Here is a 56,931-nt window from a genome sequence, read left to right as displayed (position 1 = left end):
CTGGTTGCAAGTGCACACCAGCGGCGACGTCGCCGGGCAGGTCGAGTCGGTGATCCTGTTCAATTACCTCAGTTACGTCACCCTCAACAGTGAAGCGGAGTTGCGGCGGCTGGCCGGGCCCGAAAGCCTGATCGGCCTGCCGACCTACAGTCATGACGGTGTCGAGTACAGCCGCGAATGGGGCACCGAGGAAGGCCAGACAGAACTGGTGGCGTTGAGCGAGCGCGTGAGCAATCCGGATGAGTCCTACAGCGTCGAGCACCGCTCAATGCTGTATGCCCGCGAAACCGGCCTGACCGATCGCCGGGAATTCCTGCTGTTTTCCGTCGAAGAAGATGCCGAAGGCAGCATCAGCTTGAGCACGTCGCTGGGCATTTCGCTGTATACCACTGACCTGAATACTTTTTGAAAAAGGAAGAAGTCCATGCTTGAAGCGCTCTCCATTTCCCTGAACAAAGCCGCCGTGCTCGGGTTTGTGTTGTACATCCTCGGTGCGGCAGTGTTGTTCGCGCTGTACCAGTTCATCTACACCCGGATCACGCCGCACAAGGAGTTCGAACTGATCCGTTCGGGCAACGTGGCTGCCGCCATCGCGCTGGGCGGCGCCATCATCGGTTTCGCCATCCCGGCCAGCAATGTGATTGCCTACTCCATCAGCCTTCTGGACTTCGTCGTCTGGGCGGTGATTGCCGCGTTCGTGCAACTGCTGGCGTTCCTGGTGACCAGCCTGGTGCTCAAAGGCGCCTCTGAGCGCATTAAAAAGGGTGAAATCGCCGCGGGCATTTATATCGCGGCAGTGGCCATCAGCGTCGGCATGTTGAACGCCGCGTGCATGACGCCTTCCCAGAACTGATTGCGCCACGGAGATCCCATGAAACGAAGCAAGTACGTTCAGCTCTCGCTGGCAGCGTCGGTCGCCATGGCGATATCAGGCTGCGGCCCGACGGAAAAAACCTACCCGGTACAGAAGAAATACAACTTCCAGTCCGTTCAGCAATGTGCCGATGAAAAACTCCCGGTAGACGTTTGCTCCGACGCCTACATGGCCGCCATGGCCGAGCATCGCCGCATCGCGCCGGCGTACAGCAACCAGGCCGATTGCGATGCCGACTTTGTTGCCGATTGGTGCCAACAGGATTCCACTGGCCAGTTCATCCCCAGGCTGGGTGGTTTCGAACTGACCGCCGATGGTCAGGTCACCCAAGCCCAGGTGGACGCGGCCAAGGCGCAACTGCCGGCCTCCGAAGCCAATGCGCAAGGCTCAGGGTTCTCCGGCACCAGCCTGCTGACCGGGTTGCTGATCGGCAACATGTTGAGCAGCAACCGCAACAGCTATTCCTCCCAACCGGTCTACCGCTATCGCGATGATCGCGGCAACTACGGGTCCTCAACGCTCGCCCAGCGGATTTCCAAAGGCTCGACCTTCACCAAGTCCAATCAGGCGAGGTATGGCAACTACACCGACACGGTCCGCTCCGCCAGCAAACCGATCTCTGTTGCTTCGTCCACCTCCCGTGGCGGTTTCGGTAGCAAAGCCAGCGCCCGCAGCGGTTGGGGCGGCTCGAGCAGCTTCGGGCGATCGAGCAGTTAAGGAACGCGCGTCATGAAGAAAGTCCATTGCGCCGAACGTCATGACTGGAAACAGACTGCCGAGAGTCTCGGCTTTCTGTTCCACACCATCGACGACGAACCCTATTGGGACGAGAGCGCGTACTACCAGTTCACGCTCAAGCAGATCGAAGACGATCTCGAAGACCCGACCACCGAGATCCATGAAATGTGCATGGACCTGGTGGCCCGAGTGGTTCAGAGCGAGGAGTTGCTGGAGCGCCTGAGCATTCCCGCGCCGTTCTTCGACATGGTTCGCACCTCATGGCTGGAAGGGCATCCGCACCTGTATGGGCGCATGGACTTCTCCTACAACGGCAGCGGCCCCGCCAAGCTGCTGGAACTGAACTACGACACGCCGACCAGCCTGTACGAGGCGTCGGCGTTCCAGTGGGGCTGGCTGGAGCAATGCATCGAGCGCGGACTGTTGCCTGGGCATGCCGACCAGTTCAACAGCATCGACACCAAGCTGCATCAGGTCTTTGCCCAACTGCAACTCAAGCAACCCTTTTACTTTGCGTCGATGAAAGACTCGATCGAAGACAAGGGCACCACCGACTACTTGCGCTTGATCGCGGAAAAAGTCGGCATCGAATCGCGGCACATCGATATCGAGGACATCGGCCTTACAGGTGAAGGCCGCTTCGTTGATCTGGAAGATCGCTGGATCCCTCACCTGTTCAAGCTGCATGCCTGGGAGTTCATCTTCCACGAGCCTTTTGGTGCGGCGATTGCCCAGAGCGACACGCAGTTTTTCGAGCCGGCCTGGAAATCGATCATCTCCAACAAAGGCATCCTGCCGTTGCTGTGGGAGACCAACAAAGGTCACCCGAACCTGCTCGCAGCCCATCTCGACAGCGACTCGAACAAAGCCGTGCCCAAGGGCTGGGTACGCAAACCGTTCTTTTCCCGGGAAGGCGCCAACATCGAGCTGCAAACTGCTGATGGCCTGATCGTCAAAGAAGACGGCCCTTACACCGACGCCCCCTTCATCCTCCAGGAATTCGCCCCGTTGCCGAAGTTTGGCGACAGCTACACGCTGATCGGCTCCTGGGTTATCGGCGACCAGGCCGCCGGCATCGGCGTGCGGGAAGACAACAGCCTGATCACCAAGGATTCGAGCCGGTTCCTGCCGCATTTGATTCTCGACTGATTGCCCGCACTGGACTGTAGGAGCTGCCGAAGGCTGCGATCTTTTGATCTTTCGCTTGAGACTCAATTGTCTGAGGAAAGATCGCAGCCTCGTTGCACTCGACAGCTCCTACGGCCCTATCGCGAGCAGGCTCGCTCCCACAGGTTAGATGTTTGCCACAGGTTTTTTCAGGTCCACCAGTACCGCACCAGATGAAAGAAGATCGGCGCGGCGAAGCACACTGAGTCCAACCGATCCAGCATGCCGCCGTGGCCTTCGATCATGTGCCCCCAATCCTTGACGCCACGGTCGCGCTTGATGGCCGACATGACAATGCCGCCGGCAAACCCCAGCAGGTTGATCAGCAAGGCAATGAGGAACGACTGCCACGGATTGAACGGCGTGATCCACCACAACGCGCCACCGATCAGCGAGGCCAGCAGAATGCCGCCGAGAAAACCCTCGACGGTTTTCGACGGTGACAGGTTCGGGGCGATCTTGTGTTTGCCGAACAACTTGCCGCACACGTACTGCAGCACATCCGACAGTTGCACCACGATCACCAGGTAAGCGATCAGCAGCAGGTTGCGCCCTTCAAAACCGGCGATGTCCAACGTCAGCAGCGCCGGCACGAACGAGATGCAGAACACCGCGATCATCAGCCCCCACTGGACCTTGGAAGCGCGCTCCAGAAAGTGCGTGCTGTCGCCGCCCAGGGACGCGAGGATCGGCAGCAGCAGGAACACGTACACCGGGATAAAGATCGAAAACAGCCCGTACCAGTCAAAATAAATCAGCAGGTATTGCAGCGGCAGCGCCAGGTAAAACGCCGCCACCAAGGCCGGATAGTCGCTGCGCCGGGTCGGTGTCAGGGTCAGGAATTCCCGCAGGGCGTAAAACGACACGGCGTAGAACAACAGGATGACCGCCGCGTTGCCGAGCCAAAACGCCGTGCCGATCACCAGCACCATCACCCACCAGGCGTTGATCCGCGCGTTGAGGTTATCGATGACCGAATTCGGCGCGCCTTTTGTCCGCAGTTTGAGAATGAAACCAATCACGGAGGCCAGCAGCAGGATTGCGCCGATCCCGCCAAACAACATCAGGGTATGTCTATCCATGTCAGAGGTGCTCCGGGGCCAGTGCCAGCAGCGCGGCCCGGCTGCGTTCAAGAAATTGCTCTTTGCCTTCACCTTCTTCGATGCACAGCGGCGCGCCGAAACTGGTGGTGCACAACAGCGGCAGCGGCAGCACCCGACCCTTGGGCATGACGCGGTTGAGGTTGGCGATCCACACCGGAATCACCTCGACGTCGGGGTGGCTTTTCATCAAGTGATAAATCCCGCTCTTGAACGGCAGCAGGCCGTCCTCCGGGTTGCGCGTGCCCTCGGGGAAGATGATCAACGAGTCGCCGTTTACCAGGGCGTCGAGCATCGGCTGCAACGGGTTATGCGAAGGATCCTTGCGCTCGCGGTCCACCAGCACGCCGTTGAACACCCGGTTGATGATGTAGCGCCGCAGCGGGCTGGTCTGCCAATAATCGGCGCCCGCCACCGGCCGGGTGAGCTTGCGCAGCGCCGGTGGCAACGAGGCCCAGAGCAGCACGAAGTCGCCGTGGCTGCTGTGATTGGCGAAATAGATCCGCTGCACCGGTTGCGGCGCGCAACCGAGCCACAGGCTGCGAGCACCCGTGACCATGCGGGCGGCGGAGGTGATGAGGCTGGCGACCGCGGGTTCGAACATGAGGATTCCTTGTCCTGAGAAACATAAGCGTAACTGTGGCGAGGGAGCTTGCTCCCGCTGGGCCCTGTAGGAGCTGTCGAGCGAAGCGAGGCTGCGATCTTTCCACTGCCCATTGAGTCGAGAGCAAAAGATGAAGATCAAGATCAAAAGATCGCAGGCTCCGCCAGCTCCTACACAGCCCAGCGGGAGCAGTCTCCCTCGCCACAAAAGCTATCTAGATACCTGAAACTAGCCAGGGACTTGCGAGGATCACGCCCAGCGTCAAGACAACCTGCGTGGCCAGCAACAACGACTGGCGGCGCAGCAGCAACAACGCGCCATGCCGACGCTCGGTCCAGAGACGACCGCTGCGTTCGACCGGTTGCAGGCCGAGCGCGGTGAGGGCTTGATCCAATGTATAGGTTCGTTCGGCCAGCGATTGGGTGCTGTCAGCCATGCGCTGGAACAGGTCGGCATCAAACGCCACGCGCTGCGCCCAGTACTTTTGCAGCACGCCAAGCATGAAGATCACGACGCTAAAGCACAGCAGCCACGGATTGACGCTACCGACCAAAAGTTGAGCCAGCCCCAGCAGCGCCGCCAACAGGGTCAGCCCCGTGGAAAGCTGATCCAGCGAGTGACCTCGGCGCAACAGGCTCGCCACCGTGTGGAGTTCCATATCACTGATCATGGTCATTCCTCGTGTTTGTGGATAACCGTTCCAACGCCCGACGGTGCGCCGGGTGCAAAACAATGTGCGGGCGGGCCCGCTGGATTTGGACGATGGCCGCATCGACGCTAGCGGCCCGACCAGTGTGCAACAACCACGCGGCCACGGCGCTGGCGCTGCGCGAATAACCCAAGGCGCAGCAGACCAGCAGTGGCCCTTGCTGACGCAGGTTCTCAATCATCCGCGCAGCCTTCAGGCACTGCTCGGCGCTGGGCGCGGTCAGGTCAAGCACCGGCAACGCGCGATAGGCGATGCCGGTGCTGTCCATGGACATTTCGGCGCAAAGGTCGAGCACGCCGGTAAACGGACTGTCCTTTAATTCCATCGGCGTGGGAATGCGCCCCAGCCAGACGTTGGCGGCCACCTGATCGGCCTGCGGATGCTTGCGCGTCCACCATCTGGAGTTGATCCAGGCTGCCGCCAGATAAGGCGCCAACAGCCAGCGCACCGCCGGGCTCAATCGACCATCCGCGCGCTTCTGAAAGCCGTCGGCACCAAACACCAGGTAATTCAGCGCCACCCCCAGCACCGCCACCGCCGGCCAGATCAACCAAAGCCACGCGCCACCCAAGGCAAACGCCGGAACAAAAAACGCCGCAGCCCCTAAACCATAGCGCAAAGCCAATCGCAGACGAGCCGGGTCCGCGGTCACACGCGCATTTTTCAGCGGGCTGGGCCGATCCAGCGGCCACAACCAGACACACAGCCACCCAGCCAGCACACCCGTGGGCAGGTCAATAAAGTGATGTTGATACGTGGTCAGCACCGACACACCAATCAGCGCGAACCAACCGTGCATCAGCCAACGCCAGAGGCCTTGCAGGTGCCGCTGATAACACACCCACAGCACCACCAACAACGCGATGTGCAGCGACGGGGCCTGATTGAACGGCTTGTCGAACCCGGCCAGCACGTCGAACAGCCAACCGAACACTCCATCCATTTCCGGCCGGGCGAAGGTGAAGCGCAACGGCCAGATCAGAAAGCAACTGACCGCAATCGCCTGGGCCGTGAGCAGGCGCAAGGCGTGGCGTTTGAGTGCTTCGCGGCTGCGGGGCAACAGCAACGACAGGCCGTACAGCAGATCAATCGACCAATAGGGCACGATGGTCCAGGCCATGAACGGCATGTGGCTTTCCCAGCCAAATACCAGGCTGCCCACGTCGTCCCGCTGGGACGTCACCCAAGTGGCGAAGCCATAGGTGCTGAAAAACAACGGCGCCAACAGCAGCAACCACAGCACCGCCGGTTTCAGCAAGCCGGGCTCGCGGACCGGGGCGATGACAGCGCTCATCACTGCACTCGCTGAGCCAGCGAAACGCTGAAGATGCCCCATTCATCGACGCGCAAGGTGATCTTGCGGAAACCTGCCGCCTCCACCAGTTGATCCATCTCCGCCTGCGTGCGTCGGCGCATCACCCAGGCCTGCCCGGCACGGTGGCTGGTGAGGGCGCGGGCGATCAGTTCCAGTTGCGGGTGCCACGGCTGCCCGGTGTAGACCAGGAACCCGCCAGGCTCCACCGCTTCGGCCAGGCCGGCGAGGGAGTCACCGACCATCTGATTATCGGCAAACAACTCATACAAGCCGGACACCACCGCGAGCGTCGGTTTGGGCTCCAGCGCCGCCAGATCCGAGCGATCAAAGGCATCACCTTTGACGAACCGAGCGATATCGCCCAAGCCCTTCTCAAGAATCAGCGCACTGCCGTCCCGCACGTTGATGTCGCTGTAGTCGCGCAGCAGGATCGACTCCGGCAACGGACTGACGCCTTGCAGCGCTTCGAGAATGTAACGGCCATGACCCGCGGCGATGTCGACAATGCGCACTTCGCGGTCCTGCTCGCGCAACCTGCCCATGGCCAAACGCAGCAGCTCCTCGACGTGCAACTTGCGCTGACGAATCCCGCGCCAGCCGATGGAGTTCAGGTAATTCTGGTCAATCATCCGTCCCACGGCCGAGGTGCCGGTGGGGCGATTGCGGTAGACGTAATCCAGCGTGCTGCCGGAGTCGAAGCCGGTGTCGAAACCCAACTTCACCCCAGCCGACAACTTGCTGCCAAAGCGCATGCTGGCGCGGGTCATGCGCCAGTACAGGTCGCGCAACGAATTGTGCGGCAGCGGCGTCGCCAAGGCTTCGGACTCGGCGCAGGTCGCGCCCAGGCGATCAGCGTCCAGCAGGGAAGGGCGGTCCAGCGGGCGGGCGAAGTTTTGCAGGATGAACCGGCGGGCACTGGCAATGGCCGGTGCACGGTTCTTCTCGCCGAGGGTGTCGTGGAAGAACCCCGGCAGAATGTGTTTCTCCTTGTGCACACTGCCCAACCGCTCGAAGAACTGCTCCTGGGGTTTGCGCTGCACCACAAAGTCGGAACCTGAGATCAACAACTGCGTCGGCACTTGAATCGCCTGGGCATCGGCCACCACGCGGTCGGCGGCTTCGTAGAGACCCAGCAGCACATTCACCGAAATCGCCTTGGTGATCAGCGGATCGCTGTCGTAGGACGCCACCCGCTCCGGGTCATGGCTGAGGAATTTCGCCTTGACGTAACTGTTGACGAAAAAGTTGCCGCGAAACCGGCGCATCAGCGCTAGGCCCGGACGAGCGAAAGGCACGTAAAGCTTGACCTTGAACGCCGGCGACGCCAGCACCAGCGAACGAATGCGCGGCGCGTAATCGTGAACCCAGGTCGACGCAATCACCGCCCCGACACTCTGCGCCACCACGGCGATGTTCTGCTCGTCGATCTGATGCGTTGCGCCGATGTGATCGCAAAACGTCTGCACATCCCGCGCACTGGTGGCAAAACTCGGACTGTCGCCGCGCGCGCCCGGCGACTGGCCATGACCGCGTGCATCCCAGGCAAAGAAGTCGAACCCGGGCAAATCCAGCTCATCCACCAGATGCGCAATGCGCCCGGAGTGTTCATGACCCCGATGAAACAACAACACCGCCTGACGAGGCTCACCCGGCGCCGCATCGACGGCCGGCCAATGCCGGTAAAACAAATCCACGCCGTCAAAGGTGGTAAACGTCAGTTCCTGGGCTTCGCGCATTGCAACTTCCTTATGCTGAGGGAGCGTTTTCCGTCACTTGATTCAGGCCATGACGCACCCGATTGACCAAGGTATAAACCAGCAGGGCGGCCACCACCACCATCACACCATCAATCCACCCGGCCCCGAGCCAACCCAGGGCAATCCCGGTCGCCAACACGCCCAACACAAAGGCGCGATCACTCTTGCCCATCGGCCCGTCATAGCGCCGCGAAGCCCCCACCATCGCCCCCAGCACACCAGCGTATTCGCTGAACAGCGCCAACAGCGTGACCAACAACACCAGCAACAGGCTGGCATCGGCAAACAAGGCAAAAGGCAGGATCAGGGCAGCGTCGGCGATGATATCGCATAGCTCATTGAGGTAGGCGCCCAGATGCGATTGCTGCCCGAACTCCCGCGCCAGCATGCCATCCACCGCATTCAACGCCATGCGCAGGAGCATCCAGATCGGCACCAGGATAAACACCCCCGGATGATTGGCGAACCACGCAACCACGGCCCCCACCAGCACAGAGACAATGCCGGCGAGCAGGGAGACCTGATTGGCGGTGATGCCCTTGTCGTAAAGGCGTTGGACCATGGGGCGCAGCAGGTTCTGGAAGGCGGGTTTGAGCTGGTAGATGGAGGGCATTGGAATAGAATCTCGGCCGGTTGCAGGGCGTGTTCAGTGCGAGATTACGACAGCCTGGAGGTTTGCTGGAGGGTAATTCTCGAGAATGCGCGCAGGTAGGCATCTGGCAACGAAATCTCCCTGCGAATGAAATACCCCTGTGGGAGCGGGCTTGCTCGCGAATGCGGTAAATCAGCCACCATTGATATTGACTGAAACACCGCCTTCGCGAGCAAACCCGCTCCCACCGAACTCATGCCCGCCACAAGCCTCTGTGGGAGCAAAGCTTGCTCGCGATAGCGGTTCATCAGCCAAACAGGTCAACAGCCCGCTGTCCCAAACATAAGGAACGCTCCAAATGCCGCAAATGGATTGGCTCGAAAACCACATGGACAAATGCGACCAGATGGCCGAGTGGCTTCACCAGGAATTCAGCTATGAATTCGCCCAGCAATCCCTCGCCAGTTGGCAGCAAGAGTTCGCTGCGGGCCAACGTGATGGACACTGGAAATGCCTGATCGCCACAGAACAAAACCAACTGCTGGGCGGCGCCTCACTGGCCAGCGACGACCTGCCCGACCGACCAGAACTCGGCCCATGGCTGGCATGCGTCTTCATCACCCCAACCGCCCGCCGCAGAGGCCTTGCCGCGCAACTGATCGAAGGCATCTGCAACCATGCCAGAGAAGCGGGATTCACCACCTTGTACTTGCACACCCACAACCAGCGCGACTACTACACCGGGCTTGGCTGGGAAGTGCTGGAGCGCTTTGAGGCGTGGGGGAAAGAGCAATGGCTGATGTCGCGGCGTTTATAGATCGCATCCCCATGGCTCGCTGGTAAAGGCCTGTCCTGAGATGACTTGCAGGTTGTTTTCCCAGATCCCGGCGACCTACCCGAGTGTCATGTCGCTGACAACGACATATGGGCGCGATATGTCGCCGAAATCCAATTTCAGCGACATGACACTTCGCGCCCACCGATCCCTGTGGGAGCAAAGCTTGCTCGCGATAGCGGTTCATCAGCCAAACAAGGCAACAGCCTGCCCACCAACCAGCAACCCCCGACACAACCCCAACACCCACCCGACACTGTCTTGCGCCATTGCCTACAACTACGCCAGAATCCGCCGGCTTGTGCGCCTTGGGTCGCGTCGGTAATTTGGATCCTGTCACTGCCCATCAGTGATCGGGTTAGCAGCCCGTCTTAACCTAAGGCGTACCAAGTCCCGTCGGACAGGCTGTGCTGTTCGTGTTTTGATTGGTGAGGCGGTGGACATACGGGCACTCAATGCCGATATCAGCCGCATCGTGGCAAAAGACAAGCCGAATTGAGGACGCAGATCGACGGCATCGTCGCAGACCTGAAAGGAGAACAAACATGAGCCCGCAGCCCGCAGGAGAGATCATTTTTTACCAGCGGGGCGATGCTACCGCCATCGATGTGCGTCTTGACGGTGATACGGTCTGGCTGACTCAGGAGCAGATGGCGGATCTATTTGGCAAGGCCAAGTCGACCATCAATGAGCACATCAAGAACGTTTTCGAGGAAGGCGAACTGGTGCCGGAGGAGGTGATGAGAAAAATCGGTATTTCCGAATTTTCTACCAAACCGACCAACTTCTATAACCTCAACGTCATTATCTCGGTCGGATACCGAGTCAAGTCGCAGCAAGGCACCCGGTTCCGCATCTGGGCCACCGAACGTCTGCGCGAATACTTGGTCAAGGGCTTTACCATGGATGATGCGCGCCTGAAGAATTTGGGCGGCGGCAGTTATTGGAAAGAACTGCTGGATCGCATCCGCGACATTCGCTCCAGCGAGAAGGTGCTCTACCGCCAGGTGCTCGACCTGTACGCCACCAGTGTGGATTATGACCCCAAGGCCGAGGCCAGCGTGGTGTTCTTCAAAGCCGTGCAGAACAAGCTGCATTACGCGGCCCACGGCCAGACTGCTGCGGAAGTGGTCATGCAGCGTGCTGATGCCGGTAAGCCCTTCATGGGCCTGCTGTCCTTCGGTGGCAAACAGCCCACTAAGGCCGAAGTCGCCAACGCCAAGAATTACCTCAATTCCGACGAACTCAAACGTCTGAACACCTTAGTCTCGGCCTATTTCGATGCTGCCGAGTTCCGTGCCATGAACCATGAACCGACTCACATGAAGGACTGGCTCGCGCACCTGGAGCAACTGATCCTGGCCATGGGGGGTAAGGCGCTGCAGGGCGTTGGTACTGTCAGCCACCAACAGGCCATTGCTCACGCAGAGATGGAGTACGCTAAATTCCGCGCCCAACTGGCCGAGGTGCCGAGCGAGGTAGAAGCGGCTTATCTGGAAACCGTGAAGACGGTGCAGAAGAAAATTGCTGGGAAGAAGAAGCCGTGAGTCGGATTGACTAGTTAATTGTGGAACGTTGCCCGGAGCTAGGAGAATTTTCCCAGGTGCAGACGACGTGCTGCCAACCAAACCCAAGGCCATCGTGCACCAACCCTTTCATGCGATTGCCTCGGCGACTGGCGAAGAGATAAGCGCAGTGCGGTTGCGCCACACCGAAGACAGCCACGACACTGGCGAGCGATTTTTCGGTGCCGAAGCGCATGTCCATTGGTTCGGTGGCCAGTCAGATTGTGTCGATGTCGATAACTATGTCAGCCAGTGTAAAAACTGGGGTCAGCCACCCGGATCGGACGACGGCCATTTCACCGTGATGGTTTGCTCGTCAAATGTCAGCTCGATGATCGCTGACGCTTCAACCGGTCTTTTCGGCTGACGCACCGCATCTACGATTCAAACCCGCTCCCGCCAGTCCTACGTTTGAAACGCCTGACGTGTCGCCATTTTTTGATTTCAGCGACACGTTCTATCGTCATGTCGCCGGCAGCGACATATGCACAAAAGTTCCTCTGCGAGAGTGAGCTTGCTCGCGATAGCGGCACACCAGTCAACATCACTACCACTGACTCACCACCTCGCGAGCAGCTAACGACGCCCCGTTTCCCTTGATGTCCCGACGGTGACAAATCAAGCTTTTTGTTCAACTCCCCCCGTGTGGCTCCCCGCCTTGTGTTGAGCTTTGCGCAGAACGCGCAGGCTCAGTTGACCGATCCTTCTATGCACTGCTTCCACCCGTTGCCCCGTTACGCGCGCTTTCCTCCGAGTAGCGTTCAGAGCACCGAGCGTGCAGGCAACGTCGCCGATCTCCCCTCGAACTAACTTCTGCAAACGTTCATGGCTGAAACGTATCAGCTTCAAGAAAAAACCAAAATATGCACAAATGCATTTTTTCGCTTGACCCACATGGATGAGCCTCTATAAGGTGGTTTTACTGTATGCGCATACAGTATTTCTTAACCATTGTTTATATGAATCCATTCATGGACGAGGCAATAACCTATGAAAGCCACCACTGAAAAATTCGGTGTAACCCCTCATCAACCCAGCCTCTGGACCCGCGCTGATGCGTTGAAAGTCCGGGCGGACGATCCCACCACCACTCAGCCGCTGGTCAGCGCGGATTTCCCGGTATTGAGCAACGACGTGTTTATCTGGGACACCATGCCCCTGCGCGACTTGGACGGTAACGTGACGTCCGTCGATGGCTGGTCGGTGATCTTCACGCTGACGGCCGACCGTCATCCAAACGACCCGCAGTACCTCGACGAGGACGGTAACTACGACATCCTCCGCGATTGGAACGATCGCCACGGTCGGGCAAAGATGTACTACTGGTTTTCTCGTACCGGCAAGAACTGGGAGTTCGGTGGCCGTGTGATGGCCGAAGGCGTTTCGCCGACCGCTCGCGAATGGGCCGGTACGCCGATCCTGCTGAACGACCGCGGTGAAGTGGACCTGTATTACACCGCCGTCACCCCAGGCGCGACCATCGTCAAGGTGCGCGGTCGGGTGGTGACCACTGAACACGGTGTCAGCATGGTCGGCTTCGAGAAGGTCAAGCCGCTGTTCGAGGCCGACGGCAACATGTACCAGACCGAAGCCCAAAACGCCTTCTGGGGTTTCCGCGACCCATGGCCTTTCCGCGACCCGAACGATGGCAAGCTGTACATGCTGTTCGAGGGTAACGTGGCCGGTGAGCGCGGCTCGCACAAAGTAGGCGAAGCAGAAATCGGCGACGTGCCGCCGGGTTATGAAGATGTCGGCAACTCGCGCTTCCAGACCGCCTGTGTCGGCATCGCCGTAGCCCGCGACGCGGACGGGGACGACTGGGAAATGTTGCCGCCACTGCTGACGGCCGTGGGGGTAAACGACCAGACCGAGCGCCCGCACTTCGTGTTTCAGGATGGCAAGTACTACCTGTTCACGATCAGCCATACCTTCACCTATGCCGACGGTGTGACCGGCCCGGACGGCGTGTACGGTTTTGTCGCGGACTCGCTGTTCGGCCCTTACGTGCCGCTGAACGGTTCCGGCCTGGTGCTGGGCAACCCGTCCTCCCAGCCATTCCAGACCTACTCACACTATGTAATGCCAAACGGCCTGGTGACCTCCTTTATCGACAGCGTACCGACCGACGAAAGCGGCACGCAGATTCGTGTCGGTGGCACCGAGGCACCCACGGTGGGCATGAAAATAAAAGGGCAGCAGACGTTCGTGGTGGCCGAGTACGACTACGGTTACATCCCGCCGATGCTCGACGTCACCCTCAAGTAATAGCAACACAGGGCTTTCAGGCAGCGGGTTTGCGGTCGATGACAAAACCGTCGTGGATATGATCGAGATATCCCGCCTGATTCATTGCGACGTTGCTCGCAAGCCCCATTGAACAAGGAGTCGTAACCCTCTTCGCGACTGGCTGCAAGGATGCAGTCAGTCGCGAATGCATTCCCTCGAGCAAACCCGCTCTGCCATTCCTATGTTTGAAATGCCTGACGTGTCGCCATTTTTGGATTTCAGCGACACGTTCTATCGTCATGTCGCCAGCAGCGACATATGTACACACGCTCCTCTGTGGGAGTGAGCCTGCTCGCGATAGCGACTCATCAGCCAAATAGATCAGCAGCCTACAGACCAATCAGCAGCCCGACACAACCCCAATATCCAGCCGACACCGCCTTGCGCCATTGCCTACAACTACGCCAGAATCCGCCGGCTTGTGCGTTTTGGGGCCCGTCGGTAGTTTGAGTCTTGTCACTGAGCATCAGTGATCGGGTTTCGCAGCCCGGACTCTATAGGCGCACAACGTCACCTTCGAAAGCAGATCGCCCATGTCTGTGATTTCGTCAGAGGTGGCTGTGCGTGGGAGACCTTCGGGTCTGCCGGTCCCTAGAGTCCCGGTCTGCGAACCCGCGTACAGCTGCCACCCCAACTTCGTTTCGCAGCGAATGGTGGCAGCTCCAATAGACTCTAGGAGCTTTACCATGGCTAAAATTACACCGAACCCGCCAGCTGCAGATGAGCATATGTCTCGCGCTCAGTCCGCTCGTAACAAGAAGCTCGATGAAGCTGCTGAACGGGCTTTGGATTTTTATCTGAAGCCTACGCCGAAGAAAGAAACGTCTGACAACCCCAACAGCATCTTCCGCATCGCACCTGATGTTGATTCGGAGTGTCTGCTCGCCAGTCTCAGTGAAAACCTGGCTGCGGCCAATGCCATGATCAATGATCTGGCGTTTGACCTTGAGGGTTCGCGACGGCGTGTTGCGATGGGGATTTTGCAGGTGATTGAGGTGAGTGAGCTGTTGGCGAATCGGGCTTTGGATATTGTTGAGGTGAGATAGGGCGAGGGTTGCTGCCCTCTTGGCATAAAAGGTCTTGCTTGGCAAGACCTTTCCGAGCTCCTCTCTCATTCAAGCTGCCCTGCAATGAGGCTTAGCTAAGCTGCTAGGGTTACTCGAAATCTGTGTATTTATACAGTATTGTATGGGCCTGTGCAGACTGGTGACTCCATCCAGTCTGGGATAGTATTGGTACCTATGATCATATTACGCCCTAACCAACGCCCCCAATTCTCGGGTCACGAGACCTTTCCCCTACGTCAGCTTTGGCTACGCAAGGCCTATGATGCTGTTGCCTATTTTAGGAGTCTAGGGCTTACCGCGCCCAAGACCGTATTTTCGGAGGATTCCGCCATCGCTCGGTTTGGGGTGGGGAAAAATATGGTCACATCTATTAGGTTTTGGGCTACAGCTTGTCACATCATCGAAGAGTCGGATGGTGGATTCGTGCCGACTGAATTGGCAGACATGCTGTTTGATCCGGAAACCGGGCTTGATCCATTTGCTGAGCAACCTGCGACCACTTGGCTCATGCATTGGTTTCTCGCGAGTAGCCCAGAGAAGACCACGACATGGTATTTCATTTATAACCATGTAGTTCAGCAGGTCTTTAAACGAGAAGGCATTGTGGATGCGTTGTCGGGGATGATCTCTGAGCACAACTTACGTATTTCACTCGCAACTCTGAAAAGGGATGTCGAATGCTGTATTAGAAGCTACGTACCGAGGCTCGGTGGTGATTCACCTGAGGAAATGAGTGAGCCTCTTCTTGGCGAGCTTGGCTTAATTCAACAAAACACTAAAGATAGCTTCGAGTTTCGGCGTGGAGCCAAGCGCTCATTACCCGATGGTGTATTTGCTTATGCCTTACTTGACTATTGGGAGAGCTTGGGTCAGTCCGGCTCTGTTATGGCTTTTGATCGTGTGGCTCACGACTATGGGTCTCCTGGGAGAGTCTTCAAACTGGACGAGCATGCAGTAGCTGATCGCTTGATGGGGCTAGAGCAGCTAAGCAAGGGGCAGCTTCTGTGGACGGAACAAGCTGGGATCCGGCAAGTTACTCGACAGGGGAATGCCTTGAACGATATTAAAAAAGCCAAGAGCACATTTTTGAAGGCCGCCTATGCCAAAGTCTAAGCAGAATGCAGAGCCGAATATCAATAAGTTGTCGGATGTGGTTCATATCTCTCGGCAATTTCTTCGTTCTGTTCGGCTGGATGCAGATCTAGGTCGCGATGACGCATTATCTGGATATGTATGCCAAGGAACTGCCCGCGCATTGCTGGAAAATATGGCGCGCCAAATTACTGAAACCAAGCAAAGAGCATTCACGTGGACGGGTCCATATGGAGGAGGTAAGTCTTCTCTCGCCCTAATGCTTTGTTCTTTGGTGGGTTCAAACCAGCTAGTTAGGGCAAAAGCGAAAACCATTCTAGATCTTCCCGCCGATAACGTTGTTTATAAAGCTTTTGATGCCCGTGACGATGGGTGGGTGGTTGTGCCTATCGTAGGCAAGAGGGCGAGTATCGTTAGCGAGCTTTCAAATGCCTTGGCGAAAGCCAAGGGAGAGACGCCAACTAAGAAAAGGACTATTGACGTAGTAGGTGAGATTGTTTCTACAGCAGAGCTCCACCCTCAAGGAGTCCTTTTAGTCATTGATGAGTTGGGGAAATTGCTGGAAGCGGCAGCACAAGATGGTGATGATATTTACATATTTCAGGAGCTTGCTGAAGCTGCGAGCCGTAGTCATGGAAAGCTGATTATTGTAGGTATTTTGCACCAGGCTTTTGATGCATATGCTTCTAGACTAGGTAGGCAGTCGCAAGATGATTGGGCTAAGGTTCAAGGTAGATTTGTTGATATTCCGTTAGTTTCCGCTACGGATGAAGTTGTTGAACTTATTGGCAAGGCTATCGAGGTATCGACGATTGAGCATTTGGTTGACGCCCGCGCGCAATCAGATGTTATAGCTAAATCTATAAAGGCAAGAAGGCCGAGCACGCCACTAGGGATGGGCGCGGGATTGGTAAAGTGCTGGCCACTTCATCCGATTACAGCTGCTCTTCTGGGGCCGATATCGAAGCGACGTTTTGGCCAAAATGAGAGAAGCACTTTTGGTTTTCTAGCTTCTCGGGAACCGCTTGGTTTTCTTGAGTTTTTAGAAGGGACAAGCTGTTCCGAATATTTAACATACGGACCCGCGCGGTATTGGGATTATTTAAAGGCTAACCTAGAGCCGGCTATAATTGCCTCTCCCGATGGGCATCGATGGGCCGTTGCTTGCGATGCAGTTGAGCGAGCAGAGGCGAAGGGAGATAGCTTGCATGTTGAGCTGACAAAAGTCGTCGCTCTGATTGAAATGTTTAGAAATGGCTCAGGAATTGTTCCGGAAGAGAAAGTCCTTTCAGTTTCAATTCCTGGGGTTGCCTCTGCTGATATACATAAAACGCTAATAAACCTAGTTAATTGGAAAATTTTGATTGAACGTAAGCATCTAGGTGCTTATGGGGTTTATGCGGGAAGTGATTTTGATATTGAGGCAGCAGTCAACCAAGCTAGATATGAAATAGGTACATATGCACTTTCCCAGGTTTCAGCTTTAAGTGATCTTCAACCTATACTGGCGAAAAGGCTTTATCATGAAACTGGAACGATGCGGTGGTTTAGTCGCCAGATAATCCGCTTGTCTGAAGCGGGGGAGTACCTAAAAAAGCTGAAGCCAGAAAGAAGTAGTGTGGGCTCATTTCTTCTTTGCCTACCTGAGGTCGGGCAGTCAACAAACTCTGCTGACGCACAAGCGAAAAAGTTAAGCTTGGAAAACAGTGACCGTGCCTTACTTTTTGGTGTTCCGGGTAACGCAGAGAAAATCGCCGATTTAAGTCTTGAATTGGCTGCTTCTGAAAGAGTTATGCGTACTAAACCCGAGCTTGAGGGTGATTCTGTCGCGAAACGGGAGCTAACTGGGAGAGTGGCAGCAATTAGATCCTCGCTTGAGGAGGAGTTGACAGATGCATTCAGTCTGTCGAAGTGGTACCACAATGGTGTCGTTCAGGTGAGAGCTAGAACTGCATCTCTTTCTGTAACAGCATCAGCGATTGCAAAAGACATATATTTCAAAAGTCCTCGCATACTTAGCGAGCTAATAAATAGGGAAGAGCTATCTAGTAATTCAAGTAAGGCTCGAAAAGATCTACTGTATCGGATGGTGTCTCATACTTTCGAAGCCGAGCTAGGTTATCAGGGCCATCCTGCTGATGCTGGTCTCTACTATACCGTTCTTCATAGTACGGGGTTGCACGCCGATAGAGGAGAGGGCTGGGCTTTTGGCGAGCCGATGGTCGGGTACAAGTACAATGACATGAACGCTCTATGGTGGGATACGGAAAGTTACCTCCTGCAACCTAACAGTACGGTTTCTCTAGCTGACTTATATGAGTTTTGGGGTGCTCCGCCCTATGGCATCCGTTCGGGCCTGATGCCGGTCTTGGCCTTAGCTTTTTTCCTATCAAATCGTTCTGCCTTGGCGATGTATATCGACGGTGGCTTTACTCCAGATATTACAGAAGCTGCAATTGATGAGTGGCTCCAAGATCCTAAAAGAATAAGATTCCAATTTGTTGAGGCTTCTAAGGATAAAGTAAAGCTTGTATCGGCCATTGCTGAAACAGTTTCAATTTTTTCCCATAATGGTGCCGATGTCGAGCCCCTAGATGCTGCCCGTGGTTTAGTAAGTATGGTGGTTGGTTTGCCGGCCTGGACTAGGCGGACATCCACTATCTCGCAGATGGCTCAGGATGTTAGAGCTATGCTTCTAAAAGCTAATGATCCTCACAAAGTAATATTTGCCGACTTGCCGACAGTGCTTGGAGCCATTGATTCAGATGATCTTATTGCTAAGTTAAAACTCGTAACTGACGAGCTGTTTTCGGCCTATCCTGCGATGTTGGCTCGGGTAAAGGAAAAGCTCTTTGCAGCATTGGATCATACTGGGCGAGATGTTGATGCGTTACAGAGGCGGGCTGCTGGGGTTAAGGGTATCACTGGAGATTTCTTACTTGATGCTTTCGCCACACGACTAGAAACATATGTTGATGATGCCGAAAGTATCGAAAAAATAATTAGTCTCGCAACGAGTAAACCACCTGCCCAATGGGTGGATCGTGATATTGACGCAGCGTTATCGCAAATTGGTTCATGGTCAATAGACATAAGGAAAGAGGAGGCCATGGCTCCTCTCCATGGCAGACCAGCATCACGTAGGGTTATCGGCGTGGTGTTTGGTGCAAAGCATGGTCAGGACGCGACTGGCTCTGTTGACATCGCCGAAAGCGATGTTGTGGCTGTTGACGAAGTAGTAAAGCGTTTGCTCGCGATGACGCAAAGCGAGAGTCGAGAAATCGTTATTGCCGCATTGGCTGAAGCGGGAGCTCTCCTTATGAGTCAGCGCGTTCGGGAGAGCTCAGAATGACTGAACATCACGTTTTAGGATTGTCTGGTGGTAAGGATAGTGCTGCGCTCGCTGTATACATGAGTCAGCACTATCCTGATCTGAATATTAAGTATTTTTTTACCGATACGGGAAAAGAACTCCCAGAAGTTTATGAGTTTTTAGGACGTTTGGAAGGGTTTCTTGGTAAGCCAATCGAGCGTCTTAATCCGCATAGAGATTTTGATTTTTGGCTTCGTCAATACAATAATTTTTTGCCATCCGCTAATACGCGGTGGTGTACAAGAAAGCTGAAGTTAGACCCTTTCAAGCAGTGGATTCATCCTTGGTTAAAAGCGGGACATAGAGTCTACAGTTACGTAGCAATTCGGGCTGACGAGGAGCATCGTGAAGGTATGATCGCAAGGGAAGATAATCTCGTGGTCAAGTTACCATTCAGAGAAGGCGGTGTTGATAAGCCAGGAGTAATTGATATTTTGGAAGCGTCAGGTTTGGGCCTGCCAAAGTATTATGATTGGCGCTCTCGGAGCGGTTGTACTTTTTGTTTTTTTCAGCAAAAAATCGAATGGGTAAATCTCAAGCAGAACCATCCAGATCGCTTTGAGGAAGCAAAAGAGTACGAGAAAAATGCTGTCGACAGTGGCTCACCCTTCACCTGGAGTCAGGGTGAGTCATTAGGTGATTTAGAGAAGCCAGAGCGCGTCGCACAAATAAAGCAAGATTTTGCAGTTCGCAAAGCTCGAGATTTAGCACGAAGAAAGCCTAACCCATTGCGAGTCGTTGATGGGGAACCTACAGATATAGATGATTTATATTTATTAGATGAGGGTGGCGGCGCTTGCCTGGTTTGCCACAAATAACCTGTTACGGAGTGTTTTAAATGCCAATGGAAGCAAAGGATATTTTTGAAGCAAATTCAAAGACGGTTCGCGAGCTATTGAGCGAACGTGGCTTGGGCTTATATATTCCACCTTATCAACGTCCTTATGGTTGGGATCGCGATAAAGTAAGTAAGCTGGTCGAGGATACACTCCACGGCTATGCCATGTTACTTGAAAGCGACGAAAGTTTTACCTTTCTAGGTACAGTAATTACTATACATGATATCAATTACACGACAGTCCAGCCCATTGTTAGGCAGGATGTCCCAGGAAAGCTGCTTACAGTCATTGATGGACAGCAGAGGCTCACTACACTGCTTCTTGTATGTTTGGCTTTGCATAACAATATAAACTTGGCGCACAGTAAGCTTCTAAAATCACAAAAATCGGAGGAGTGGTCACCTGCTCTTCTCTGGCTAGATGGCCAAGCTCGTCGAGTGATGGAAGAGCTCGCTGCAACATTCTTCGAGCGGCAGGCATACGGAGACTCTCCTTTATATCCGCGTATGATTAGATCGTTCGATGATCAGTGGTCGCGGAGTATTCAGTTGGCTAAATACGAGTCGCCAATAGCGAATCTTATTTCGAAGTATGTAGCTACGTTGGCTGAAGAGAAAATTAGTGAGTTCAAACCTCAGAAGAGGGAACATCGTATTGAGGGTGAGGATGCGCTCGTTGAGCGTTACGTGCAACTCTCGAAAATATTTAAACCAATAGCTACAGGTGCCGCTAGAAAGGAAGAGCTAGAAGAGCTCCCTACTACCGAAGATATTATTTCGGCAAAAAAACTTCAGCAGGCGCTGCTTAATCATGAGTTCCCAACAGAGGTTGTCGCACAGCTTAAGTCAGAAGAGCTTTCTCAGGAGTACTCTGGTCTATTACACCTTATTCTCCTCGCCGGATACCTACTCAATAGAGTGGCCGTAACCGTTGTAAGAGGGAAGAATGAAGATTATGCCTTCACTGTCTTTGAGTCATTGAATACGACTGGCGAACCTCTTACCGCCTATGAAACATTTAAACCCCGTGTAGTTAGTGCTGAAACCCTGGCTCAATTTGAGCAATCGGAGTCTCGTCGCTGTTTGGGGGTGGTGTCAGATTACCTGTCAGGCTTTAAGGTCGGCGACAGATTACAGGCAGCTACTTCAGATTTACTGATTTATTTTGCTGCTGCAGAGACCGGGAAAAAACTTTCCAAACGTTTAGCTGACCAGCGACGCTATTTGAAGGAAGAATTTGAAAGATATGAAGGCGATAAAGAGCAAAGGATAGCATTCGTAGCCCACCTCCGTGATGTTGCTACGTTCATTCAGCATTCATGGGAGTTTGATACCAAAACGCCCTCGCTCGCTAATCTCCCTGTAGACGCCACGACGGATGCGGTTAAATTATGCCTTAGTTACTTCAGAGAACTTAAACATACTGTAGTCATCGCTCCTCTTGTCAGATTTTACTCTGCCGCGATCGCTGCCTCAGATACTGACCGGGACAAAAAAATATCTGATTTTGAAGAAGCAATTAAAGCAATGACTGCTTTTTCTGCTCTTTGGCGCGCGTCCCATCGCGGTACTGCAAACATTGACCAGGAGTATCGTGAGATTTTATCTTCGGTGAACTCCTTGACCGGTTTACCTGCTCTTGCCCGGAAAAATCGCTCCGGCTCTTCACCTGATGTAGCTGAACCTACTGTTGATATTGTTAAATTAAAACAGGAGTTGCGGGCTCGACTTACCAGCCCTGCTAAAGGAGGGTTAATCGATCGAGATCAATTTATTAGTGATGCATCTCAAATTCCCGCATATTCAAATAGCCGACCAACTGCTAGGTTTATTCTTTTAGCTGCATATCACGATGCGATTGCCGACCCTGCCGGAAATGGATTGATTATTCAAGGTAAGCCGTCTTCGTCAACGTGCTTAACTTATGAGGGGTTTACAGACGAGCGTCATCTGTCTCTTGAGCACATAGCACCTCAAACGTCTGTCACGGGTTGGGGAGACGACATATATTTAAATCGGGAAAATATTCATCGTCTTGGTAATCTCGTGCTTGTGCAATCTGATGCTAACAGCTCGTTGAGCAACCGGCCTTGGGATGTAAAGCGTGTATTGTACAAAGCATTAGGTGCATCTTCTCACGAAGAAGCCGAAACTATTTTGACCGCAGCAGCGGATGCTGGGATAAAAATTCCGTCCGCTACCCAACAACTTGCTCAAATGTCGTCGCATATGCCTCATTTGTCCGCTTTGGGTAGCTTCGAGCAAGAGTGGAGTATCGATTTTATTGATGCTAGGTCTAGACGGTTACTCGGCTTAGCTTGGGAGCGTCTGACACCGTGGCTAGAGTAGTTTAAATTTTCTTTGTTAGAGTGATATGCAAGGCTTCTAACTATGGCCCACTTAATTTAGGTGGGCTTTTTTGTCTGGTGTAAGCGGGTGACTATTAAAGTTTTTTACATCTGGAAGCATCATTTCTTTGTCGTAACGCGACGTGATTCTGTGGAGTCTACCCTTTTTTCTACAATGTTTTCTCATAAGGCTTGCAAGTTTTTTTGGTTGCGGTTGAGGCATTAAAATAATTTTCGCCAAGTTTAGGTGTTTTCCGTTTTTGTAAGAAGCAGGGTTACAGTTGTTGTCGGTGCGAAGTGCCACTCATGCGCGTACTAATAACTGCCCGTATGCCCCTTGCTAGCGATGTTAGCGCTATTCGAAAAACAGCCCCTTTGATCGTCGCACATTGGTCGGCGGCTTATATTCTCAATACGCTGGCCCAGCTGGTCTATGTAGAAATAGTTGATTCGGACAGGGTTGTTAGAAAAACGACAGTCGAATTGCAAAGACCTTAGTATGATCTATCCGAATGAGTGAATAGTTTATTTTAGGTGGTCTGGAGAAATTAAAAAGCCGGCTTATGGCCGGCTTCTCGTTGACTAACTCAGTTCGTTTTTGACAAACCTCACCAGCCTTCAAAACGTACATCCGGCTCTTGCGGCCGGCTGTGGGACTTGGTCAGAAAGTGATCTGCCTTGTCGGTGCGAGGTGTGGGCTCGCAAATGTGGGGCGGAGGATACGCGGGTTTGCTTCAGAATCCCAGTGGTAAGTGGTGTGGAATCATTGGGTTAGGGGTGAAAGAGCAAAAGATCGCAGGCTTCGCCAGCTCCTACAGAGCCCAGCGGGAGCAAGCTCCCTCGCCACAAAAGCTTGCTGTCACAAAGGCTCCTCAGCGCAAGGAGCTTTGCCTGTCTGCCCGTTCGGGTGGGTTAGTCGAACACCGGCGGTCGCTGTTTGTTGAGGGTTGACCACCAGAACACCCAGCCAATCACCCTTATGTGTTGCGCATCAATCTGTTCGGCGCTGAAGACTTCGTCGGGGTAGGCGGTGTTGTTGTGGCTGCGCAGGCGCAGTCGGTTGCCGGGGATGCGGTGCAGGTATTTGATGCGCAGCATCCCGTCGTGTTCAAGCGCATAGATTTGACCATCAACGACTTGGGTCAGGCCGCGGTCGATGGCGAGGGTGGAGCCGTCTTCGATGCGTTCGGCCATGCTGTCGCCGACCATGGTGGTGCAGATGGCATCGCCGGGGTCGATTTCCAGGGATTCTAGGTGGCTGCGGGGCAGGCGGATGGTTTGGTCGGGGATTTCGATGATGTGGGTTTTGGTTTCGCCGGGGGCGATGGGGGCTTCCTTGTAGAGGGGCAGTTCGATGTCCGTGGTTTCTTGCACGCTGTAGACGCCATCGTTTTCGGCGGCTTCATAGGTGATGCCCGGGCCCAGGCCCAGTGGAGTCTGCGGGCCTTCGCCGGTGGCGAGCCATTGCGGGCTGACGGTCAGCAGGCTGGCGATGGAGTAGATGCGCCCTGGCGGGATGCCACGGTTGAACCAGTTGTTTATGTGCTGGGATTTCACGCCGTATAACTTCGCGAAGTCGGCGGATCGGATATTTGCTTCTTTTAGAAGGGCTCTGAAGCGGTCGCCACTGGAAAGTATTTTCATAAACGGAAAGTTTAGGGGCGACTGTGTTTTCGGCAATAAACATGTCGTGCAAATATATAAGACGATCTTTCCGTTTGCAGGATTTGAAAGGGGCGGGCTAAACGCTGTTAAACTCTATTAATACAACTTCGTATTTATCATTATTAAGACATAAAAAAACCCCGGTGCACACCGGGGTTTTTCTTTACTTCAGTCTCAGCCTTTGTAGGCGGCAACCGACTTGGTGATCGCTTCGCGGGCGGCATCAGCACCGGCCCAGCCTTCGATCTTGACCCACTTGCCTTTTTCGAGATCCTTGTAGTTCGCGAAGAAGTGTTCGATCTGCTGGATCAGCAGCGGTGGCAGGTCGGTGTATTCCTTCACGTCGACGTACAGCTGCGACAGTTTGTCGTGCGGTACGGCGAGGACTTTGGCATCGCCGCCGCCGTCGTCGGTCATGTTCAGGATGCCGACCGGACGGGCGCGGATGACCGAGCCTGGGGCGACTGGGTAAGGGGTCACGACCAGCACGTCGAGGGGGTCGCCGTCGTCGCCCAGGGTGTTGGGGATAAAACCGTAGTTGGCCGGATAGAACATCGGGGTGGCCATGAAACGGTCAACGAACAGGCAATCGCTGTCTTTGTCGATTTCGTATTTGATCGGGGCGTGGTTGGCCGGGATTTCGATCGCGACGTAGATGTCGTTCGGCAGGTCTTTGCCAGCCGGAATCTTGCTGTAGCTCATTGGGCGGTGCCCCCGTTAGTTGACCAAATGACTGGTCGGATTGACCAAAAAGTGGCGGCGATTATAGGCATATTCAGCCGTCGATGCCACGTTACAAGGGTCTTAGAGACCTTAGTATGACGCTTGATAGACCGGATCTTCGGCTTGAAGTTGCCGCAGCCGGGCCAGCGGGTCCTGGCGGTAGAACGCCTTGAGCTGTTCATAGACCCGCGGGTACGCCTGGTGCAGCAGGTCTGGGGCGCTGAAGAAGTATTCGCTGGTGACGGCGAAGAATTCCGCCGGGTTCTCCGCTGCGTAGGGATCGATGACGGTTTCTGCGTCCGGATCCTGGTCCAGTTGGCGGTTGAGGTCGTCGAAAGCCTGTTGCATGGCCTCGGCCCAGTCTTTGACCCGCATGGCGGCATGCAGCGGCGGCAGGCCGTTGGCGTCGCCGTTGAGCATGTCGAGTTTGTGCGCCAGTTCGTGGATCACCAGGTTGTAGCCCTCCCAGCCGCCGCTGGCCAGCACCCCGTCCCAGGCCAGGATGATCGGGCCCTGGGGCCAGGCTTCGCCGCTGTGTTCGCCGTCCCATTCGTGCTCGATGCCGCTGGCGTCGCGGTAGCGCTGGGGGCTGAGGAAGTCGTCGGGGTAGAGCACAATTTCGTGAAAGCCCTGATACCAGTTCAGTTCGCCCAGGTGCATCAGCGGCAATTGGGCCTGGGCGGCGAGCAGCAGGCGTTGTTCCTGGTGCAGCTCGACGCCGGGCAGGGCGCTCAGGTGTTTGTCATGCAGGAACAGCACGCAGGCTTCGCGCAGCCATTGGTCTTCGGCGGCGCTGATGCCGTCGAGAAAACTCAACTGGTGGCGCACCCGCTGCCAGGTTTCCTCGCTGACGGGATGTTTGGCGAGGGTGCGTTGCCGGCGCCAGCCGCTCAGGGACCACATGGGCGATCAGCGTGGTTGGGCTTTCGAAGCGCTGCGGGCCAGGCGGCTGCGGACCACGCCGATGATCATCGGCACCAGCGACAACAGGATGATGCCCACCACCAGCAGCGACAGGTTTTGCTTGATGAACGGTACGTTGCCGAAGAAGTAGCCGAGGCTGACCAGGCCGCCGACCCACAGGATGGTGCCGAAGACGCTGAAGCCGAAGAAACGCGGGTAAGGCATTTTCGCCACGCCGGCGACGAAGGGCGCGAAGGTGCGCAGGATCGGCAGGAAGCGCGCCAGGGTCACGGTTTTGCCGCCGTGTTTGTCGTAGAAATCGTGGGTTTGTTGCAGGTAGTCGCGGCGGAAGATTTTCGAGTTCGGGTTGCTGAACAGCCGTTCGCCCGCCGTGCGGCCGACGAGGTAGTTGGTGCTGTCGCCGAGGATCGCCGCCAGCATTAGCAGGCCGCCGAGTAGCACCGGGTCCATGCCGCCGCCGGCTGCTACCGCGCCGGCGATGAACAGCAGGGAATCGCCCGGCAGGAAGGGCATCACCACCAGGCCGGTTTCGCAGAAGATCACCAGGAACAGGATGGCGTAGATCCACGGCCCGTAGTTGGTCACCAGCAGGTCGAGGTACACATCGAGATGCAGAATGAGGTCGAGGGGGTTGAAATCCATGCAAAGCACCTGTGGTCGCGGCCTGACTGGGTGGGGCCTGTGGGTCGGGCTTCGAGTAAGGCTACAACGCGTGTAGCTTTTTCTTACAAGCCGGGAAGAGCGGCATTATACGGGCAGGAGGGGGCGGTGCGTGGTGAGTTTGTAGCGGGGGATTTCGGTGGTGTTGTGGCTGGGTAAAGGCTCTTGTGGCGAGGGAGCTTGCTCCCGCTGGGGCGCGAAGCGGCCCTAAATCAGCCGGCCCGCTCAATCTGATACACCGCGTGCTCAGGTTTTGGGGCTGCTGCGCAGCTCAGCGGGAGCAAGCTCCCTCGCCACGGGGGTTGTGTTGTGTCAGGGATATTAGTGTGGTGAGGGTTCCCTCACCACTGAGGTATTGCTGTCGGCTCAGAGCTCTTCGCTGATCGGCAACACGTAGTTCTTGAACTCGGTATCTTCCTTGAACCCAATCGACTCGTAGGTTTTCTGCGCCACGTCGTTGTTGCTGCTGGTGGAGACGCGCATGCGTACGGCGTTGGTTTCCTTGGCCATTTTTTTCGCGGTGCGGATCAGGTTGTCGGCTACCAGTTGGCGGCGGGCGTCTTCGGCGACGTAGATGTCGTTGAGGATCCACACGCGCTTGAGCGACAGTGACGAGAAGCTTGGATAGAGCTGGCAGAAGCCCAGCAACCGGTTGTCATCGTCATCGGGCAACGCCAGGTAGATCACCGATTCCTTGCGGCGCAGGCGTTTTTCGAGGAAGGCTCGGGACGAATCCGGGTAGGGCAGCGAGCCATAAAATTCCCGGTATTTGACGAACAATGGGGTCAGCAGGTCCAGGTGTTCCAGGGTCGCTTGGATAATCCGCATAGTAGGTCTCGTCTGCAAAGGTCGACAGATACTCTGACAACAACGGCGTTCTGCCGTGCTTCGATGCTGCCTGAAAGCGGATCAAAAACGCAATGTTGTAAACGGATCAGCTTCGGGGCGGCATCAGTAGGAAATTACCTTTCATATCGGCGGCGTTTTCCGAGTCTAAAGTTTGGACCTGGGCGTCGTCCTTCAGATTGACCCCTGAGAGCTGTCTGCGGCAGGCCTCGCGCATCAGGTAGATCAGGCGATGAGCAGCCATGCCATAGCTCAAACCTTCGAGGCGGACGTTGGAAATGCAGTTGCGATACGCATCGGTCAGGCCGACCTTGGGGTTGTAGGTGAAATACAAACCCAGGCTGTCGGGGGAGCTGAGCCCGGGGCGTTCGCCGATCAGGATCACCGACATTTTTGCGCCGAGCCGCTGCGCCACCTCATCGGCCACCGCGACGCGGCCCTGTTCCACCAGAATCACCGGCGAGGTTGACCAACCATCTGCGGCGGTCTGTTCTTCCAGCCGGGCCAGGAACGGCAAAGTGTGGCGATGCACCGCCAGCGCCGACAGACCGTCAGCTACCACGATGGCCAGGTCTACGCCGCCGGGGTGGGCCGCTGCGTAGTCCTCCAGGATTTGTACGGAGGACTCGTCGAGCCGTCGGCCCAGGTCCGGGCGCTGCAGGTAGCTGTTGCGGTCGCTGGCCGCGCTGTGGAGCAGCAGGCTTTCGCGGCCGCGTTCAGTCAGTTGCGCGCGAATGCCTTCATGATCGAATGCCAGGTGCACCGCATCGCGGGCCTGGGCGTGAGCGTACTGGAAGTCCAGTTGCGCCGAGGTTGGCAGGCTGGTGCCGGTGCGGCCCAGGGCAATGCGCGCCGGGGTGAGGTTGCGCAGATTCAGCCAAGGGTTTTGTGGATCTACAGGTTTTTTATCCATGGGCAGTTCTCTCATCCCAAATGAGCTAATGCGTGACGAAACGCCGGTGGCAGGTTGTCGCCGAACCGCACCCGGCCATCGGCCTGGGTGAAAATGCCCATGTTCGCCAGCCAGGTCTCGAATTCCGGCGCCGGCTTCAGGCCCAGGGTCTGGCGGGCGTAGAGGGCGTCGTGGAACGAGGTGGTCTGGTAGTTGAGCATGATGTCGTCGGAGCCGGGGATGCCCATGATGAAGTTGATCCCGGCCACGCCCAGCAGGGTCAGCAGGGTGTCCATGTCGTCCTGGTCGGCTTCGGCGTGGTTGGTGTAGCAAATGTCGCAACCCATCGGCACGCCCAGCAGTTTGCCGCAGAAGTGATCTTCCAGGCCGGCGCGGATGATCTGTTTGCCGTTGTACAGGTATTCCGGGCCGATAAATCCTACGACGGTATTCACCAGAAACGGCTTGAAATGCCGTGCGACGGCGTAGGCCCGGGTTTCGCAGGTCTGTTGATCGACGCCGTGGTGGGCGTTGGCTGACAGGGCGCTGCCCTGGCCGGTTTCGAAATACATCAGGTTGTTGCCCAAGGTGCCGCGATTCAGGCTCAGCCCGGCGTCGTAGCCTTCCTGCAAGACGTTCAGGTTGATGCCGAAACTGGCGTTGGCCGCTTCGGTGCCGGCAATGGACTGGAACACCAGGTCCAGGGGCACGCCACGGTTCGCCGCTTCAATGGAGGTGGTGACGTGGGTCAGCACGCAGCCTTGGGTCGGGATGTCGTAGCGCTGGATGATGGCGTCGAGCATTTCCAGCATGGCGCAGATCGACGCTGTGCTGTCGGTGGCCGGGTTGATGCCGATCATGGCGTCGCCGTTACCGAAGAGCAGGCCGTCGAGGATGCTCGCGGCGATGCCGGCGGGTTCATCGGTGGGGTGGTTGGGTTGCAGGCGGGTGGACAGCCGCCCGCGCAGGCCGAGGGTGCCGCGAAACTTCGTCACCACGCGGATTTTCTGCGCCACCAGCACCAAATCCTGCACGCGCATGATCTTCGACACGGCGGCGACCATTTCCGGGGTCAGGCCCGGGGCCAGTGCCCGCAGGCTGTGTTCGTCGGCCGCGTCGCTGAGCAGCCAGTCGCGAAAACCGCCGACCGTAAGATGGCTGACGGCGGCGAAGGCCTGTTTATCGTGGGTGTCGACGATCAGCCGGGTGACTTCGTCGTCCTCGTAAGGAATCAGCATTTCTTGCAGGAAATGGCTGAGGGGCAGGTCAGCCAAGGCCATTTGCGCTGCTACTCGTTCGCCATCGTTGAGCGCCGCGACCTCGGCCAGAAAATCCCCGGAACGCGCCGGGCTGGCCTTGGCCATCAGGTCTTTGAGGCTGTCGAAGCGGTAGGTCTGGGCGCCGACCGTGTGTGCAAAACTGGCCATACAGGTTCTCCGTGACGGCGCCGCTGGGCGGCGCCGTGGTTTTCGGCGTTTTACAACTCAGTGCAAGGCTTCTTCAGCTTTCTGAATGGCCGCGAATTCTTCTTCGGGCGTGCCTGCTACCAAGTGATGCCGACTGTAGAACGCGAAGTAAGCAATTAACACTCCATAGATGATCGCGGCGCCGATGACCACCCGCGGATCCACCAGAAAGCCCGCCACCACGGCGATGCATGCCAGTACCAAGGCCACGCCCGAGGTGAAGATGCCGCCCGGTGTGCGGTATGGCCGGTCCATTTTGGGGCGACGGATGCGCAGGGTGATGTGCGCGGCCATCATCAGCACGTAGGAGATGGTGGCGCCGAACACCGCCACCAGAATCAGCAGATCGCCCTGGCCGGTCAGGGACAGGCCGAAACCGATGATGCCGGGGATGATCAGCGCCAAGACCGGTGCTTTGCTTTTATTGGTTTCGGAGAGCTTGCGTGGCAGGTAACCGGCGCGAGACAGCGCGAAGATCTGCCGCGAGTAGGCGTAGATGATCGAGAAGAAACTGGCGATCAGGCCCGCCAGGCCCACGAGGTTGACGAAGTTGCCCATCCAGGTCGAGCCGCCGTAGGCCTTGGCCAGGGCTTCCACCAGCGGGTTGCCCGAAGCCATCAGCGCATTGGAACCCGCGCCGCCTGGGCCGATCACCAGAATCAGCAGGGCAAACGCCACCAGCACCAGCATGGCGCCGATCAGGCCGCGCGGCAGGTCGCGCTTGGGGTTCTTGGTTTCTTCAGCCGCCAGCGGTACGCCTTCCACGGCCAGGAAAAACCAGATGGCATACGGAATGGCTGCCCACACGCCGACATAGCCGAACGGCAGGAATGGGCTGGCGCCTGTGGCCGCGGTGACCGGGATGTCCAGCAGGTTGGCGACGTCGAAGTGCGGCACCATCGCCACCAGAAACACGCCCAGTGCCAGGGCGGCGACGGCGGTGATGATGAACATCAGCTTGAGGGCTTCACCCACGCCGAATATGTGGATGCCGATGAAGATGATGTAGAACGCCAGGTAGATCATCCAGCCGCCAATGCCAAATAGCGATTGGCAATACGCACCGATGAACACCGCAATCGCCGCCGGGGCGATGGCGTACTCGATCAGGATCGCCGTGCCCGTGAGAAACCCGCCCCAAGGCCCGAATGCGCTACGGGCGAAACCATAGCCGCCGCCGGCGGTAGGAATCATCGAAGACAATTCGGCCAGGGAAAAACACATGCACAGGTACATCGCAGCCATCAGCAGCGTGGCGAGGAACATCCCGCCCCAACCGCCCTGGGCCAGGCCGAAGTTCCAGCCGGCGTAGTCCCCGGAAATGACATACGCCACCCCCAGGCCCACCAGCAGGACCCAGCCCGCCGCACCTTTTTTCAGTTCACGTTGTTGGAAGTATTCGGAGCCGACTTTTTCAAAGTCGACCGAGGAGGTTGCCGGTTGCGGGTTTGCATGATCGCTTGGCATAAGGGTTTACCTGTTTTTATTGTTTTTTGTCCAACCTGATCGCCGATTTAGCGCAGACCCCTGTGGGAGCGGGCTTGCTCGCGAAGGCGGCGGCACCTTGAGCAACTGTGTGACTGACACACCGCTTTCGCGAGCAAGCCCGCTCCCACAGTGGATTTGGGCCAACCCACAGAAAGAGAGTTATCCACAAATCCCTGTGGGAGCGAGCCTGCTCCGGGCGGCGATCCGACGATAGCTATCTAAAGGGCGAAGCAGGATGACCTGCCTCGCCCCGTCCGTTTAGAAGAACCCCAACGGATTGATGTCATAGCTCACCAGCAAATTCTTGGTCTGCTGGTAATGATCGAGCATCATCTTGTGCGTCTCACGCCCAACGCCGGACTTCTTGTAACCACCAAACGCAGCATGCGCCGGGTACAGGTGGTAGCAGTTGGTCCAGACGCGACCGGCTTTGATCGCCCGGCCCATGCGGTAGGCGCGGTTGATGTCGCGGGTCCAGAGACCTGCGCCGAGGCCGAACTCGGTGTCGTTGGCGATCGCCAGGGCTTCGGCTTCATCCTTGAAGGTGGTGATGCTCACCACCGGGCCGAAGATTTCTTCCTGGAACACGCGCATCTTGTTGGTGCCCTTGAGCAGGGTCGGCTGGATGTAATACCCGGTCGCCAGGTTGCCGTCGAGTTTTTCCACCTTGCCGCCGGTCAGCAGTTCGGCGCCTTCGCCCTTGGCGATTTCCAGGTACGAAAGAATCTTGTCGAATTGCTGCTCGGACGCCTGGGCGCCGACCATGGTGTCGGTGTCCAGCGGGTCGCCGCGCTTGATCTGCAGGACTTTGTTCATCACAACCTTCATGAACTCGTCGTAGATCGACTCCTGCACCAGGGCGCGGGAAGGGCAAGTGCAGACTTCACCCTGGTTGAAGAACGCCAGCACCAGGCCTTCGGCCGCTTTTTCGATGAAACTCGGCTCGGCCTGCATGATGTCTTCGAAGAAGATGTTCGGCGACTTGCCGCCCAGTTCCACGGTGGACGGGATGATGTTTTCGGCCGCGCATTTCATGATGTGCGAGCCGACCGGGGTCGAGCCGGTGAAGGCGATCTTGGCGATGCGCTTGCTGGTGGCCAGGGCTTCACCGGCTTCTTTGCCGAAACCTTGCACCACGTTCAGCACGCCGGGCGGCAGCAGGTCGCCGATCAGCTCCATCAGCACCGTAATACCCAATGGAGTTTGCTCGGCCGGCTTGAGCACCACGCAGTTACCGGCGGCCAGGGCCGGGGCGAGTTTCCAGGCGGCCATCAGGATCGGGAAGTTCCACGGGATGATCTGTCCGACCACGCCCAGCGGTTCATGGATGTGATAGGCCACAGTGTTGCCGTCGATTTCGGCAGCGCTGCCTTCCTGGGCGCGGATGCAACCGGCGAAGTAACGGAAGTGGTCAGCGGCCAGGGGGATGTCGGCGTTGAGGGTTTCGCGCACGGCCTTGCCGTTGTCCCAGGACTCGGTGATTGCCAGCACTTCGAGGTTCGCTTCGATGCGGTCGGCGATTTTCAGCAGGACCAGCGAACGGGCCTGGGCGGACGTGGCGCCCCAGGCATCAGCGGCAGCGTGGGCGGCGTCCAGGGCTTTTTCGATGTCTTCGGTCGTGGAACGCGGGAATTCGGCAATGGGCTGGCCATTGACCGGGGAAGTATTGGTGAAGTACTGACCTTTAACAGGCGCGACGAACTCGCCGCCGATGTAGTTACCGTATTTGCTCTTGAACGAAACGATAGCGCCTTCAGTACCGGGGTGAGCGTAACGCATGATGAGTTCTCCTTGGCTTTTGTGCTTATAAGGGAGCCGCGCCAATAAGCGCTGGTATTAAGCCTAGAGCAAAGGTTGGGCCATCGCCTTGCGGGGCCCGTAAATCAAGACTTTAGGAGGAGTTCGTCGGACAAACGGATGCCCTGCGTGACGATAGCGATACAGGGGGTGTGACAGTTTGTGCCAGATGCGAGACAGTCTGTGACCGACAGGTCGCGCCAGCATTGCAAAGCCGGTTGGGCTGGAGGATGCTGGGCCTCGATGCGAAGCTGACCGGGTAGGAGCTGTGTATGAGCTGTAGGAGCTGTCGAGTGCAACGAGGCTACGATCTTTCCCCTGTCAATTGAGTCCCAAGCGAAAGATCAAAATCAAAAGATCGCAGCCTTCGGCAGCTCCTACAGTAAGGCCGCAACCTTCGGGGAGAACAATAAGAAATGCACAGCAACCACTTGAGTCGCCATGCCCGGCAAGTCCTGACGGTCACCCAGGGCAAGGCCCATTTGCAGGGCCCTGGCAGCGATCCGTCGATTGCCCGCTCCTGGCTGCGCTGCCTTGAGGACTATCACCTCGACCCGGCGCAGAACCTGGCGCCGACGGTGCTTGAGCATGGCCGGGTGCTGGAAAGCCGCGAGCGCCTGCAACAGGTGTTGCACATCGCCGGCACGGAAATGACCAGTCTGCATCAACAACTCTCCGGCGCCGGCCACGCGGTGTTGCTGACCGACGCTCGCGGCGTGATCCTCAACTGCGTCACTGCCCCCAGCGAGCGCAAGATTTTCGAACGGGCCGGCCTCTGGCTCGGTGCTGACTGGAGCGAAGCCTGCGAAGGCACCAACGGCATCGGCACCTGCCTGGTGGAGCGCCAGGCCCTGACGATTCATCAGGAAGAACACTTTCGCGGGCGCCACACCGGCCTGACCTGCTCGGCCAGCCCGGTTTTCGACCCTCATGGCGAACTGCTTGCGGTGCTTGATGTGTCCTCGGCCCGGCCGGACGTGTCGCGCCAGAGCCAGTTCCACACCATGGCCCTGGTCAACCTCTCGGCAAAGATGATCGAGAGCTGCTATTTCCTGCGCTGCTTCGACAATCAATGGCTGCTGCGCTTTCACTTGCAGGCCGAGTCCGTGGGGTTGTTCAGCGAGGGGCTGCTGGCGTTCGACGGAGAAGGGCGGATCAGCGCCGTCAACCAGAGCGCGCTGAACCTGTTGGGGCATATTCGCGGTGGCTTGCTCGGTCAGCGGGTGGAAGACTTTTTCGATTGTTCATTGGATGAGCTGCTCGGACGGGCCAGCGCCCATGCCAGCGCCAGTTGGCCGTTGCGCACCCGTGACGGGCGGCATTTGTTTGCCGTGCTGCGAGGGCAGCCGCGCAGCGTGCCGGTCCCGGTCGTCCCTGCGTTTAAAACCATCGAGCCTGCCCGGTTGCCGGGTATCTGCCTGGGGGATGCGGCGTTGCAGGAACATTTTCGCAAGGCGCTGCGGGTGTTCGAGCGCGATGTGCCGCTGCTGATCCACGGCGAAACCGGCTCCGGCAAAGAAGCCTTCGCCAAGGCCGTGCATCATGCCAGCCAGCGCGCCGGGAAAAACTTCGTGGCGCTTAACTGCGCAGCCATCCCGGAAAGCCTGATCGAGAGCGAGCTGTTCGGCTATCGCGGCGGCAGCTTCACCGGTGCCCGCAAGGAAGGCATGCGCGGCAAGCTGCAACAGGCCGACGGCGGCACGCTGTTTCTGGATGAAATCGGTGACATGCCCCTGGCCTTGCAGACCCGTTTGCTGCGGGTGCTGGAAGATCGCCAAGTGGTGCCCATCGGCGGCGAACCCGAAGCGGTCAACGTGCGCATCATCAGCGCCACCCACCGTCAGTTGCTTGATCGGGTGCGCGACGGCAGTTTTCGCGAGGACTTGTACTACCGCCTCAACGGCCTGGAAATCCCGTTGCCGGCGTTGCGCGCGCGCAGCGACAAGTCCCAGTTGCTGGATTTTCTGTTGGCCGAAGAGGCGGGCGCCGAAGCGGTGTCCATCGACGAACCGGCGCGCCAGGCGTTGCTGGGGTTCGACTGGCCGGGCAACGTGCGGCAACTGCGCAATGTGCTGCGCACCCTTGCTGCGTTGTGCGACGGCGGGCGGATCGGACTGGAGGACCTGCCGGCGATGATTCGCCAGAGTCCGTCGGTGGTGGTTGAAACGGTGGCGGAACGCCCGCTGGAAGATGCCGAGCGGTTGGCGCTGCTCGATGCGCTGGAGCGCCAGCGCTGGCACATGACCCACACCGCCGAGCAATTGGGCATCAGCCGCAACACCCTCTACCGGAAACTGCGCAAGCACGCCATCGCTCGTTGAACCGCGTCGCGGCCATTCGCGAGCAAGCCTTGCTCCCACAGTTGACCGAGTCCCTCCAGGAAGAATGCGCTCAACTGTGGGACCGAGCCTGCTCGCGAAGGCGGCGGCACATTCAACATCCATGCAAGCTGATCCACCACTATCGCAGGCAAGCCTTGCTCCCACAGTTGACCGAGTCCCTTCAGGAGTAATGCGGTCCAACCGTGGGAGCGAGCCTGCTCGCGATGGCGGCGGCACATTCAGCATCAATGCAAACTGACCCACCACTATCGCGAGCAGGCTCGCTCCCACAGGGGATTCGCGCTGTCCTGATGGTTGCAGTTCGAAACACAAGGTGCGATTTCCCCCTCCCTACGCTAACCTGCGGCCATGTTTACGAGGTCGACTATGCACATCCATATTCTCGGTATTTGCGGCACTTTCATGGGTTCGATGGCGGTATTGGCCAAGGAGCTGGGCCATCACGTGACTGGTTCCGACGCCAACGTCTACCCGCCGATGAGCACGCAGCTGGAGGCCCAGGGCATTGAGCTGACCCAAGGCTACGACCCGGCGCAACTGGACCCGGCGCCGGACCTGGTGGTCATCGGCAACGCCATGTCCCGTGGCAATCAGGCGGTTGAATACGTGCTCAACAAAGGCCTGCCTTACGTGTCCGGCCCGCAATGGCTGGCCGATCATGTGTTGCAGGGCCGTTGGGTCCTGGCCGTGGCCGGCACCCATGGCAAGACCACCACCAGCAGCATGCTCGCCTGGGTTCTGGAGCACGCGGGCATGAGCCCGGGCTTTTTGATCGGCGGCGTGCCGCAGAATTTCTCGGTGTCGGCACGCCTGGGCGGAACGCCGTTCTTCGTGATCGAGGCCGACGAATACGACAGCGCGTTCTTCGACAAACGTTCGAAGTTTGTCCACTACCGCCCACGTACCGCGATCCTCAACAACCTTGAGTTCGATCACGCCGACATCTTCCCCGATCTGCCAGCCATCGAGCGGCAATTCCACCATTTGGTGCGCACCATCCCGAGTGAAGGCCTGGTGATCCATCCGACCACAGAGCCGGCCTTGCAGCGCGTCATCGAGATGGGCTGCTGGACCCCGGTGCAAACGACCGGTGCCGGTGGGCAGTGGCAAGTGAAGCTGCTCAAGGAGGACGGTTCGCAGTTCGAAGTCATGTTCGAAGGCGTGGCCCAAGGCGTGGTCGATTGGGACATGACCGGTCAGCACAACGTCGCCAACGCTCTGGCCACTCTGGCGGCGGCCCGTCATGTCGGCGTGGTGCCGTCCATGGGCATCGCTGCGCTGAGTGCGTTCAAAAGCGTGAAGCGGCGGATGGAAAAGGTCGCTGAAGTGCGCGGCATCACCATCTATGACGACTTCGCCCACCACCCGACGGCCATCGCCACCACCCTCGACGGCTTGCGCAAGCGTATCGGCGATGCACCGCTGATCGCCATCATCGAGCCGCGTTCCAACTCCATGAAACTCGGCGCCCACCGCGACGGCCTGCCGGAAAGCGTGGTGGATGCCGATCAGGTGATCTGGTACGCGCCGGCTAACCTGGGCTGGGACCTGGGCGCCATTGCCGCGTTGTGCACGGTGCCGTCGATTGTCAGTGATTCGCTGGAAGGCATCATCGAGCGCGTGAAGAGCCAGGCCCAGCCCGGCACTCATGTGGTGATCATGAGCAATGGCGGCTTTGGCGGCCTGCACGGCAAACTGGCCGAGGCACTGAAATGAACACGCGCCTGGAGAGTAATGGCCCCGAACGCGTCACCCTGGCGATGACCGGTGCTTCCGGCGCCCAGTACGGCTTGCGCCTGCTCGATTGTCTGGTGCGCGAAGACCGCGAGGTGCATTTCCTCATCTCCAAGGCGGCGCAATTGGTGATGGCTACCGAGACCGACGTTACCCTGCCGGGCAAGACCCAGATGATGCAGGCCTTCCTCACCGAATACACCGGTGCGGCGGCGGGGCAGATTCGCGTGTACGGCAAGGAAGACTGGATGTCGCCAGTGGCCTCGGGCTCCGGCGCGCCAGCGGCGATGGTGGTGGTGCCGTGTTCCACCGGCACGCTCTCGGCGATTGCCACCGGGGCCTGCAACAATCTGATCGAACGCGCCGCCGACGTGACGCTCAAGGAGCGCCGCCAGTTGATCCTGGTGCCGCGCGAGGCGCCATATTCGAGCATTCATCTGGAGCACATGCTCAAGCTGTCGAACATGGGTGTGACGATTCTGCCGGCCTCGCCGGGTTTTTATCACCAGCCACAGACCATCGATGACCTGATCGATTTTGTGGTCGCGCGGATTCTCAATCTGCTGAACATCCCCCAGGACATGCTGCCGCGCTGGGGCGAGTACCATTTGAGCAGTGATGAATAAGCTGCTGGTGGTATTGCTGGCGCTGCAACTGACCGGCTGCGCCACCGCCCGCACCCTGGACGCCGCCAAGCCCGGCGCGCCGGTGGTGTATGCGGGCACGCGCCTGGACTTGTATGCGCTTAACGGTGGCTGTTGCGCCAAGGACCGCTTTGGCGCCGAAGCGCCGCGTTACCCAGGCGTGGATCTGCCGGCCAGTGCGTTGCTCGATACCTTGTTATTGCCGTTGTCGTTGCTGACGGTGATTGGCGTGGGGTTTCAGGCTACGGGTGGGTTGTAACCAGCGCTACAATCCAACATGGATGTAAGCTGGTCCACCGCTATCGCGAGCAGGCTCGCTCCCACATTGGTACGCATTCCTTCTGAAGAACTCGGTCAACTGTGGGAGCGAGCCTGCTCGCGATGGCGTCCGCCCAGGCGCCGCAATTATTTGCCCAACTTACGCAACTCATCCGACTCCACCACCCGCACCCCTTCCTGTTCTTCCAGGGCCAGGCGCCACATGGCGCGGGCCAGTTGGCAGGCTTCGATGCCGTGGTACTTGCCGGGGATCAGCCGCGACAAGGGGCCGGCCAGTTGTTCGGCCAGCCGCGGTTCGGTGCGTTCGCCCAATAGCAGGGAAGGGCGGCAGAGGGTCAGTTGCGGCCAGTCCTGGGCCTTGAGGGCGGCTTCCATTTCGCCTTTGACCCGGTTGTAGAAGATCGAAGAGGTTGGGTCAGCCCCCAGCGCGCTGATCACGATCAGGTGCCTTGCGCCCAGCTCCCGGGCGCGCTTGGCGAAGGCCACCACCAGGTCCAGGTCCACCGCGCGAAATGCCTGTTCCGAGCCGGCCTTCTTGATGGTCGTGCCAAGGCAGCAAAAAGCGATGTCCACCTGGCCGCTGAGGCGAGACAGCAGTTCGGTCGGTTCACCGACCGGGTTTTCCAGGTGTGGATGCTCGGCCAGCGGCCGGCGTGAAGGCGCCAATACACGTGTGATGGTCGGCTCGTTGAGCAGCCGGTCCAGTAGATGTTCCCCGGTCAGCCCGGTAGCTCCGGCAAGCAAAACATGCTGAGGCGTCAAGTACATAGTGTTTCCCCCTTGATACGATTCAGCTTAGTTGCTCTTTTGGGCCTCGTCGTTCAATGCCGTACTTTGCAATGCTTTTCGCGCTTGTTGCTTGCGCAATAGCTGCCAGTGGGAAAGGACGGTCCTGGGCGCCCAGATCTGCGGCTCGGAAGCTTCGAAATTGTCCGCCTGTTCCCTCTCGGCAACGGTGGCCTTGGCTCGCTTGAAGGCTTGTTCAAGATCGTCGGTCTGGTTCAGTGCCTGGGCGAACAGGGCGTCGCCGAAGTAGGTGAAGTTGGCCTCCTCGGAGCAGCCGAAAGACACCCGGTCGGCGCGCGAAGCGGTCATGATCAAGGTGCGTTCATTCTTGAGCGCCGGGATGAACCCGCCGGAATAACACGCCGAAATCACCACGATCTTGTCGCGATCCTTCAGCGGCGCCAGCACCGCGGCCAGTTCATCGGCGGGCAGGTCGGCCAGCTCCATGCGCGGCTGGTCGAGCACCAGTTCGTGTTCGCTGGTGCCGTGGCTGGTCAGGTAGATGAAGATCAGGTCTTCCGGGCCGCTGCGTTCGGCCAGGGTGCTGGCGGCGCGGCGCAGGCTTTCGCGAGTGGCCATGGGCCGGTCACCGAGGTGATCGCGGTGGTTGACCAGACGGATCTGGCCGAACGCGCCAAAACGGCTGTTGAGCATGTTGGCGACGTAGTCGGATTCGCGCAGGAACACACTCTGCTTGCCGTCGCCACCCACCGTCAGGCTGTACAGCTCCACCGCCTGTGTCGAGGCCGGGATATTGGCCAGGGCATCTTCCAGCAGACGACCCTGGGCCAAGAGGCCGAGTTCGAGCACATCCGGCAGTAGCCGGCCGCCAGCGTCACGCACTCGCAGGCCGTTGGTCCAGGTGCCGCTTTGCACGGTGCCATCGGTCAGTGCCAGGGTGCCGCGCCCGTGGTAGGTGTCGTTCTCGAACTGGCCGATATAAAAACTGCCGTCGGGCAGGTTCAGCCGGCCCTGGCCGCTAAAGCGCCAGTCATTGAATTGACCCAGGTAGTGGCTGCCATCGGCGCCGATCAGTTGACCCTTGCCGGTGAGCGCGCCTTCCTTGAACTGGCCGATCCAGACATCGCCGTCGGCATTTTCATAGCGACCGCGACCGCTGAGCTGGTTGTTCTTGAAACCGCCGATGTAGACATCGCCCTCGGCGCTGTTGAAGGTGCCCTTGCCCTGGAGCTGGCCGTCGACGAAATTTCCGGTGAACTGGTTGCCGCTGGCGTCGAAACGCTGGCCTTCACCGTTGGGCTTGCCGTTGACGAACGGGCCCTGGTATTGGCTGCCGTCCTCAAGCTCCAGGCGCCCGAAGCCGGAATAGCGGTCGGCCTTGAATTCGCCGCGGTAGATCATGCCGTGTTCTTTGAGCGCACCTTCACCGTCGCGCCGGCCTTGCTTGAAGCCGCCGGTGTAGCTGCTGGTGGGCGTGGTCAGGCTGCCCTGGCCGTTGAACAGGCCCTGCTGGAACTGGCCGCGATAGACCTCGCCATTGCTGCCGTGCCATTCCCCGGTGCCGTGCCACTGGCCTTTGTCGAACTGCCCGGCGTACCAACTGCCGTTGGGGTAGTCGACACGTCCTTGGCCTTGCAGCAATCCGTCCACCAGCTCGCCGCGATAGCGTCCGCCGTCAGGCAGGCGCGCGTCGGGTGGCAACAGCGATTCGCCGTCGCCGCAAGCGGTGAGTAGGAGGGTCAGGGCCAAGAGGGCAAATGAGCGCATAACGGGATCCAGGTAATCAGGTCACGAGTATGCCGCAGCTATGCGCGTCAGGAGAAGCGATGCGAAACTGCCGCGGCGGCTTCGCATCCACGAGGGGCTACACGAAGCAGAGCGACAGGGGTTCAGCGATATAGGCCGGTTTGTCCGAACCCTCGATTTCCAGGGTGGCGGTGGCCTTGAGCAGCCATTGGCCGGGTTTCTTCTCGGTAACGTCCACCAGGTCGACCTTGAGGCGGACCTTGGAGTCGACTTTCACCGGCTGGATGAAACGCACGCTGTCCAGCCCGTAGTTGACGACCATCTTCACGCCTTCGGGCAGAATCAGGATGTCCTCCATCAGTTTGGGCATCAGCGACAGCGACAGGAAACCGTGGGCGATGGTGCTGCCGAACGGTGTCTGCGCGGCCTTGACCGGATCGACGTGGATGAACTGAAAGTCGCCAGTGGCTTCGGCGAACAGGTTAATGCGCTCCTGATCGATGGTAAGCCATTCGGAACGTCCAAGTTCCTTGCCGACATAATCTTTGAGCGCTGCAACGGGAACATAGGGCATTGAGACTCTCCTTGGGTTCATCGGTTTTGTCTTTTTTGGAACGGGGATCGGCGTCCCCGGAGAACCACTGTAGATCAACATGACGGGCAGGGAAGGTCATCGACCATGCTTTTTACGAATGCCGACCCATAGCGCGGGCGTGCTTATAATGCGCGCGCATTGTTTGAGTACGTGTTGTAGGGGAGAGGTGAAGGATGTTGCTACGGGGCCTGACCTGGCTGGTGCTGTTCCAATTGCTGGGCACTGCCATCAATCATTTGTTCCTGCCGGTGCTGCCGGGGCCGATCATTGGCCTGCTGTTGCTGCTGGGCTATCTGGTCGTCCGTGGTGAAGTCGGCGAGCCATTGAACCTGGCTGCCGGTAGCCTGCTGCGTTACTTGCCGTTGCTGCTGGTGCCGCCAGCGGTGGGGGTGATGGTGTACGCCCGGGCCATTGCTGCCGATTTCTGGGCCATTGTCGGTGCGCTGGTGCTGTCGTTGATCCTGTCCATGGCGTTTACCGGCGTGCTGATGCAACGCCTGGCCAGGCGTCACGCACCCGAGTCGGAGGATGGGCAATGATGCTTGATTGGCAGGGCGCCTGGAGTTCGGTGATCCATCATCCGCTGTTCGGTATCGGCATTACCCTGGGCGCCTATCAACTGGTGCTGGCAGCGTTCGAAAAGACCCGCTGGGTGTTCCTGCAGCCGGTGCTGATGTCGATGTTGCTGCTGATCGGTGTGCTGGTCGGCTGCGGCATCAGCTACGCCGAGTACCGTGAGAGCACGGAAATTCTCAGCATTCTGCTGGGGCCGGCCACCGTCGCGCTGGCGGTGCCCTTGTACCTGAACCTGCGACGGATCCGGCAATTGTTCTGGCCAATTTTTACTACGCTGGTGATAGGCGGGGTGTTCGCCACGGCCTCTGCGGTGGTGTTGGGCTGGGCTTTTGGTGCCGAACACATGATCCTGATGACCATGGCGCCCAAGTCGGTGACTTCACCGATCGCCATGCTGGTGGCCGAGCAGATCGGCGGCGTAGCGGCCATGGCGGCGGTGTTTGTGTTGATCACCGGGGTGCTCGGGGCGATTCTGGGCCCGAGCATTCTGACGAAGCTGGGTGTCCATAGCCCTGAAGCCCGAGGCATGGCCCTGGGCCTGACCGCTCACGCGGTTGGCACGTCCGTGGCGTTGCAGGAAAGCGAAGAATCCGGCGCCTTTGCGGCGCTGGCGATGAGTCTGATGGGCGTGGCCACGGCGGTGTTGCTGCCGTTGGTGGTGTCGATGACGGTTTAAGGAACTGCTTATGAGCTTGCCGCTTTTCCCGTTGAACACGGTACTGTTCCCCGGTTGCATCCTCGATTTGCAGATTTTCGAGGCGCGTTACCTCGACATGATCGGTCGCTGCATGAAAATGGGCGAGGGGTTCGGGGTGGTGTGCATCCTCGATGGCGAGGAAGTCGGCATCGCCCCTGACGGCTTTGCGCGGGTGGGCTGTGAAGCGCGAATCACCGATTTCTCTCAGCAGGACAACGGTCTGCTGGGCATTCGCGTGCAGGGTGGACGACGTTTTATCGTACACCGCAGCAGTGTCCAGGCCGATCAACTGACCGTCGCTGAAGTCGAGTGGCTGGAGGAAGAACCGGAACAACCGCTGCAGGAAGAGGATGCCGACCTGGTGGCGCTGCTCAAGGCCCTGGCCGAACACCCGATGGTCGAAGCCCTGAACATGGGCACCGAAGCCACCGGCCAGCAGTCGCTCGCCAATCAACTGGCCTACCTGCTGCCCTTCAATGAGCTGGACAAGCTCGACCTGCTGCAACTCGATGACCCTCAGCAGCGGCTGGATGCAATCCAGGTTCTGCTCGATGAGTTACAGGGCGAACTCTTCGCCTGACCCCATTCATATTTCACTGAACAACACTGATCCCTTGTGGGAGCGGGCTTGCTCGCGAAAGCGGTGGGTCAGTCACCGTCCATTTTGCTGACCCGACGCCATCGCGAGCAGGCTCGCTCCCACAGTTGATCTTCAGTGCCCACAAAGGGTCGTTTCACGGCAGATTCCCTGTGGGAGCGAGCCTGCTCGCGATAGCTGCCTGCCGGCTTCAATAGGCATACCGCAGCAGCCCATTGGGCAGATGCCGCAATGCGAAGAAGCTGAACGCCGCCACCATCGCCGGCAGGATCAACCACCAGATTTTCGGCGGCATGGCCGGCAGCGGGGTTTGGCGCTGGATCAGCCACAGCACCGCCGCGCAGACGCAGGCGGCGAGCATGGCGCCGGCGACGATGTCGCTCGGCCAATGGGCGCCGAGGTACACCCGCGACAGGGCAATGGCCAACGCCGGCAAACAGCCCAGCAACAGCCAGGTCAGGCGCAGGCGGGGCGGTTGCCCGCGACCGGCCAGGACGGCCAGGGCCAGGAACAGGGCAAAGGCGCCGGAAGCATGACCGCTGGGCATGCTGTAGCTGGTCAGCGGTTCGGTCAGGATCTCCGGGCGTACACGGGCAAAAAAGTGCTTGGTGCCGGTATTGGCCAGGGCGGTGAGCAGCAGCGTGGCCCCAGCAAAGATTGCCTGGCGCCATTGGCGCGCCAGCAAGAGCAATCCGGTCAGCAGGGCGCTGAAAATCAACATGTAGTGGAATTCGCCGATCAGCGTGAAGGTCACGGCGATTTCGTCAAGGGTCGGGCTGCGATGCTCCTGGACCAGAGCCACCAGCCCCTGATCGAACGCTGTGAGGTAGCGAAAACCGATGAACAGCCCGATCAGAATCAACAGGCCCAGGCCTGCAATCAGCGCCGCGGCATGCCGATGGCGCCGCAGGCTGCTGTTGACACTCAACCCGATCATCACCGCGATGCTGCCAATCACGACGCCGGCCTGCGGCCAGAAACCTTCGGGCAACGGCAGACGGATCGCTGCACCAGTGGCCCAGCCTGGCAGCAGATACGCCACGCTCCAGCCGGCGGCGGCCAGCAGACTGACGGCGGCGAAGCGCGGGAAGGGCATGTCGAACATCCCGGCCACCATCGGCAACATTGGCCGTAACGGGCCGATGAAGCGCCCCACCAGCAGGCTGGCGATGCCATAGCGCTGGAAATAGCTTTCTGCCGCGCCCATCCATTCGGGGTGATGCCGCAGCCCCGGCAGGCGCCGGATGTTCTGGTGAAAATGCCTGCCCAGGAAATACGACACCAAGTCCCCCAGCAAACCGCCCAGCAGGCCCAGCAGCAATGTCTCGCCCAGCGACAACGCGCCGCTGCCGGCCAGTACCGCGACCGCAAACAACAGCACCGTACCCGGCACGAGCAGCCCGGCGATGGCCAGGCACTCCACACACGCAACGATAAACACCGCCGCCGCCAGCCATTGCGGATTAGCGGTCAGCCAGCCGGTGATGCTATCGAGCCATGGGCCCATAAAAACAACTCCATTGAATAGTGATGGGCATGCATTTTTTACTGTGGGGAGAGCTTGTGGGAGCAAAGCTTGCTCGCGACGAACGATGACGCGACCTTACTGTTGATCCGTGTCGCCTGCATCGCGGGCAAGCCTTGCTCCCACAAGCCTGCTCCCACAGGGGGATGCGGTATTTCATCAGGGCAACAAAAAATAATCCCGCCCTTCGACCTGTCCGCGACGCAGCGGGTTCCGCGTGCACCAGGGTGCGTAAGCGGCGTCGACGAAGCGGTAGAGCAGGTGTTCATCCCGTCCCAGTGGGATGCCCAGGCGGGTGGTCTGGATCACATTGACCGTCGGCACGCCCACGTCTTCCACCAGCAAGCGTTCGGGGTCGAAGCGTTTGGCGTCCCACTGCGGCACTTTCAGCCCAAGGGCCTTGCACAACAAAGTCTGGCCGGCGCAAAGCTTTTGCGAGGGGCGCGGGCGACCTTGGGCGTCGGGATTGTTGAGCAGCATCTGCGCCAGGCTCGCCGGCCCGGAAATAGTGTCGACCCATGGGTACGCCGATTTGATCAGCACCGCATTACCGGGGCCCTGGGCGCTGAAATTCAGTGAATCGCCACCCCGGGCGTAATACATATAGATGTGGCCGCCATCCAGAAACAAAGCCTTACGTTTTTCCGTGTAACCCAGCGAAGCGTGGCTGCCCTTTTCGGCGAAGTAATAGGCTTCGGTTTCGATGATTCGCGCGCTGAGCCACAAATCACCGACCTTGTGACGAATGACTTTACCCAGCAGGTCCCGGGCGAGCACCTGGGCATCGCGATCAAAAAAACCGTGGGGCAGGGCGTTTGGCAGTGGCGGCGAATCGGTCATGGCGGGGGACGAAGTGAGGCCAAAGGAAGCGCGATGATAGCAATGGAAAGCTTAATCAGCGCTGAACAGCGACTATTTGCGCAGGATTTGATCTTCCGCCGGTCACCACTGTGAGTCCACGCTGTTAGTCGAGGGATACGACAGCTATAATCTGCCGCTTTCCCCTTTGCCAAGACTACACAGACCATGACTGAGTCCGTTCTTGACTACATGACCCGCCTGGGTCGCGCCGCTCGCCAGGCGTCGCGCATCATCGGCCGTGCCAGCACCGCGCAGAAAAACCGCGCTCTGCAGGCCGCCGCCAATGCGCTGGACGCTGCTCGCGCCGAGTTGTCCGCCGCCAATGAGCTGGACCTGGCCGCCGGCCGGGCCAACGGCCTAGAGCCGGCCATGCTCGAACGCCTGGCGCTGACCCCGGCGCGCATCGACGGCATGATCGTCGGTCTGCGCCAGGTCGCGGCGCTGCCGGACCCGGTCGGGGCGATCCGGGACATGAGCTATCGGCCGTCGGGTATCCAGGTCGGCAAGATGCGCGTGCCCCTGGGTGTGGTCGGCATCATCTACGAGTCGCGACCGAATGTGACCATCGATGCCGCGAGCCTGTGCCTTAAGTCGGGTAACGCGACCATCCTGCGCGGTGGTTCCGAGGCCATCCATTCCAACCGCGCGATTGCCGCCTGCATCCAGCGCGGCCTGGCGGAAGCCGATCTGCCGGCTGCCGTGGTACAAGTGGTGGAAACCACTGACCGCGCCGCGGTCGGCGCACTGATCACCATGCCCGAGTTCGTCGACGTCATCGTGCCTCGTGGCGGCAAGGGCCTGATCGAACGGGTCAGCCGCGACGCTCGCGTGCCGGTGATCAAGCACCTCGACGGCATCTGCCACGTTTACGTCAGCGCCCACGCCGAGTTGCCCAAGGCCCAGCGTATTGCCTTCAACGCCAAGACTTACCGCTATGGCATCTGCGGCGCGATGGAAACCCTGCTGGTGGATCAGGCCGTGGCCCAGGACTTCCTGCCGGCGATGGCCGCCCAGTTCCGCGAAAAAGGCGTCGAGCTGCGCGGTTGCGAGCGTACCCGGGCGATCATCGAGGCCGTTGCGGCCACGGAAGAAGACTGGGACACCGAGTACCTGGCGCCAATCCTGTCGATCCGCGTGGTCGACGGGCTGGACCAGGCCATCGAACACATCAACCGCCACGGCTCGCACCACACCGATTCGATCGTCAGTGAGCACCAAAGCGAAACCCGGCGTTTCGTGACCGAAGTGGACTCGGCGTCAGTGATGATCAACACCCCGACTTGTTTCGCCGACGGCTTCGAATACGGATTGGGTGCCGAGATCGGCATTTCTACTGATAAGCTGCACGCCCGTGGCCCGGTGGGCCTCGAAGGCTTGACCTGCGAGAAGTACATCGTGGTCGGTGACGGCCAGTTGCGTGGACAGGAGCCGGTCTGACTTGGGCGATCTCGACCCACGGGCCTCTATGACTACGACCGCTGTGACGGCGACCACCGCGCCAAAGCGCATCGGCATCCTGGGCGGCACGTTCGACCCGGTGCACATCGGCCATTTGCGCGGTGCGCTGGAAGTCGCCGATGCCCTGGCGCTCGATGAGCTACGCCTGACGCCCAGCGCCAGGCCGCCTCACCGGGATACGCCGCAGGTATCGGCCCAGGACCGTCTGGCGATGGTCGAGTGCGCGGTGGCCGGTGTGGCGCCGTTGGTGGTGGACGCCCGCGAATTGCTGCGGGACAAACCGTCCTACACCATGGATACCCTGGAGCTGATGCGCGCCGAACTGGCCGCCGATGCCCAGGTTTTTCTGCTTTTGGGCTGGGACGCATTTTGCGGCCTGCCCACTTGGCATCGCTGGGAAGAGTTGCTCCAGCATTGCCACATCCTGGTGTTGCAACGCCCGGATGCCGACAGCGAGCCGCCGGATGCCTTGCGCAACTTGCTGGCGGCGCGCTCGGTGAGCGACCCGCTGGCCCTGAAAGGGCCGAGCGGACAGATTGCATTCGTCTGGCAGACGCCGCTCGCGGTTTCCGCCACCCAGATCCGTCAACTGCTGGCCAGCGGTAAGTCGGTACGTTTCCTGGTGCCCGACGCGGTCCTGGCCTACATCGATGCGCACGGGCTGTACCGTGCGTCGAACTGAAAAAGGGCGCGCTTCAAGGCACGTGAATGCGTGTAGCGAAGCGCCCGAACATACGAGCAAAACGAGTTTTATATGACTGACAAAGACGTAAGCAAAGTAAAGCGCAAAGGCACCTTCAAGAGCGCGCCGCTGCCAGTGGAGGTTCAAACCGGCCCCGAGCTGCGCGGCGAAGAACTGGTCAAGGTGGCCGTAGCCGCCCTGGAAGACGTGAAGGGCCAGGATATTCAGGTCATCGACGTTCGTGAAAAGCAGAGCATCACGGACTACATGATCATCGCCACCGGTACGTCCAACCGCCAGATCGGCGCGATGCTGGATAAGGTTCGCGAAGCGGTCAAGGCCCAGGGCGTCAAGCCATTGGGTGAAGAAGGCAAGGGCGACAGCGACTGGGTGTTGCTGGATATGGACGATGTCATCGTGCACATGATGACCGCCTCGGCACGCCAGTTCTATGACCTGGAGCGCCTGTGGGCCGGTGCCGAGCAGAGCCGTTCGGCGAGCGCTGCGCACCACAGCCCGGAAAACACCCATGAGCATTTCAACAAGCTCAACAAAGACCAGCAATAAGGGATCGCTGTGCGACTGCGCCTGATCGCCGTCGGTTCCCGCATGCCCAAGTGGGTGGAAGAAGGCTGGCATGAATATGCCAAGCGTCTTCCTTCCGAGCTGGCGCTGGAACTGGTGGAAATTCCGCTCAACACTCGCGGCAAGAACGCCGATGTGGCGCGCTTTATCCGTCAGGAAGGCGAAGCCATGCTGGCCAAGGTCGGGCCGAACGAGCGGATCGTTACGCTCGAAGTGCACGGCAAGCCTTGGAGCACCGAGCAGCTGGCGGTCGAACTCGATCGCTGGCGGCTGGACTCGCGCACGGTCAACTTCATGGTCGGTGGCCCGGAAGGGTTGGCGCCGGAGGTTTGTGCCCGGGCCGATCAGCGCTGGTCGTTGTCGCCGTTGACGTTGCCGCACCCGCTGGTGCGGATTCTGATCGGCGAACAGTTGTATCGTGCCTGGACAGTCCTGTCCGGGCACCCTTACCACAAGTAATCCTGCCCTCATGCCTCAGCCGATCCGCATCAAGGACCACGAAAAAGACGCCCGCCTGGTGCGTGGTCGTGTTGTGTTCGGTGCAATTGCGGTCGTGGCGCTGATTGGTGTGCTGATCGCGCGACTGTATTTCCTCCAGGTGATTCAGTACGAGTACCACTCGACCCTGTCGGAAAACAATCGCGTGCATGTGCAGCCGATTCCGCCGACTCGCGGGTTGATTTTCGACCGCAACGGCGTGGTGGTGGCCGATAACCGGCCCAGCTTCAGCCTGAGCGTGACCCGTGAGCGGTCCGGGGATTGGCAGAAGGTGCTCGACGTGATCGTCGAAGTGCTGCAACTGACACCCGAGGACCGGGCGATTTTCGAGAAGCGCATGCGCCAGGGGCGACGCCCGTTCGAGCCGGTGCCGATCCTGTTCGAGCTGACCGAAGAGCAGATCGCCCTGATCGCCGTGAACCAGTTCCGCCTGCCGGGCGTTGAGGTGGTGGCGCAGTTGGTGCGTCACTATCCCCAGGGGGCGCATTTCGCCCACTCGGTTGGCTACATGGGGCGGATCAACGAAAAAGAGCTCAAGAACCTCGATCCGGTCAATTACAGCGGTACCCACCACATTGGCAAGACCGGTATCGAGCGCTTCTACGAGGCCGAGCTGCACGGCCAGGTGGGCTATGAGGAAGTCGAGACCAACGCCCGTGGCCGCGTGTTGCGGGTGCTCAAGCGCACCGACCCGATCCCCGGCAAGGACATCGTCCTGAGCCTGGACATCAAGTTGCAGGAAGCCGCCGAAGCCGCGCTGGGCGGGCGTCGCGGCGCTGTCGTGGCGCTGGACCCGAACACCGGCGAGGTCTTGGCGATGGTCAGCCAGCCGAGTTTCGACCCGAACCTGTTCGTCACCGGCATCAGTTTCAAGGCCTATGCCGAGCTGCGCGACTCCATCGACCGGCCACTGTTCAACCGCGTGCTGCGCGGCCTCTATCCGCCAGGTTCGACCATCAAGCCGGCCGTGGCGATTGCCGGACTGGACTCGGGTGTGATCACCGCTTCCAGCCGGGTCTACGACCCCGGCTATTACCAACTGCCGAACTACGACCACAAGTACCGCAACTGGAACCGCTCCGGCGACGGGTACGTGGACCTGGAAACGGCGATCATGCGGTCCAACGACACCTATTTCTATGACCTGGCCCATAAGCTGGGGATCGACCGGCTGGCGTCCTACATGGGCAAGTTCGGGCTCGGTCAGAAAGTATCCCTGGACATGTTCGAAGAGTCGCCGGGCCTGATGCCGTCCCGGGAGTGGAAGCGGGCGACCCGACGCCAGCCGTGGTTCCCGGGTGAGACGCTGATCCTCGGAATCGGCCAGGGCTACATGCAGGCGACGCCGCTGCAACTGGCCCAGGCCACGGCCCTGGTGGCGAGCAAAGGCAAGTGGTATCGCCCGCACCTGGCCAAGACCATCGAAGGCCAGAAGCCCGTGGACCCCAACCCGGTGCCGGACATCATCCTGCGTAATCCGTCGGACTGGCAGAAGGTCAATATCGGCATGCAGCAGGTGATGCATGGTGCCCGGGGCACCGCGCGCAAGGCTGCCATCGGCGCGCAATACCGGATCGCCGGCAAGAGCGGTACGGCCCAGGTGGTCGCGATCAAGCAGGGCGAGAAGTACGACCGCTCCAAGGTTCAGGAACGCCACCGGGACCACGCCTTGTTCGTTGGTTTCGCGCCGGCCGAAAACCCGAAGATCGTCGTGGCGGTGATGGTCGAGAACGGCGAGTCCGGTTCCGGCGTCGCCGCGCCGGTGGTGCGCCAGATCATGGACGCCTGGCTGCTGGATGAACACGGCCAGCTCAAGCCCGAATACGCAAGCCCCATCACTGCGGAGGCTACGGCCCGTGAAGAATAATTTCGACCGGATCCTCTCCAGCGAAGATGTGATGCGTCGTCGCGCCACCCTGCTGCAGCGCATGCACATCGATGGCCCGTTGTTGATCCTGCTGCTGACACTGGCCGCCGGCAGCCTGTTCGTGCTGTATTCGGCCAGCGGCAAGAACTGGGACCTGCTGGCCAAGCAGGCCACTTCATTCGGCATCGGCCTGGTGTCGATGATCTTCATCGCCCAACTGGAGCCTCGGTTCATGGCGCGCTGGGTGCCACTGGCCTATGTGGGCGGGGTGGTCTTGTTGGTGATCGTGGACATCATGGGCCATAACGCCATGGGTGCGACACGCTGGATCAACATCCCCGGAGTGATTCGCTTCCAGCCTTCCGAGTTCCTGAAAATCATCATGCCGGCGACCATCGCCTGGTATTTGTCCAAGCGTACCTTGCCACCACAGCTCAAGCATGTGGGCATCAGCCTGCTGCTCATTGGAGTCCCGTTCATCCTGATCGTGCGCCAGCCGGATCTCGGCACCTCGTTGCTGATCCTGGCCGGCGGCGCCTTCGTGCTGTTCATGGGCGGGTTGCGCTGGCGCTGGATCCTCAGCGTGATCGCTGCCGCCGTGCCGGTGTCCGTGGCCATGTGGTACTTCGTGATGCACGATTACCAGAAGCAGCGGGTCCTGACGTTCCTCGATCCGGAGAGCGATCCGCTGGGCACCGGCTGGAACATCATCCAGTCCAAGGCCGCCATCGGCTCCGGCGGGGTGTTCGGCAAAGGGTGGTTGCTGGGTACCCAGTCGCACCTGGACTTTCTGCCGGAAAGCCACACCGACTTCATCATCGCCGTGTTGGGCGAAGAGTTCGGCCTGGTGGGTATTTGCGTGTTGCTGCTGATCTACCTGTTGTTGATCGGCCGTGGCCTGGTGATTACGGCCCAGGCCCAGACATTGTTCGGCAAATTGCTCGCGGGCAGTCTGACCATGACGTTTTTTGTTTATGTTTTCGTCAATATCGGTATGGTCAGTGGCCTGTTGCCGGTGGTGGGGGTGCCGTTGCCATTCATTAGCTACGGAGGAACTTCGCTGGTGACGCTACTGTCAGCGTTTGGGGTTTTGATGTCGATCCATACCCATCGCAAGTGGATCGCGCAGGTTTGAATAAGGTGAAGAGTTCAATGCAAGCAATGCGTGGCTGGTCGACGCGATATGCGCCATGGGTCGGCCTGGTCGGCCTCCTGGGCGGTGCGTCGCACGCCCTGGCCGGCGAATATGAAGGTTCGCCGCAAGTAGCCGAATTCGTTGGTGAGATGACCCGCGACTACGGTTTTGCCGGTGAACAACTGATGGGCGTGTTCCGCGAGGCTCAGCGCAAGCAGTCGATCCTCGACGCGATCTCCCGGCCTGCCGAGCGGGTCAAGCAGTGGAGCGAGTACCGGCCGATGTTCATCTCCGAGGCACGCATCGCCCGGGGTGTGGACTTCTGGCGCCAGCACGAGGCCGTGCTGGCTCGCGCCGAGCAGGAGTATGGCGTGCCGGCCCAGGTCATCGTGTCTATTATTGGTGTCGAGACCTTTTTTGGGCGCAATACCGGGAATTTCCGGGTGGTCGATGCGCTGTCGACCCTGGGCTTCGATTATCCGCCGCGCGCCGAGTTCTTTCGCAAGGAACTGCGCGAGTTCCTGCTGCTGGCCCGCGAGGAACAGGTCGATCCGTTGACCCTCAAGGGTTCCTACGCCGGGGCCATGGGCCTGCCGCAGTTCATGCCCAGCAGTTTCCGGGCCTACGCGGTGGACTTCGACGGCGATGGCCACATTAATATCTGGACCAACCCGACCGACGCCATCGGCAGTGTTGCCAGCTATTTCAAGCGCCACGGCTGGGAGTCTGGCGAGCCGGTGGTCAGCCGTGCAGACGTGCGTGGTGACCAGGTCGACGAGGGCCTGACCACAGGCATCGAGCCGGCGAAAACCGTCGGGGAGTTGCGGGCGCTGGGTTGGTCGAGTCATGATGCGCTGCGTGACGACATGCTAGTCACCGCGATTCGCCTGGAAGGCGAACAAGGTCCCGAGTACTGGATGGGCCTGAAGAATTTCTACGCGATCACGCGTTATAACCGCAGTGTGATGTACGCCATGGCCGTGCATCAGCTGTCTGAAGAGCTGGTCAAAGCACGGGGCGTCAAATAATGCGGGCACTGCCTACCTATCAACCCCTGAAAGCCGGACCCCTGAAACTGGTAGCGCTGGCTGCGCTGTCGTTGCTGGTTGTCAGTTGCTCCACCAGTCGCCCGCCGGCCCAGAAAAGCTCCACTGCCGTGCGCGCCACACCAGGCCTGGACATCAACCGGGCCCACAAGGACGGCGCGCCGTGGTGGGACGTGGATGTTTCACGCATTCCCGACGCCACGCCAACCCTGCACACCGGGCCGTACAAGGCCAATCCGTACACGGTGCTGGGCAAGACATATTTCCCGATGGCCGAATCCAAGCGTTACGTCGCTTCGGGCACGGCGTCCTGGTATGGCACCAAGTTCCACGGCCAGAACACTGCCAATGGCGAGGTGTATGACCTGTATGGCATGAGCGCGGCCCACAAGACCTTGCCACTGCCCAGTTATGTGCGGGTGACTAACCTGGACAACAACAGGACGGTGATCCTGCGGGTCAATGACCGTGGGCCGTTCTATTCCGACCGCATCATCGACCTGTCGTATGCGGCGGCGAAAAAACTCGGTTACGCTGAAAGCGGCACCGCGCGAGTCAAGGTCGAAGGCATCGATCCGCAGGAATGGTGGGCAAAGCGAGGCCGTCCGGCGCCTTTGATGCTCAACGAGCCGAAAGTGGCGCAAAATGCCGCGCCGACCGTGAAGGCTTCCACCGGTACGGTCGAGCAATGGTCCCCACCGCCGCAGCAACACGCCGCGACCGTGGTGCCTGTGCCGATCGACGCAAAAAAAAACGCTTCTGCAACAGCGTCTGGCCAGTATCTGCAAGTCGGCGCGTTCGCCAACCCGGACGCTGCCGAACTGTTGAGATCCAAGCTCAGCTCGATGGTCAGCGCGCCGGTGTTCATCAGTTCCATCGTGCGCAACCAGCAGACACTGCATCGGGTACGCCTGGGACCGATCGGTTCGCCGGATGAAGTCCAGCAGGTGCAGAACAGTGTACGCCTGGCCAATCTCGGTTCGCCGAGCGTAGTCAGCGCGGAATGATTTGATCGAAGGCCCGCGAGTCGTTGGAGCGGGCCAGGTTGTTGGCTCTACGAATAACAAAAGCCCGGCAAGGGATGTGAGTGAGCAACTTAAATACGCGGCGACCCGTTAGAAGGTTGCCTGTTTAGTATTGCCTTCGGGCAGTTTCCATTAGCGATTTCGAGAGACGGATGAACATCACCACCTTTGCCAAACGCCTTTGCCTGCTAGTCCCGCTGCTTCTCTCACCTGCTGCGTTCGCGGTCGAGATGATGCCCGCGCCCCCTCAATTGGCCGCCAAATCCTTTGTGCTCATGGATGCCAGCAGTGGCGAGGTCCTGGTGGAGAACAACGGTGACCAGCGCCTGCCACCGGCCAGCCTGACCAAACTGATGACCGCTTACATCGCCACCCTGGAAATCCGTCGCGGCCAGATCGGTGAAAACGATCCGGTGACCGTCAGCGAAAATGCCTGGCGCACCGGCGGTTCGCGGATGTTCATCAAGGTCGGTTCGCAAGTGACCGTCAGCGACCTGCTGCACGGCATTATCATCCAGTCCGGCAACGACGCCAGCGTCGCCCTGGCCGAGCACATCGCCGGCAGCGAAGATGCGTTCGCCGACATGATGAACAAAACCGCCACCGACCTGGGCCTGACCAACAGCCACTTCATGAACCCGACCGGCTTGCCGAACCCGGAGCATTACTCCTCGGCTCACGACATGGCGATCCTGGCGCGAGCGATCATTCACGAAGACCCGGCGCACTACGCTATCTACTCCCAGAAGGAATTCTTCTGGAACAACATCAAGCAGCCTAACCGCAACCTGCTGTTGTGGCGCGACAAGACTGTCGATGGCCTGAAGACCGGCCACACCGAAGAGGCTGGCTATTGCATGGTGTCTTCGGCCGTTCGTGACGGCATGCGCCTGATCGCCGTGGTTTTCGGCACCAACAGCGAAGTGTCCCGTGCCGCCGAAACCCAGAAGCTCCTGACCTACGGTTTCCGCTTCTTCGAAACCCAGACCTTCTACCAGAAGGGCACCGAACTGGCTCAGGCCCAAGTGTGGAAAGGCACTACCAATCAGGTGAAGGCCGGTCTGGCTCAGGACCTGACCATGACCCTGCCAAAAGGCCAGCTCAAAAAGCTGGTCGCCACCATGACCATGAACCCGCAAATGATCGCGCCAATCGCCAAGGGCGACGTGATCGGCAAGGTGGAAGTCAAACTGGACGACAAAGTGGTGCACAGCGCCGACCTGATCGCGCTGGACGCGGTCGAGGAAGGTGGTATCTTCCGCCGCATGTGGGATAGCATCCGTCTATTCTTCTACGGCTTGTTCAACTGATTGAAGTGTTGACCTGCATGGCCCCGTTCCTTTCCGGTGCGGGGCCATGTGCGTTATCACGGCTTACGAGGCCGTTACGCCATGACAGACTCAGAAGTAAAGGCGCCAAAGATCGAGTTTCCTTGCGAGGATTATCCGATCAAGGTAATCGGCGACACCGGTGTGGGTTTCAAGGACAAGATCATCGCGATTCTTGAAAAGCACGCCACCGTTGATCACAAGACCCTGGCCGAACGCCAGAGTACCAACGGCAAGTACACGACGATTCAGCTGCACATCATTGCCACCGGTCAGGAACAGCTGTACGACATCAACAGCGAGTTGCGAGCGACCGGGTTCGTACACATGGTGTTGTGATGCCGGGCACGCTGGGCTTTCGCGAGCTGGGCCAGATGGCTTACGAGCCGGTCTGGCATGCCATGCAACGCTTTACCAACGACCGCGGTACCACCGCCGGCGATGAAGTCTGGCTGGTGGAACACCCACCGGTGTTCACCCAGGGCCAGGCCGGCAAGGCCGAACACCTGTTACTGCCAGGAGATATCCCGGTGGTGAAGACCGACCGCGGTGGCCAGGTGACCTACCATGGCCCCGGCCAGTTGGTGGCTTATCTGTTGCTGGACGTACGCAAGCTGGGGTTCGGCGTGCGCGAGCTGGTCACCCGCATGGAGACCTGCCTGGTCGAACTGCTGGCCAGCTACGGCGTGACAGCGGCGGCCAAGCCGGATGCTCCGGGTGTCTACGTCGACGGGGCGAAAATCGCCTCCCTGGGTTTGCGCATCCGCCACGGTTGTTCCTTTCATGGCCTGGCGTTGAACGTGGACATGGATATGGAGCCGTTTCGACGGATTAATCCCTGTGGCTATGCGGGGCTGGCAATGACCCAGCTGCGCGATCACACAGGATCGATTGAATTTGCCGAGGTAAGTGCCCGGCTGCGCGCGCAGCTCGTCAAACACCTCGACTACGCTGAGCAGACGACCCTCACGGGCGGAATCGACTGATATGACTACTGATGCTGTGCAAACCATGATCCCGACGCTGGATGTTACCGAGCGTCCCGCCCCGCGTACCAAGGTCGAGGCCGGCGTAAAGCTGCGCGGCGCCGAGAAAGTTGCACGCATCCCGGTCAAGATCATCCCGACCACCGAACTGCCGAAGAAACCCGACTGGATTCGCGTGCGCATCCCGGTTTCGCCGGAAGTCGACCGCATCAAGGCACTGCTGCGCAAACACAAACTGCACAGTGTCTGTGAAGAAGCGTCCTGCCCGAACCTGGGGGAGTGCTTCTCTGGCGGCACCGCCACGTTCATGATCATGGGCGACATCTGCACCCGTCGCTGCCCGTTCTGTGACGTCGGCCATGGCCGACCGAAGCCATTGGACGTGAACGAACCAGAAAGCCTGGCCATTGCCATCGCCGACCTCAAGCTCAAGTACGTGGTCATCACCTCGGTGGACCGCGACGACCTGCGTGACGGCGGTGCCCAGCACTTTGCCGACTGCATCCGCGAGATCCGCAAGCTGTCGCCGAACGTGCAGCTTGAGACTTTGGTGCCGGACTATCGCGGCCGCATGGACATCGCGTTGCAAATCACCGCCGCCGAGCCGCCGGATGTCTTCAACCACAACCTGGAAACCGTACCGCGCCTGTACAAGGCTGCGCGTCCGGGTTCGGACTACCAGTGGTCGCTGACCCTGCTGCAGCGCTTCAAGCAGATGATGCCGCACATTCCGACCAAGTCCGGCTTGATGCTGGGCCTGGGGGAAACCGACGAAGAAGTTATCGAAGTCATGAAGCGCATGCGCGAGCACGACATCGATATGCTGACCCTGGGCCAGTATCTGCAGCCTTCGCGTAGTCACTTGCCGGTGGAGCGTTTTGTGCACCCGGATACCTTTGCCTGGTTTGCTGAGGAGGGGTACAAGATGGGCTTCAAGAACGTGGCTTCGGGGCCGTTGGTGCGGTCTTCGTATCATGCGGATGAGCAGGCGAAGTTGGTTAAGGCTGAGTTGCTCGGGTCTTGATTTTCTTGCGTTGATTTTTGGAGTGGTGTGTATATCCGTTTCTTCGGTAACGGCTACTTATGGTTCCGCCCTTACGGCGGGTCACTTTTGGAAAAGCGCCAAAAGTAACCAAAAACGCTTTGCCCCACCACTCGGTGCCTCGCTCAGGCTCGGCATGCCTTCACTCCGGCATTGGTTCGTGGGCCCGCCGCGAAGGGCCATCCATGGCCCAGCGCGGCTAACCCGGCATCCA

52 protein-coding genes (1 of these 52 only partly in view) are annotated in these 56,931 nt (G+C 58.8%); 31 read left to right on the top strand and 21 right to left on the bottom strand.

Annotated elements, in window-relative coordinates; genetic code table 11:
* The 4 genes in view from MA884_RS18800 to MA884_RS18785 are tightly spaced (at most 18 nt apart) and all read left to right on the top strand, a layout consistent with a single transcriptional unit that may run on beyond the window.
* A protein-coding gene (locus tag MA884_RS18800) for a DUF2491 family protein (protein ID WP_256231910.1) crosses the window boundary here: on the top strand, positions 1-409 show its 3' portion. Its footprint begins 266 nt before the window's first position; 409 of the gene's 675 nt are visible here — the last part of the coding sequence; the start codon falls outside the window, past its left edge; the stop codon is at positions 407-409.
* Between the two features lie 15 nt (positions 410-424).
* Positions 425-853, top strand: a complete 429-nt coding sequence (locus MA884_RS18795) for a DUF350 domain-containing protein (protein ID WP_092394735.1) — start codon at positions 425-427, stop codon at positions 851-853.
* A gap of 18 nt (positions 854-871) precedes the next feature.
* Positions 872-1,591 (top strand): DUF1190 domain-containing protein, encoded by a 720-nt coding sequence (locus MA884_RS18790; protein ID WP_256231909.1) that lies wholly within the window; start codon positions 872-874, stop codon positions 1,589-1,591.
* A 12-nt stretch (positions 1,592-1,603) separates the two neighbouring features.
* Positions 1,604-2,761: a glutathionylspermidine synthase family protein gene (locus tag MA884_RS18785; RefSeq protein WP_256231908.1), complete on the top strand. Its 1,158-nt coding sequence runs from the start codon at positions 1,604-1,606 to the stop codon at positions 2,759-2,761.
* 167 nt (positions 2,762-2,928) lie between these two features.
* Here the strand turns inward: MA884_RS18785 and MA884_RS18780 are convergent, their stop codons facing one another.
* From MA884_RS18780 to MA884_RS18755, 6 genes are all read right to left on the bottom strand, one after another.
* A complete protein-coding gene (locus tag MA884_RS18780) occupies positions 2,929-3,861 on the bottom strand; it encodes a phosphatidate cytidylyltransferase (protein WP_256231907.1) in 933 nt (310 codons plus the stop codon).
* A 1-nt stretch (position 3,862) separates the two neighbouring features.
* The gene (locus MA884_RS18775) at positions 3,863-4,483 is read right to left on the bottom strand and encodes a 1-acyl-sn-glycerol-3-phosphate acyltransferase (RefSeq protein ID WP_256231906.1); all 621 of its coding nucleotides are present in this window, start codon (positions 4,481-4,483) and stop codon (positions 3,863-3,865) included.
* A 214-nt stretch (positions 4,484-4,697) separates the two neighbouring features.
* Complete coding sequence (locus MA884_RS18770; RefSeq protein ID WP_256231905.1) at positions 4,698-5,153, bottom strand: hypothetical protein; 456 nt, start codon at positions 5,151-5,153, stop codon at positions 4,698-4,700.
* Positions 5,143-6,486, bottom strand: coding sequence for a phosphatase PAP2/dual specificity phosphatase family protein (locus tag MA884_RS18765; RefSeq protein ID WP_256231904.1), 1,344 nt, complete (start codon positions 6,484-6,486; stop codon positions 5,143-5,145). Before MA884_RS18765 ends, MA884_RS18770 begins: the two co-directional genes overlap by 11 nt.
* Positions 6,486-8,243, bottom strand: coding sequence for a bifunctional alpha/beta hydrolase/class I SAM-dependent methyltransferase (locus MA884_RS18760; RefSeq protein ID WP_173406502.1), 1,758 nt, complete (start codon positions 8,241-8,243; stop codon positions 6,486-6,488). Before MA884_RS18760 ends, MA884_RS18765 begins: the two co-directional genes overlap by 1 nt.
* Before the next feature lie 10 nt (positions 8,244-8,253).
* Positions 8,254-8,877, bottom strand: coding sequence for a CDP-alcohol phosphatidyltransferase family protein (locus tag MA884_RS18755; RefSeq protein ID WP_256231903.1), 624 nt, complete (start codon positions 8,875-8,877; stop codon positions 8,254-8,256).
* Between the two features lie 337 nt (positions 8,878-9,214).
* On the opposite strand from MA884_RS18755, the gene MA884_RS18750 reads away from it, so the two are divergent.
* Positions 9,215-9,673, top strand: coding sequence for a GNAT family N-acetyltransferase (locus tag MA884_RS18750; protein ID WP_256231902.1), 459 nt, complete (start codon positions 9,215-9,217; stop codon positions 9,671-9,673).
* Between the two features lie 563 nt (positions 9,674-10,236).
* A complete protein-coding gene (locus tag MA884_RS18745) occupies positions 10,237-11,238 on the top strand; it encodes a virulence RhuM family protein (protein ID WP_256231901.1) in 1,002 nt (333 codons plus the stop codon).
* A gap of 10 nt (positions 11,239-11,248) precedes the next feature.
* Here the strand turns inward: MA884_RS18745 and MA884_RS18740 are convergent, their stop codons facing one another.
* The gene (locus MA884_RS18740) at positions 11,249-11,452 is read right to left on the bottom strand and encodes a transposase (RefSeq protein ID WP_256231900.1); all 204 of its coding nucleotides are present in this window, start codon (positions 11,450-11,452) and stop codon (positions 11,249-11,251) included.
* 794 nt (positions 11,453-12,246) lie between these two features.
* On the opposite strand from MA884_RS18740, the gene MA884_RS18735 reads away from it, so the two are divergent.
* The 6 genes from MA884_RS18735 (at position 12,247) to MA884_RS18710 (ending at position 22,261) form a co-directional block, all read left to right on the top strand.
* Complete coding sequence (locus MA884_RS18735; protein WP_256231899.1) at positions 12,247-13,521, top strand: glycoside hydrolase family 68 protein; 1,275 nt, start codon at positions 12,247-12,249, stop codon at positions 13,519-13,521.
* A 707-nt stretch (positions 13,522-14,228) separates the two neighbouring features.
* The gene (locus MA884_RS18730) at positions 14,229-14,588 is read left to right on the top strand and encodes a DUF6124 family protein (RefSeq protein ID WP_256231898.1); all 360 of its coding nucleotides are present in this window, start codon (positions 14,229-14,231) and stop codon (positions 14,586-14,588) included.
* Positions 14,589-14,783: 195 nt separating this feature from the next.
* Positions 14,784-15,722: a DUF4007 family protein gene (locus tag MA884_RS18725; protein WP_256231897.1), complete on the top strand. Its 939-nt coding sequence runs from the start codon at positions 14,784-14,786 to the stop codon at positions 15,720-15,722.
* Complete coding sequence (locus tag MA884_RS18720) at positions 15,709-19,053, top strand: ATP-binding protein (protein ID WP_256231896.1); 3,345 nt, start codon at positions 15,709-15,711, stop codon at positions 19,051-19,053. Before MA884_RS18725 ends, MA884_RS18720 begins: the two co-directional genes overlap by 14 nt.
* Positions 19,050-19,892 carry a phosphoadenosine phosphosulfate reductase family protein gene (locus tag MA884_RS18715; RefSeq protein ID WP_256231895.1) on the top strand — a complete coding sequence of 281 codons (843 nt, stop codon included), beginning with the start codon at positions 19,050-19,052 and terminating at the stop codon, positions 19,890-19,892. Before MA884_RS18720 ends, MA884_RS18715 begins: the two co-directional genes overlap by 4 nt.
* A gap of 20 nt (positions 19,893-19,912) precedes the next feature.
* The gene (locus MA884_RS18710) at positions 19,913-22,261 is read left to right on the top strand and encodes a DUF262 domain-containing HNH endonuclease family protein (RefSeq protein WP_256231894.1); all 2,349 of its coding nucleotides are present in this window, start codon (positions 19,913-19,915) and stop codon (positions 22,259-22,261) included.
* 911 nt (positions 22,262-23,172) lie between these two features.
* Here MA884_RS18710 and MA884_RS18705 read toward each other — a convergent pair.
* From MA884_RS18705 to MA884_RS18665, 9 genes are all read right to left on the bottom strand, one after another.
* Positions 23,173-23,904 carry a helix-turn-helix transcriptional regulator gene (locus MA884_RS18705; protein WP_256231893.1) on the bottom strand — a complete coding sequence of 244 codons (732 nt, stop codon included), beginning with the start codon at positions 23,902-23,904 and terminating at the stop codon, positions 23,173-23,175.
* A 195-nt stretch (positions 23,905-24,099) separates the two neighbouring features.
* Positions 24,100-24,627: an inorganic diphosphatase gene (gene ppa / locus MA884_RS18700; RefSeq protein WP_256231892.1), complete on the bottom strand. Its 528-nt coding sequence runs from the start codon at positions 24,625-24,627 to the stop codon at positions 24,100-24,102.
* A 111-nt stretch (positions 24,628-24,738) separates the two neighbouring features.
* Entirely contained in the window at positions 24,739-25,551 is an 813-nt protein-coding gene (locus MA884_RS18695) for a zinc-dependent peptidase (RefSeq protein ID WP_256231891.1), read from the bottom strand.
* 6 nt (positions 25,552-25,557) lie between these two features.
* Entirely contained in the window at positions 25,558-26,214 is a 657-nt protein-coding gene (locus tag MA884_RS18690; RefSeq protein ID WP_256231890.1) for a DedA family protein, read from the bottom strand.
* A 384-nt stretch (positions 26,215-26,598) separates the two neighbouring features.
* Positions 26,599-27,060 (bottom strand): N-acetyltransferase, encoded by a 462-nt coding sequence (locus tag MA884_RS18685; RefSeq protein WP_092394658.1) that lies wholly within the window; start codon positions 27,058-27,060, stop codon positions 26,599-26,601.
* A gap of 106 nt (positions 27,061-27,166) precedes the next feature.
* Complete coding sequence (eutC, locus tag MA884_RS18680; protein WP_256231889.1) at positions 27,167-27,991, bottom strand: ethanolamine ammonia-lyase subunit EutC; 825 nt, start codon at positions 27,989-27,991, stop codon at positions 27,167-27,169.
* Positions 27,992-28,002: 11 nt separating this feature from the next.
* Positions 28,003-29,397 (bottom strand): ethanolamine ammonia-lyase subunit EutB, encoded by a 1,395-nt coding sequence (locus MA884_RS18675; RefSeq protein ID WP_047229473.1) that lies wholly within the window; start codon positions 29,395-29,397, stop codon positions 28,003-28,005.
* Positions 29,398-29,454: 57 nt separating this feature from the next.
* Positions 29,455-30,903, bottom strand: coding sequence for an ethanolamine permease (gene eat, locus MA884_RS18670; RefSeq protein ID WP_256231888.1), 1,449 nt, complete (start codon positions 30,901-30,903; stop codon positions 29,455-29,457).
* Between the two features lie 279 nt (positions 30,904-31,182).
* Complete coding sequence (locus MA884_RS18665) at positions 31,183-32,703, bottom strand: aldehyde dehydrogenase family protein (protein ID WP_256231887.1); 1,521 nt, start codon at positions 32,701-32,703, stop codon at positions 31,183-31,185.
* A 434-nt stretch (positions 32,704-33,137) separates the two neighbouring features.
* Between MA884_RS18665 and MA884_RS18660 the strand changes: the two genes are divergently transcribed.
* From MA884_RS18660 to MA884_RS18645, 4 genes are all read left to right on the top strand, one after another.
* The gene (locus MA884_RS18660; RefSeq protein WP_256231886.1) at positions 33,138-35,042 is read left to right on the top strand and encodes a sigma-54-dependent Fis family transcriptional regulator; all 1,905 of its coding nucleotides are present in this window, start codon (positions 33,138-33,140) and stop codon (positions 35,040-35,042) included.
* Between the two features lie 387 nt (positions 35,043-35,429).
* Entirely contained in the window at positions 35,430-36,779 is a 1,350-nt protein-coding gene (gene mpl / locus MA884_RS18655; RefSeq protein ID WP_256231885.1) for a UDP-N-acetylmuramate:L-alanyl-gamma-D-glutamyl-meso-diaminopimelate ligase, read from the top strand.
* Positions 36,776-37,423, top strand: a complete 648-nt coding sequence (gene ubiX, locus MA884_RS18650) for a flavin prenyltransferase UbiX (protein WP_256231884.1) — start codon at positions 36,776-36,778, stop codon at positions 37,421-37,423. The genes mpl and ubiX overlap by 4 nt, the downstream gene beginning before the upstream one ends.
* On the top strand, positions 37,416-37,700 hold the full coding sequence (locus tag MA884_RS18645) for a YceK/YidQ family lipoprotein (protein ID WP_047229479.1): 285 nt from the start codon (positions 37,416-37,418) through the stop codon (positions 37,698-37,700). Before ubiX ends, MA884_RS18645 begins: the two co-directional genes overlap by 8 nt.
* Before the next feature lie 146 nt (positions 37,701-37,846).
* On the opposite strand, the gene MA884_RS18640 is transcribed toward MA884_RS18645, so the two are convergent.
* From MA884_RS18640 to MA884_RS18630, 3 genes are all read right to left on the bottom strand, one after another.
* Positions 37,847-38,488, bottom strand: a complete 642-nt coding sequence (locus MA884_RS18640) for an oxidoreductase (RefSeq protein ID WP_256231883.1) — start codon at positions 38,486-38,488, stop codon at positions 37,847-37,849.
* A gap of 27 nt (positions 38,489-38,515) precedes the next feature.
* On the bottom strand, positions 38,516-40,234 hold the full coding sequence (locus tag MA884_RS18635; protein ID WP_256231882.1) for a C13 family peptidase: 1,719 nt from the start codon (positions 40,232-40,234) through the stop codon (positions 38,516-38,518).
* Positions 40,235-40,331: 97 nt separating this feature from the next.
* Positions 40,332-40,787 (bottom strand): MaoC family dehydratase, encoded by a 456-nt coding sequence (locus tag MA884_RS18630; RefSeq protein ID WP_092394624.1) that lies wholly within the window; start codon positions 40,785-40,787, stop codon positions 40,332-40,334.
* A gap of 194 nt (positions 40,788-40,981) precedes the next feature.
* Between MA884_RS18630 and MA884_RS18625 the strand changes: the two genes are divergently transcribed.
* From MA884_RS18625 to MA884_RS18615, 3 genes are read left to right on the top strand one after another with little or no spacing between them, the layout of a single operon-like run.
* A complete protein-coding gene (locus MA884_RS18625; RefSeq protein WP_256231881.1) occupies positions 40,982-41,347 on the top strand; it encodes a CidA/LrgA family protein in 366 nt (121 codons plus the stop codon).
* Positions 41,344-42,060 carry an LrgB family protein gene (locus MA884_RS18620; protein ID WP_186658615.1) on the top strand — a complete coding sequence of 239 codons (717 nt, stop codon included), beginning with the start codon at positions 41,344-41,346 and terminating at the stop codon, positions 42,058-42,060. The genes MA884_RS18625 and MA884_RS18620 overlap by 4 nt, the downstream gene beginning before the upstream one ends.
* Positions 42,061-42,070: 10 nt before the next feature.
* Positions 42,071-42,661, top strand: a complete 591-nt coding sequence (locus MA884_RS18615) for an LON peptidase substrate-binding domain-containing protein (RefSeq protein WP_256231880.1) — start codon at positions 42,071-42,073, stop codon at positions 42,659-42,661.
* Between the two features lie 208 nt (positions 42,662-42,869).
* On the opposite strand, the gene MA884_RS18610 is transcribed toward MA884_RS18615, so the two are convergent.
* Positions 42,870-44,186, bottom strand: a complete 1,317-nt coding sequence (locus tag MA884_RS18610; protein ID WP_256231879.1) for a bifunctional DedA family/phosphatase PAP2 family protein — start codon at positions 44,184-44,186, stop codon at positions 42,870-42,872.
* Positions 44,187-44,363: 177 nt separating this feature from the next.
* Entirely contained in the window at positions 44,364-45,044 is a 681-nt protein-coding gene (locus tag MA884_RS18605) for a DNA-3-methyladenine glycosylase (protein ID WP_256231878.1), read from the bottom strand.
* Positions 45,045-45,230: 186 nt separating this feature from the next.
* On the opposite strand from MA884_RS18605, the gene MA884_RS18600 reads away from it, so the two are divergent.
* The 12 genes from MA884_RS18600 (at position 45,231) to lipA (ending at position 56,699) form a co-directional block, all read left to right on the top strand.
* Positions 45,231-46,502: a glutamate-5-semialdehyde dehydrogenase gene (locus tag MA884_RS18600; RefSeq protein WP_256231877.1), complete on the top strand. Its 1,272-nt coding sequence runs from the start codon at positions 45,231-45,233 to the stop codon at positions 46,500-46,502.
* Between the two features lie 28 nt (positions 46,503-46,530).
* Positions 46,531-47,205, top strand: a complete 675-nt coding sequence (gene nadD / locus MA884_RS18595) for a nicotinate-nucleotide adenylyltransferase (protein ID WP_256231876.1) — start codon at positions 46,531-46,533, stop codon at positions 47,203-47,205.
* Between the two features lie 72 nt (positions 47,206-47,277).
* Positions 47,278-47,772, top strand: coding sequence for a ribosome silencing factor (gene rsfS, locus MA884_RS18590; RefSeq protein WP_256231875.1), 495 nt, complete (start codon positions 47,278-47,280; stop codon positions 47,770-47,772).
* A gap of 9 nt (positions 47,773-47,781) precedes the next feature.
* Positions 47,782-48,249: a 23S rRNA (pseudouridine(1915)-N(3))-methyltransferase RlmH gene (rlmH, locus tag MA884_RS18585; protein ID WP_003185785.1), complete on the top strand. Its 468-nt coding sequence runs from the start codon at positions 47,782-47,784 to the stop codon at positions 48,247-48,249.
* A 10-nt stretch (positions 48,250-48,259) separates the two neighbouring features.
* Positions 48,260-50,155, top strand: coding sequence for a penicillin-binding protein 2 (mrdA, locus tag MA884_RS18580; RefSeq protein WP_256231874.1), 1,896 nt, complete (start codon positions 48,260-48,262; stop codon positions 50,153-50,155).
* Positions 50,156-50,186: 31 nt separating this feature from the next.
* The gene (gene rodA / locus MA884_RS18575) at positions 50,187-51,290 is read left to right on the top strand and encodes a rod shape-determining protein RodA (RefSeq protein WP_047229517.1); all 1,104 of its coding nucleotides are present in this window, start codon (positions 50,187-50,189) and stop codon (positions 51,288-51,290) included.
* A gap of 17 nt (positions 51,291-51,307) precedes the next feature.
* Entirely contained in the window at positions 51,308-52,318 is a 1,011-nt protein-coding gene (gene mltB / locus MA884_RS18570) for a lytic murein transglycosylase B (protein WP_256231873.1), read from the top strand.
* Positions 52,318-53,343, top strand: a complete 1,026-nt coding sequence (locus MA884_RS18565; RefSeq protein WP_256231872.1) for a septal ring lytic transglycosylase RlpA family protein — start codon at positions 52,318-52,320, stop codon at positions 53,341-53,343. The genes mltB and MA884_RS18565 overlap by 1 nt, the downstream gene beginning before the upstream one ends.
* Positions 53,344-53,513: 170 nt before the next feature.
* Complete coding sequence (locus MA884_RS18560; RefSeq protein ID WP_256231871.1) at positions 53,514-54,671, top strand: D-alanyl-D-alanine carboxypeptidase family protein; 1,158 nt, start codon at positions 53,514-53,516, stop codon at positions 54,669-54,671.
* Positions 54,672-54,752: 81 nt separating this feature from the next.
* Positions 54,753-55,028, top strand: a complete 276-nt coding sequence (locus MA884_RS18555; protein WP_047229495.1) for a DUF493 domain-containing protein — start codon at positions 54,753-54,755, stop codon at positions 55,026-55,028.
* Complete coding sequence (gene lipB / locus MA884_RS18550) at positions 55,028-55,675, top strand: lipoyl(octanoyl) transferase LipB (RefSeq protein WP_256231869.1); 648 nt, start codon at positions 55,028-55,030, stop codon at positions 55,673-55,675. The genes MA884_RS18555 and lipB overlap by 1 nt, the downstream gene beginning before the upstream one ends.
* A 25-nt stretch (positions 55,676-55,700) precedes the next feature.
* Entirely contained in the window at positions 55,701-56,699 is a 999-nt protein-coding gene (gene lipA, locus MA884_RS18545; RefSeq protein ID WP_256231953.1) for a lipoyl synthase, read from the top strand.
* Positions 56,700-56,931: the final 232 nt, after the last annotated feature.

Origin of the sequence: Pseudomonas sp. Q11 (genome assembly GCF_024494355.1) — a bacterium.
GTDB lineage: Bacteria > Pseudomonadota > Gammaproteobacteria > Pseudomonadales > Pseudomonadaceae > Aquipseudomonas > Aquipseudomonas hefeiensis.
This window is presented reverse-complemented; position numbering and strand designations above follow the sequence as displayed.

Excerpts from the sequence above, each read along its gene's own strand:
- MA884_RS18795 (WP_092394735.1), top strand. The coding sequence starts at position 425 with ATGCTTGAAGCGCTCTCCATTTCCCTGAACAAAGCCGCCGTGCTCGGG.
- MA884_RS18790 (WP_256231909.1), top strand. The coding sequence starts at position 872 with ATGAAACGAAGCAAGTACGTTCAGCTCTCGCTGGCAGCGTCGGTCGCC.
- MA884_RS18785 (WP_256231908.1), top strand. The coding sequence starts at position 1,604 with ATGAAGAAAGTCCATTGCGCCGAACGTCATGACTGGAAACAGACTGCC.
- MA884_RS18780 (WP_256231907.1), bottom strand. The coding sequence starts at position 3,861 with ATGGATAGACATACCCTGATGTTGTTTGGCGGGATCGGCGCAATCCTG.
- MA884_RS18775 (WP_256231906.1), bottom strand. The coding sequence starts at position 4,483 with ATGTTCGAACCCGCGGTCGCCAGCCTCATCACCTCCGCCGCCCGCATG.
- MA884_RS18770 (WP_256231905.1), bottom strand. The coding sequence starts at position 5,153 with ATGATCAGTGATATGGAACTCCACACGGTGGCGAGCCTGTTGCGCCGA.
- MA884_RS18765 (WP_256231904.1), bottom strand. The coding sequence starts at position 6,486 with ATGAGCGCTGTCATCGCCCCGGTCCGCGAGCCCGGCTTGCTGAAACCG.
- MA884_RS18760 (WP_173406502.1), bottom strand. The coding sequence starts at position 8,243 with ATGCGCGAAGCCCAGGAACTGACGTTTACCACCTTTGACGGCGTGGAT.
- MA884_RS18755 (WP_256231903.1), bottom strand. The coding sequence starts at position 8,877 with ATGCCCTCCATCTACCAGCTCAAACCCGCCTTCCAGAACCTGCTGCGC.
- MA884_RS18750 (WP_256231902.1), top strand. The coding sequence starts at position 9,215 with ATGCCGCAAATGGATTGGCTCGAAAACCACATGGACAAATGCGACCAG.
- MA884_RS18745 (WP_256231901.1), top strand. The coding sequence starts at position 10,237 with ATGAGCCCGCAGCCCGCAGGAGAGATCATTTTTTACCAGCGGGGCGAT.
- MA884_RS18740 (WP_256231900.1), bottom strand. The coding sequence starts at position 11,452 with ATGCGCTTCGGCACCGAAAAATCGCTCGCCAGTGTCGTGGCTGTCTTC.
- MA884_RS18735 (WP_256231899.1), top strand. The coding sequence starts at position 12,247 with ATGAAAGCCACCACTGAAAAATTCGGTGTAACCCCTCATCAACCCAGC.
- MA884_RS18730 (WP_256231898.1), top strand. The coding sequence starts at position 14,229 with ATGGCTAAAATTACACCGAACCCGCCAGCTGCAGATGAGCATATGTCT.
- MA884_RS18725 (WP_256231897.1), top strand. The coding sequence starts at position 14,784 with ATGATCATATTACGCCCTAACCAACGCCCCCAATTCTCGGGTCACGAG.
- MA884_RS18720 (WP_256231896.1), top strand. The coding sequence starts at position 15,709 with ATGCCAAAGTCTAAGCAGAATGCAGAGCCGAATATCAATAAGTTGTCG.
- MA884_RS18715 (WP_256231895.1), top strand. The coding sequence starts at position 19,050 with ATGACTGAACATCACGTTTTAGGATTGTCTGGTGGTAAGGATAGTGCT.
- MA884_RS18710 (WP_256231894.1), top strand. The coding sequence starts at position 19,913 with ATGCCAATGGAAGCAAAGGATATTTTTGAAGCAAATTCAAAGACGGTT.
- MA884_RS18705 (WP_256231893.1), bottom strand. The coding sequence starts at position 23,904 with ATGAAAATACTTTCCAGTGGCGACCGCTTCAGAGCCCTTCTAAAAGAA.
- ppa (WP_256231892.1), bottom strand. The coding sequence starts at position 24,627 with ATGAGCTACAGCAAGATTCCGGCTGGCAAAGACCTGCCGAACGACATC.
- MA884_RS18695 (WP_256231891.1), bottom strand. The coding sequence starts at position 25,551 with ATGTGGTCCCTGAGCGGCTGGCGCCGGCAACGCACCCTCGCCAAACAT.
- MA884_RS18690 (WP_256231890.1), bottom strand. The coding sequence starts at position 26,214 with ATGGATTTCAACCCCCTCGACCTCATTCTGCATCTCGATGTGTACCTC.
- MA884_RS18685 (WP_092394658.1), bottom strand. The coding sequence starts at position 27,060 with ATGCGGATTATCCAAGCGACCCTGGAACACCTGGACCTGCTGACCCCA.
- eutC (WP_256231889.1), bottom strand. The coding sequence starts at position 27,991 with ATGGATAAAAAACCTGTAGATCCACAAAACCCTTGGCTGAATCTGCGC.
- MA884_RS18675 (WP_047229473.1), bottom strand. The coding sequence starts at position 29,397 with ATGGCCAGTTTTGCACACACGGTCGGCGCCCAGACCTACCGCTTCGAC.
- eat (WP_256231888.1), bottom strand. The coding sequence starts at position 30,903 with ATGCCAAGCGATCATGCAAACCCGCAACCGGCAACCTCCTCGGTCGAC.
- MA884_RS18665 (WP_256231887.1), bottom strand. The coding sequence starts at position 32,703 with ATGCGTTACGCTCACCCCGGTACTGAAGGCGCTATCGTTTCGTTCAAG.
- MA884_RS18660 (WP_256231886.1), top strand. The coding sequence starts at position 33,138 with ATGCACAGCAACCACTTGAGTCGCCATGCCCGGCAAGTCCTGACGGTC.
- mpl (WP_256231885.1), top strand. The coding sequence starts at position 35,430 with ATGCACATCCATATTCTCGGTATTTGCGGCACTTTCATGGGTTCGATG.
- ubiX (WP_256231884.1), top strand. The coding sequence starts at position 36,776 with ATGAACACGCGCCTGGAGAGTAATGGCCCCGAACGCGTCACCCTGGCG.
- MA884_RS18645 (WP_047229479.1), top strand. The coding sequence starts at position 37,416 with ATGAATAAGCTGCTGGTGGTATTGCTGGCGCTGCAACTGACCGGCTGC.
- MA884_RS18640 (WP_256231883.1), bottom strand. The coding sequence starts at position 38,488 with ATGTACTTGACGCCTCAGCATGTTTTGCTTGCCGGAGCTACCGGGCTG.
- MA884_RS18635 (WP_256231882.1), bottom strand. The coding sequence starts at position 40,234 with ATGCGCTCATTTGCCCTCTTGGCCCTGACCCTCCTACTCACCGCTTGC.
- MA884_RS18630 (WP_092394624.1), bottom strand. The coding sequence starts at position 40,787 with ATGCCCTATGTTCCCGTTGCAGCGCTCAAAGATTATGTCGGCAAGGAA.
- MA884_RS18625 (WP_256231881.1), top strand. The coding sequence starts at position 40,982 with ATGTTGCTACGGGGCCTGACCTGGCTGGTGCTGTTCCAATTGCTGGGC.
- MA884_RS18620 (WP_186658615.1), top strand. The coding sequence starts at position 41,344 with ATGATGCTTGATTGGCAGGGCGCCTGGAGTTCGGTGATCCATCATCCG.
- MA884_RS18615 (WP_256231880.1), top strand. The coding sequence starts at position 42,071 with ATGAGCTTGCCGCTTTTCCCGTTGAACACGGTACTGTTCCCCGGTTGC.
- MA884_RS18610 (WP_256231879.1), bottom strand. The coding sequence starts at position 44,186 with ATGGGCCCATGGCTCGATAGCATCACCGGCTGGCTGACCGCTAATCCG.
- MA884_RS18605 (WP_256231878.1), bottom strand. The coding sequence starts at position 45,044 with ATGACCGATTCGCCGCCACTGCCAAACGCCCTGCCCCACGGTTTTTTT.
- MA884_RS18600 (WP_256231877.1), top strand. The coding sequence starts at position 45,231 with ATGACTGAGTCCGTTCTTGACTACATGACCCGCCTGGGTCGCGCCGCT.
- nadD (WP_256231876.1), top strand. The coding sequence starts at position 46,531 with ATGACTACGACCGCTGTGACGGCGACCACCGCGCCAAAGCGCATCGGC.
- rsfS (WP_256231875.1), top strand. The coding sequence starts at position 47,278 with ATGACTGACAAAGACGTAAGCAAAGTAAAGCGCAAAGGCACCTTCAAG.
- mrdA (WP_256231874.1), top strand. The coding sequence starts at position 48,260 with ATGCCTCAGCCGATCCGCATCAAGGACCACGAAAAAGACGCCCGCCTG.
- rodA (WP_047229517.1), top strand. The coding sequence starts at position 50,187 with ATGCGTCGTCGCGCCACCCTGCTGCAGCGCATGCACATCGATGGCCCG.
- mltB (WP_256231873.1), top strand. The coding sequence starts at position 51,308 with ATGCAAGCAATGCGTGGCTGGTCGACGCGATATGCGCCATGGGTCGGC.
- MA884_RS18565 (WP_256231872.1), top strand. The coding sequence starts at position 52,318 with ATGCGGGCACTGCCTACCTATCAACCCCTGAAAGCCGGACCCCTGAAA.
- MA884_RS18560 (WP_256231871.1), top strand. The coding sequence starts at position 53,514 with ATGAACATCACCACCTTTGCCAAACGCCTTTGCCTGCTAGTCCCGCTG.
- MA884_RS18555 (WP_047229495.1), top strand. The coding sequence starts at position 54,753 with ATGACAGACTCAGAAGTAAAGGCGCCAAAGATCGAGTTTCCTTGCGAG.
- lipB (WP_256231869.1), top strand. The coding sequence starts at position 55,028 with ATGCCGGGCACGCTGGGCTTTCGCGAGCTGGGCCAGATGGCTTACGAG.
- lipA (WP_256231953.1), top strand. The coding sequence starts at position 55,701 with ATGATCCCGACGCTGGATGTTACCGAGCGTCCCGCCCCGCGTACCAAG.